Origin of the sequence: Marinobacter segnicrescens (assembly GCF_900111555.1) — a bacterium.
In the GTDB taxonomy this organism is placed as follows: Bacteria; Pseudomonadota; Gammaproteobacteria; order Pseudomonadales; family Oleiphilaceae; genus Marinobacter; species Marinobacter segnicrescens.
On the sequence record NZ_FOHZ01000023.1, the window covers coordinates 1 to 44,450 of the forward strand.

36 protein-coding genes, 1 tRNA gene and 1 riboswitch are annotated in these 44,450 nt (G+C 56.0%); of the genes, 19 read left to right on the forward strand and 18 right to left on the reverse strand.

From position 1 onward, the window contains the following. A partial coding sequence (locus BM036_RS16060; protein WP_143066628.1) for an IS66 family transposase occupies nucleotides 1–542 on the forward strand: 542 nt, incomplete at its 5' end. A gap of 109 nt (nucleotides 543–651) precedes the next feature. Here the strand turns inward: BM036_RS16060 and BM036_RS16065 are convergent. From BM036_RS16065 to BM036_RS20370, 12 genes are all read right to left on the reverse strand, one after another. Continuing rightward, on the reverse strand, nucleotides 652–1,617 hold the full coding sequence (locus BM036_RS16065) for a glycosyltransferase family 2 protein (RefSeq protein ID WP_091854235.1): 966 nt from the start codon (nucleotides 1,615–1,617) through the stop codon (nucleotides 652–654). A gap of 126 nt (nucleotides 1,618–1,743) precedes the next feature. Continuing rightward, nucleotides 1,744–3,258, reverse strand: a complete 1,515-nt coding sequence (locus BM036_RS16070; protein ID WP_218144828.1) for a hypothetical protein — start codon at nucleotides 3,256–3,258, stop codon at nucleotides 1,744–1,746. Nucleotides 3,259–3,353: 95 nt separating this feature from the next. Beyond that, on the reverse strand, nucleotides 3,354–4,538 hold the full coding sequence (locus tag BM036_RS16075) for a sugar-transfer associated ATP-grasp domain-containing protein (protein ID WP_091854240.1): 1,185 nt from the start codon (nucleotides 4,536–4,538) through the stop codon (nucleotides 3,354–3,356). A 52-nt stretch (nucleotides 4,539–4,590) separates the two neighbouring features. Continuing rightward, entirely contained in the window at nucleotides 4,591–6,291 is a 1,701-nt protein-coding gene (locus BM036_RS16080) for a hypothetical protein (RefSeq protein ID WP_091854242.1), read from the reverse strand. 47 nt (nucleotides 6,292–6,338) lie between these two features. Then, nucleotides 6,339–8,930 carry an RIFT barrel domain-containing protein gene (locus BM036_RS16085; RefSeq protein WP_091854244.1) on the reverse strand — a complete coding sequence of 864 codons (2,592 nt, stop codon included), beginning with the start codon at nucleotides 8,928–8,930 and terminating at the stop codon, nucleotides 6,339–6,341. A gap of 192 nt (nucleotides 8,931–9,122) precedes the next feature. Further along, complete coding sequence (locus tag BM036_RS16090) at nucleotides 9,123–9,869, reverse strand: 7-cyano-7-deazaguanine synthase (RefSeq protein WP_091854246.1); 747 nt, start codon at nucleotides 9,867–9,869, stop codon at nucleotides 9,123–9,125. A 124-nt stretch (nucleotides 9,870–9,993) separates the two neighbouring features. Further along, nucleotides 9,994–11,367 carry a phenylacetate--CoA ligase family protein gene (locus BM036_RS16095; protein ID WP_091854247.1) on the reverse strand — a complete coding sequence of 458 codons (1,374 nt, stop codon included), beginning with the start codon at nucleotides 11,365–11,367 and terminating at the stop codon, nucleotides 9,994–9,996. Then, nucleotides 11,358–11,966 carry an acyltransferase gene (locus BM036_RS16100; RefSeq protein WP_245742685.1) on the reverse strand — a complete coding sequence of 203 codons (609 nt, stop codon included), beginning with the start codon at nucleotides 11,964–11,966 and terminating at the stop codon, nucleotides 11,358–11,360. The genes BM036_RS16095 and BM036_RS16100 overlap by 10 nt, the downstream gene beginning before the upstream one ends. A 460-nt stretch (nucleotides 11,967–12,426) precedes the next feature. Continuing rightward, entirely contained in the window at nucleotides 12,427–13,884 is a 1,458-nt protein-coding gene (locus BM036_RS16105) for an oligosaccharide flippase family protein (RefSeq protein ID WP_091854250.1), read from the reverse strand. A gap of 1 nt (nucleotide 13,885) precedes the next feature. After that, a complete protein-coding gene (locus BM036_RS16110) occupies nucleotides 13,886–15,313 on the reverse strand; it encodes an exosortase/archaeosortase family protein (protein WP_091854252.1) in 1,428 nt (475 codons plus the stop codon). Nucleotides 15,314–15,573: 260 nt separating this feature from the next. Next, nucleotides 15,574–16,143 carry a PEP-CTERM sorting domain-containing protein gene (locus BM036_RS20365; RefSeq protein WP_091854253.1) on the reverse strand — a complete coding sequence of 190 codons (570 nt, stop codon included), beginning with the start codon at nucleotides 16,141–16,143 and terminating at the stop codon, nucleotides 15,574–15,576. A gap of 287 nt (nucleotides 16,144–16,430) precedes the next feature. Continuing rightward, entirely contained in the window at nucleotides 16,431–16,601 is a 171-nt protein-coding gene (locus BM036_RS20370; protein WP_143066629.1) for a PEP-CTERM sorting domain-containing protein, read from the reverse strand. Between the two features lie 296 nt (nucleotides 16,602–16,897). On the opposite strand from BM036_RS20370, the gene BM036_RS16120 reads away from it, so the two are divergent. Then, complete coding sequence (locus BM036_RS16120; protein ID WP_091854255.1) at nucleotides 16,898–17,752, forward strand: THxN family PEP-CTERM protein; 855 nt, start codon at nucleotides 16,898–16,900, stop codon at nucleotides 17,750–17,752. Nucleotides 17,753–17,875: 123 nt separating this feature from the next. Here the strand turns inward: BM036_RS16120 and BM036_RS16125 are convergent, their stop codons facing one another. From BM036_RS16125 to yhbY, 5 genes are all read right to left on the reverse strand, one after another. After that, nucleotides 17,876–18,715, reverse strand: coding sequence for a PEP-CTERM/exosortase system-associated acyltransferase (locus tag BM036_RS16125; protein ID WP_091854256.1), 840 nt, complete (start codon nucleotides 18,713–18,715; stop codon nucleotides 17,876–17,878). Between the two features lie 100 nt (nucleotides 18,716–18,815). Then, entirely contained in the window at nucleotides 18,816–20,447 is a 1,632-nt protein-coding gene (locus tag BM036_RS16130; protein ID WP_245742687.1) for an FAD-binding oxidoreductase, read from the reverse strand. Nucleotides 20,448–20,933: 486 nt separating this feature from the next. After that, nucleotides 20,934–21,578 carry a PEP-CTERM sorting domain-containing protein gene (locus BM036_RS20375; RefSeq protein ID WP_245742689.1) on the reverse strand — a complete coding sequence of 215 codons (645 nt, stop codon included), beginning with the start codon at nucleotides 21,576–21,578 and terminating at the stop codon, nucleotides 20,934–20,936. A gap of 29 nt (nucleotides 21,579–21,607) precedes the next feature. Beyond that, nucleotides 21,608–21,682, reverse strand: a riboswitch (cyclic di-GMP riboswitch). 302 nt (nucleotides 21,683–21,984) lie between these two features. Continuing rightward, nucleotides 21,985–24,606: a tetratricopeptide repeat protein gene (locus tag BM036_RS16140; RefSeq protein ID WP_091854260.1), complete on the reverse strand. Its 2,622-nt coding sequence runs from the start codon at nucleotides 24,604–24,606 to the stop codon at nucleotides 21,985–21,987. Nucleotides 24,607–24,806: 200 nt separating this feature from the next. Further along, nucleotides 24,807–25,109: a ribosome assembly RNA-binding protein YhbY gene (gene yhbY, locus BM036_RS16145; RefSeq protein ID WP_091854262.1), complete on the reverse strand. Its 303-nt coding sequence runs from the start codon at nucleotides 25,107–25,109 to the stop codon at nucleotides 24,807–24,809. Between the two features lie 148 nt (nucleotides 25,110–25,257). Between yhbY and rlmE the strand changes: the two genes are divergently transcribed. The 17 genes from rlmE (at nucleotide 25,258) to BM036_RS16230 (ending at nucleotide 44,064) form a co-directional block, all read left to right on the forward strand. After that, nucleotides 25,258–25,878, forward strand: a complete 621-nt coding sequence (gene rlmE / locus BM036_RS16150; RefSeq protein ID WP_091854264.1) for a 23S rRNA (uridine(2552)-2'-O)-methyltransferase RlmE — start codon at nucleotides 25,258–25,260, stop codon at nucleotides 25,876–25,878. A 100-nt stretch (nucleotides 25,879–25,978) separates the two neighbouring features. Then, nucleotides 25,979–27,916, forward strand: coding sequence for an ATP-dependent zinc metalloprotease FtsH (ftsH, locus tag BM036_RS16155; protein WP_177186085.1), 1,938 nt, complete (start codon nucleotides 25,979–25,981; stop codon nucleotides 27,914–27,916). Between the two features lie 122 nt (nucleotides 27,917–28,038). Beyond that, nucleotides 28,039–28,872: a dihydropteroate synthase gene (gene folP / locus BM036_RS16160; RefSeq protein WP_091854267.1), complete on the forward strand. Its 834-nt coding sequence runs from the start codon at nucleotides 28,039–28,041 to the stop codon at nucleotides 28,870–28,872. Between the two features lie 26 nt (nucleotides 28,873–28,898). Beyond that, the gene (gene glmM / locus BM036_RS16165; RefSeq protein WP_091854269.1) at nucleotides 28,899–30,260 is read left to right on the forward strand and encodes a phosphoglucosamine mutase; all 1,362 of its coding nucleotides are present in this window, start codon (nucleotides 28,899–28,901) and stop codon (nucleotides 30,258–30,260) included. Between the two features lie 288 nt (nucleotides 30,261–30,548). Then, the gene (tpiA, locus tag BM036_RS16170; protein ID WP_091854294.1) at nucleotides 30,549–31,304 is read left to right on the forward strand and encodes a triose-phosphate isomerase; all 756 of its coding nucleotides are present in this window, start codon (nucleotides 30,549–30,551) and stop codon (nucleotides 31,302–31,304) included. Between the two features lie 66 nt (nucleotides 31,305–31,370). Beyond that, entirely contained in the window at nucleotides 31,371–31,751 is a 381-nt protein-coding gene (gene secG / locus BM036_RS16175) for a preprotein translocase subunit SecG (RefSeq protein WP_091854270.1), read from the forward strand. Nucleotides 31,752–31,757: 6 nt separating this feature from the next. Then, nucleotides 31,758–31,842: transfer RNA gene (locus BM036_RS16180), tRNA-Leu, on the forward strand. A 400-nt stretch (nucleotides 31,843–32,242) separates the two neighbouring features. Next, nucleotides 32,243–32,704 (forward strand): ribosome maturation factor RimP, encoded by a 462-nt coding sequence (rimP, locus tag BM036_RS16185; protein ID WP_091854272.1) that lies wholly within the window; start codon nucleotides 32,243–32,245, stop codon nucleotides 32,702–32,704. A gap of 46 nt (nucleotides 32,705–32,750) precedes the next feature. Beyond that, on the forward strand, nucleotides 32,751–34,244 hold the full coding sequence (nusA, locus tag BM036_RS16190; protein ID WP_091854274.1) for a transcription termination factor NusA: 1,494 nt from the start codon (nucleotides 32,751–32,753) through the stop codon (nucleotides 34,242–34,244). A gap of 17 nt (nucleotides 34,245–34,261) precedes the next feature. Next, entirely contained in the window at nucleotides 34,262–36,844 is a 2,583-nt protein-coding gene (infB, locus tag BM036_RS16195; RefSeq protein ID WP_091854276.1) for a translation initiation factor IF-2, read from the forward strand. Next, nucleotides 36,844–37,254: a 30S ribosome-binding factor RbfA gene (gene rbfA / locus BM036_RS16200; protein ID WP_091854277.1), complete on the forward strand. Its 411-nt coding sequence runs from the start codon at nucleotides 36,844–36,846 to the stop codon at nucleotides 37,252–37,254. The genes infB and rbfA overlap by 1 nt, the downstream gene beginning before the upstream one ends. Nucleotides 37,255–37,256: 2 nt before the next feature. After that, nucleotides 37,257–38,183, forward strand: coding sequence for a tRNA pseudouridine(55) synthase TruB (gene truB, locus BM036_RS16205; RefSeq protein WP_091854279.1), 927 nt, complete (start codon nucleotides 37,257–37,259; stop codon nucleotides 38,181–38,183). 86 nt (nucleotides 38,184–38,269) lie between these two features. Next, nucleotides 38,270–38,539 carry a 30S ribosomal protein S15 gene (gene rpsO, locus BM036_RS16210; protein WP_091854281.1) on the forward strand — a complete coding sequence of 90 codons (270 nt, stop codon included), beginning with the start codon at nucleotides 38,270–38,272 and terminating at the stop codon, nucleotides 38,537–38,539. Between the two features lie 305 nt (nucleotides 38,540–38,844). Further along, nucleotides 38,845–40,962: a polyribonucleotide nucleotidyltransferase gene (pnp, locus tag BM036_RS16215; RefSeq protein ID WP_091854283.1), complete on the forward strand. Its 2,118-nt coding sequence runs from the start codon at nucleotides 38,845–38,847 to the stop codon at nucleotides 40,960–40,962. 161 nt (nucleotides 40,963–41,123) lie between these two features. Next, the gene (locus BM036_RS16220; protein ID WP_091854285.1) at nucleotides 41,124–41,951 is read left to right on the forward strand and encodes a (Fe-S)-binding protein; all 828 of its coding nucleotides are present in this window, start codon (nucleotides 41,124–41,126) and stop codon (nucleotides 41,949–41,951) included. Next, complete coding sequence (locus BM036_RS16225) at nucleotides 41,948–43,396, forward strand: LutB/LldF family L-lactate oxidation iron-sulfur protein (protein ID WP_091854287.1); 1,449 nt, start codon at nucleotides 41,948–41,950, stop codon at nucleotides 43,394–43,396. The genes BM036_RS16220 and BM036_RS16225 overlap by 4 nt, the downstream gene beginning before the upstream one ends. After that, a complete protein-coding gene (locus tag BM036_RS16230) occupies nucleotides 43,393–44,064 on the forward strand; it encodes a LutC/YkgG family protein (RefSeq protein WP_091854289.1) in 672 nt (223 codons plus the stop codon). The genes BM036_RS16225 and BM036_RS16230 overlap by 4 nt, the downstream gene beginning before the upstream one ends. A 162-nt stretch (nucleotides 44,065–44,226) precedes the next feature. Here the strand turns inward: BM036_RS16230 and BM036_RS16235 are convergent. Then, nucleotides 44,227–44,450, reverse strand: a 224-nt coding sequence (locus BM036_RS16235; RefSeq protein ID WP_177186018.1) for a transposase, incomplete at its 5' end; no start/stop codon positions are given.

Consider the following 44,450-nt stretch of genomic DNA (forward strand, 5'->3'; position numbering starts at 1 on the left):
GCAAGTTCTACGACCTGCATGAAGCCAACAAGAGCGAACTGGCCGCCAAGGCTCTGGAATACATCGGCGGGCTCTACGAAATCGAGCGGGACACCAAAGACCTGCCGCCGGACAAACGACTGGAAATCCGGCAAGCCAAAGCCCGACCGATTGCCGATGCATTGCATCAGTGGATGCTGGCGCATCGCCAGAAAGTGCCGGATGGCTCCGGCACGGCCAAAGCGTTGGATTACAGCCTCAAACGCTGGGCAGCGCTGACGCGCTACCTGGACGATGGCGCTGTGCCCATCGACAATAACTGGGTGGAAAACCAGATCCGGCCCTGGGCGTTGGGCCGCTCCAACTGGTTGTTCGCCGGATCGCTACGCAGTGGTCAACGCGCGGCTGCTGTCATGACACTGATCCAGTCGGCGAAGCTGAACGGCCATGATCCGTATGCCTACCTCAAAGATGTGCTGACCCGGCTGCCGACGCAGAAGAACAACGCCATCGACGAGCTATTGCCCCACAACTGGATGCCGGCTATGCCTGACAAGGCGTGATGGCCGGACGCTTACTAAATATCGACTAGACCATTGAGAGTTCGTGCAAAACAGCGTGCCACTCCGGTCGACGGCAGTTCCAAACCCGACTACTTGATTACGATCTTTTTCACAAAGATTTTCCGTTTTTCCTATTTAAACACTTAAATATTTTGCCCAAAGTTTTGGCTCGACCTACTACGTATAAAAAATCCAGCCAGTAGATCCATATGAACGAGTATGCTGCACGTTTCAAGCCTAATCTAGACCGAAAAATACGCTTGATGCTAAGAATGATCGGAAGAGATAAGCCAAATAGAAATAAAATAACTCCAGCTTCCGGAATGAATAGCGCCGTTAAAATGCCCGCTGACAAGAAGAATATAAATGAAACTATGAGGAGGAATACAGGATCTTTAATGGATCGAAGAGGATTAGCGCAATAGCTTTCAGCGTGCCATTCCTGCCTTCTGATAAAGTCACGGACGGTGGTCGCATTGCCCAGGTGGACCACATTGAGGTCTGCTGTAAGTACAACTTTAAAGCCCAGACACTGCGCTTTCTGGGAGATGAGCGTGTCCTCGCCGGAGGAGACGCATTCATCAAAGCCTCCCAGTTCTTCGAATACAGGGCGGGCCATAACGATAGATGCACCGATAAGATGCTTTGGTATGGTCGCACTTCCCGCCTCTTCCAGTAACCAGTACTTCTCGAGGAAGGTGGGGTTATCTCTTAGCTTGCACCCGCCGCCAAACACTGAGGCAGGTTTACTCTCGAGCAACTTTTCCGCTCTTCTCAGCCAGCCTTTGTCGATGAGGCAGTCAGCATCTAGAAAGATCAATACGTCTCCGGTGCTTATCTTAGCTCCATAGTTACGAACACCCCCGACCTTGAATTCCGGCGCACTGGATATTTTGACCGTTGGAAAAGCACTCGCACGGGCAATGGTCGCATCGGTTGAACCGTTGTCCACCACGATGATCTCATAGCGAGACTTGTTGAAATCAGATGCGAATATTGCCTCAAGGCATTTCCCGATATATTTTTCCTCGTTGAATGCTGGAATGATAAATGAAAATTTCGGGTTGCTTCTCATCGCACTGGCTACCTGCTAACGATATTGGTTGATATAGGCCAGATTGGTATCGAAAATTGCCTTATAGCTGTTCGGTAATTTTGGCTTCATCGCCTGCCATCTACCATGTACGGCTCATTGTCCAGCCTATGCACTTCGGTTGTCACCTTTCCTGAGACTCTTTGTCCGCTCCTTGACCAGCTCTGAAAGAGACCAGATGTGCATGTAGTAGGGCGTATCTATGGTGTGCCTGTTCAACGGCCGACTTATTTTCTTGGTTTTTAATGTTAGCAGGTCTAACCTGAATAGGATCATCTGAATGTAGTACTGAATAAGATCCTGCAGCCGTTTAATCCTGACGCTGGCATAGGAAATTCCATGTATATGGGATAGGTAAAGAATAAATTTTCGGCGTAACATCCTGTTTTTCGGCAAGTCGTAGAGTGTAGCGATTGCCTTTTTGGATTGCCCGAAATCTTCACGTAATACGCCCCTGGCTTCTGCAATTTTTCGCGGAATGGGGCGGTCGTAGTCGCCTCCGATGGACCAGTGCTTCAACTCGTCCGACAGTGACAGGCTGTTAATGGATACGATGTTACACGCGTACATAGTGGGTACGGGTACGTCGATAAAGCCGGCTTTTAACCGAACCTCCGATAGGGTGAGGCCCGAAGAACCGGGTTTGATGATGTCGTGGGTCATCGCACTAGCCGGCGGGTGCAACGCCCAGACTGTATCACCATGATAGCCTGTGAAGAGTAAGCCTGGGTTGTCTTCTAGTGATAAGGACTTCGTGATTTTGTAGAGTTGTATTTCGGGTTCAGCCGATGTGGGGGCAAGAAAGTACAACTCATCTTGTCCTATCTCGGAATCGTTCAAGTCAACATGTTCCACGGTCAGGCCGAGTTTCTTGGCAATTTCTGTTCCGTCGTCGTTCCCCCAGCTTTTGGAGAGCAGACCGAGAATTGCCGAGTTTGACGATCTGCTGGTGAACGCTTTCCTGATAGGAAGATCAGACACCAAGGCTGTTACTGCTGTAGAGTCATAGCCTCTTGATACCGTCGTGTATAGCTCGAATGGTTTCTTCCTCCCAAGTGAGGATGCGTTACTGGCTATCTTGTGTAGGTCTGAGATGAGTGTCGCCTGGTAAGCTTCAAAGTCCGGGAAATGCTTTTTCGATGCGCGGGGAGTGACGAAGATCCGGTCTTTTTTAATGACGACGGGATGGAAATAAAATTGCCTTAGCCTGACTAAATGGTCGCTCAATATCGGGAATTCGTGATCGTAGTAGTTAATGCCTGCCCGGATCGTGTCTGTCTGAGTTTTGTAGTTATGGCCAGGGTCGAGGCGTGAGTCTGTCCTTGCGAGAATCTCTATCAAGCTGTTTGATATATAGTATGAATCCATTGATTCACCGACAAAGATCCTGTCGACCAGCCCGGTCGAGGGTGTGGCAATAACTTCGTTGTCCCTGATGAGCAGCCCGCTTCCGAAGAAGTGATTGCTTGAGTCAAACTCCAAGTCTTCATAAGGGCCATCCCAGACCCCCTCTACCAGATGGCGTTCACTCGTCTCTACGTCGCAACCGTAATAGACTGTCAACTCTGGCTTGTCCCGGGTCGTTTCCGCAATCCACCCCAGCCGCGGAAGCGTCGGGTCCATTGTCATCCTGATCATATATTGCCTGCGTTCAGCTTCTGCAAAAGCCGGAAATAGAATGGTGATGTCCCGAGGATAAGCACATCTGTGGCATGCCTTTATCCAGGGTGCCGTGATTTGTTCTGGATGGTTGGGTGACTTATGCCAAACATGGCCGTTCTTATATTTCTGACAAAAGGCCTTGGTAGCTCCCGGTCTGGAAATCTTAATCCATAAAGAGAGAGGATCTGCCTTGTTTTGGGGGAGAGGTAACCGCTGCCGAAGATCTGCTCAGTTGTAATGCCCCACCGGGAATTTCCTTCGAGGATAACGGGGCGTCCATTGTTGACAAGAACGTCCCAGCCGACTGAGTTTATATTTGGGATGACCGCGGCGGCTCTTATACATAATGCGACTACTTCGTCCCAGTACGGAATCTGGACACCGGCGATAGGGGAGCAGGTGTCTGGATGGAGCTGGATAAAGATGCCGTCCATGCTGCTGGATGTTTTACAAGCAGTAATTACCCCTTTTTCGACTTTGACCTCCCCGACGAGCCCGCCAGTACTTTCATTGCTGGTGACGGAGCCTTTGCGCCCTAGTCTTATTGAAGCCGCGGTGACATGAATCTTACCGTTTGGCTCCTTGAGTGTCACAACCCTAATGCTCGGAGCACAGTCGGCGGAGATGTTTTTGAAATCGCCGCTCCCCGAAACAAGCTCCTCAAATAGGATGTACTGCTGGTCTAGTTTGCCAGAGGACTTGGCAAGCATCTTAAAAAAATCGCCGGTTGACAGCGATAGGCTGTTGATTATAAACGGTTTGATGGACTCCGGGAAATAACTGACTGCATGGACGCCTTTGCCCTGAGCGCCTTTCGATGGCTTGACAATAAAACGACTTATACCCCGGGAACTCAACAATCCACAAATGGAGGATGGCGTAATGTACTCGAAAGGTAATTCGCTTATCGGTGTCGGCCCAGTGTAGCCTATCGTTTCTGGTACATGAATGCCGAACTTCGTTATTTTGCTTTTGAATAAAAGCTTATTTTGAAGAATGTCCGATTTTTTTCCGTTTACAGTGGGCAGGTGAGCGGTGAAGTGGTCCGCACTCGTTAAATAGCTCAGAATCTGGGGGCGACTGGTCTTTCTAGCATGGAATCCATAGGTGAAATATTCACCTGGGGACAGCTTCAGGCAAGAACCGTAGCGCACAAGGTCTATGGCAATTTCTGGTGCCGATTTGTATTCAGGCCCTAAAGACTCTTGAAATATTTTTATAGCTCTTGCTGCGCTGCCCATTTTGACGTCTCCTTTGATATTTCCCTGTCCATTCTTCGCAGGACGCTGAGCCTCAGGTTGGCGTTTGGGATGCGTTCTGCAGATAATAGTCTACGGTTTTGATCTTGCAAATCATGTCAAGGGTAGAGCCAGCATCGATTGCGTTGTCTGTGTTGGTGGATAGTGTACAGTGCATCTTTGGCCTGTCCCAGAAGTCGCTTTTCAGGGAATCCACCATCTCGTTGAGGATATTTCCCTGGTAAAGATGTTCATAGTTGAACCAGCCGAGTTTGGGCACTTCCTTGCCACGAAGCCTTGTCATATTTTCTGCAAACACACGAATGAAACGAGACACCTCTTGGATAACGATAGGATGTTTGGCTGCAACCAGGGTCGCTGCCATTGGCTCATTAAGAAGCTGAGGGCGCTTCTGCTTCAGGATGCGCTGGTTGGCTTTGTTGTGGACGCGGTGCTGGAATCCGAGCAGACGAACTAGGTCAGTAAGAGGTTCGTCTGCAAAAGGTATGGAGTACCCTACAGTGCTGCTCGCCGCCTGTGCCTGTTTGAGAATATATTGACGCCCCCGGTGAGATATATTGAATTCTTCAATGGCGCGTTGCCAGCTTTCAGTCCGGTTATAACATTGGTTGATAGCTTCCAGGCACCGTTGCTTGGTTTCGTCACGATGTCCGTCCAGCATATGCTGACCGGTGTCTGATATGAACCAGTGGGTTTTTGGCGGAGTGGCATACTGGTCGATCATTGACCTGATCCGGCCCTCTTTAATAAAGACGTCACTCACCAGAAGCATGGAGGAAAGGATTTTCTGCCGGCGTGAGCCCCATGCCATAAGTCCGTAGTGCCCTCCAAGTAACTCGCCCAGTACGCCGCTCATTAACGGAGCATTTTTCCAGCTCTGGACATTATTCGCTGCTAGATACCATATGGGGAATATTCCGAACCCCAGCTCGGTCATCATCTTGTCGATCAACGAGTTATTAATGGGCGCAGATTGAACATCCGAAAACAGATGATCCAGTCGTTCGTTGCCGGAGAGAGTTCGGGCCAGACCAATTTCTCGACTGGAAAGGTCCCCATGGCTGTACGCACCGCTGATAGGAGTGTTCCCCTCCATGAGCAGGGTTCGTGAGTCCCATCCGGCCGACATCATCAACACTGACGTTGAGATACCGTTAAGTCGACGGGATAAGCGTTCAGCAATCTGAGCCATCAGGGCCTCGTTACTTATAGGCTGTTCTCTTCCATGAACAGCGCGTAGCCCGCTTGAGACCTGTATATTCCCGGTTTTGTATACCTGGACTGTTAGTTCCTGGTTCTGCTCAGTCTGGAAGATATTCTTGAAGAACGTGTATGCTCCGATCGTGAAGCCGGTATGGAGATATTGCTGGATGCTGCACCAGTCAGGCTCTGACGCAGCGTCGAGCAGGTTCTCTAGTCGATTGGACAAGCAAATCCCGTTCCCAACACGCTTCCAAAAAAGTATTGCCGTACCTAACCTGTCGCACTTGACGGTTAAAGTTCTGTCAGAATGGGTGTAGGTCAATGTGGTCCCGGCAGGGCTGAGGTTTATATCTTGGTATTTTTCGTGGGCTTCACCCATAAACACCGCGAAGCCCTGGTCAGAGGTTTGGACCGAGATGTGTCTGGGGTTCAGGGCCCGCACTTCCAGCGACACGTTGTCGAAGACACGGGTGTCGTCGGTGAGAGGCCCTGGTACCTCGCCGATTTGTACGCGGAATGAGTTGGGCATCATAGAGGTAAATACCTTTGCTCAGGCATGGAAACAGTGAAGGCGGATCATCATAAGGATCTCCTTGGCGGCAGGCGCGTTTCGAGCCAGGCTTTTTCCCGTACCGGGTTAAACCTGATCAGTGCCCGGATTAAGCGGCCACAGGCATGTTTCGCGACCTTCGCGACAGTCAAGTTTTTAGCGTGGTAGTTCAATTCAATAGGCGCCTCTTTTAACCATGAGACATTACTTTCTTTGGGCAGCGTCTGTGGGCCGTAATTCTGTAACAGGATGATTTGCACCCTGGCAAAATGACGCTCCCCGGCATGAGAGAGAGTTTCGACTACGTGGTTTTCGAAGAAGCGGGCCTTTGCCAGGTAGAGGTCACGATATTCGGGGTCAAGTATGGCAGCCTGATAGAGCAGCATGCTTTTTCGGATATCCTGCGCAGTCCAAGTATGGTTCGGGTACTCTAGCTGATCGGGATCAGTTAGGTACGGTCGCTCGAACTCTGCCATCCAGCGGGTATAGCGACGGAATGAATCGAGAGCGTACCGGTAACTGCCGTCAAGCGAATGCTCCTCCGCCTTGATCCACAGGAAGCGGCTCAGGCTCGAGAGGAAAACTAGGTAAGACCAGCGCGTTTCCGTGGCTAAAAGGTCGCGAGACTTTAAGTTGTCCTTTGGGTGAATAGTTTCAAATATGATCTTCTCAGACTGTGCAAGCCATTCGCCCGTTGGGTCAATTAAGTGAGCGTCCAGTAATGTGTTCAGGTAATTCCCGGTTCCTCGGTTAAACGGATATCGGTGCACATTTACGGGTTTCCCTAGCAACAGCCGTTTTATCCTGGAAAGGTCGTGGCGTTTTATTTTGATAAGAGCCTCGATCAGGGAGCCGCTCCCTTCGTGCAGACTTGTTATCCAGCGGGCCATTTGAAGAACCGCTTCCTTGGAGCGCGAGTCTCCGGTCAGTAAATAGTGATAGAGTAACCCGGTTGTATAGCAGTGCTCTTCGGCAGGGCCCCCTCCGGTTTGCCCCACAGTTGAGCTGGTGTCGTTAAATCTGGAAAACGTGCGATGGGTTGCTGTATGTGCGGGTAAGTAATGGTCCGTATGCCAGAACAGCCCATTATTGTATTCTGTTCGATCTTCTTCTGTGTGATAGATGTCTATATCCCTGACATGCGCAGCGAGATCATTCATGAGATGGTGCCAGCGCGGATCACCCGAGAGAGCAAACTGACGGGCGAAGCCGTATATCGCATCATATTGATTATTGTAGTGGGAGATCAGTGCGGGTTCCTCTTTGCCCTGGTATAGGGACTCGTGGTCGGCAAAGATATCTCCAAAGTTTCGCCAGCCGTATTCATCGATGAGTTCGCGTTTGGTAAAGAAGTTCGACGGGCCGCACAGTCCCAACTGAACAAGATCATCAACGGGGCTTCGAGGCACCTCTGACGCGAACCAGGGGAATGCCTGGCCCTCTTCGTACTGTCTTGCATCCAGCACAGGGATAGCTGGAGTAAGTGTCCAGGCAAGGCCATCGGGATCGTCGCCATAGTGAAAGTAGGCGGTCTGGGTTTTTCGCTCGCCCCCTTGCAGTTCGTATGCCTCAGCGGCTTCACCCGGAAAAAGGCCGATGATCAGTCTGTTGTCCTGGAAGCCCACGGTGCTTGGAAAGTTTTGCCAGAACTGAGGCAGGGTAGCCTGGATAGTTGTGGTTTGGTTTGCGGCCACAATAACCGGGTTGGCACGGTCTCCCATGATTTGAATATGATCACCGATGTAGAGACGATATCCCCGGAACCTGGTAGTGATCTCGCCTTTTGCATTGACGTGGTTAAGGCTGTCCCAGTGTTCACCTCCACTGGAATCCTGATAGAGCATGCCATGCCGGCTATCCAGTTCAACCGCCGGCATTCCGGGCTCCGGCGTTATTCTTAACTGTTGTATATTAGCCAACTCGGCATCAATGGTCAGTGACCTGAAGTGTATCGAGCCAGGATCGCCGAGATCCCACAGCCCCCCCGGATGAAGGGCTCGCTTCGGGTTATGGAGGCAGGCCTGAACTTCGACTGTTTTGCTGTTGCAGTAGAACGTGAGACGGCAGTGGTATCGGGCCAGGCGAATATCGCCATCGAGAAACCATCCCTCCTGTTGGCAGCTCAGGCTGACAAGGCCGTGTTCGATAATCTCCCAGTCTTTATCTGCTCTTGTCTGACAGCTTGTGTTTGCTTCGGTGGACAAGGTGAGTTGATGGTGGATGGGGGCGTTGCTCCCGGTGCACACCCAGGCAGGGGCGTTTGCTGTCAAGTGAAATCGGGCGGCGCCCGTATCAACGACAAGGCCTTTGTAGCCCCTTTCGGCGCTCAATAACGAGGTGGGCGGAAACGGTGTTTCTCGGGGACGGAGCTCAAGAGTCCGCTGAGCTCCAGGCTCAAGATCGCAAAGAAACTGCAATTTGAGCCAACGAGTGCTGCCGTCGGACCAGCTCGCCATCGTGCTGGTTTGACAGACCAATTCGTCCAAACTGTCGGGGGCCATCAAAGCGAATGATGTTCCGTGAGAGAGTTGCCCACGAGCTAACGGTATTCCTAGTTGAAACACCTCTCCCTTTCGCTTTACACCCTGTTCATCCTTAAGGTAGATCCTTATCGCTTCCATGTTGCTACCTACTGCAAATTCATTCGTGGAAAAATAATAGAGTTTCTGTTTAGGAACATAAAGCCTGCCAATCAGAAATCGGTGCAAGATGTAGTGGTTCAGCGACTCCGCTTTTCAACGTAACTCATCGTCTGCGAGGTAAGGCGACCCAGAATGTCTATATGGAGGTCGTTAATCGAACTTACCGAGACACTAGCTCTTGATCACGCGCTGGACATATCTCACAAGAGTGGGATACTTTCGTAATTCCAGTTTCATTCTGTAACGAATAAGTGCAATTTTCGAAAACCTTCTGGAGAGGCCTTCATTTATAGTGTACATGCAAGGATAACAGGTCCCACACGGTTTTCCCATAAATGGTGTATGACAAAACCAGGTCATCTCCATGATTTCTTGAAAATTCCATGTCCGGGTATGGTCCTCCATTTCAAGTTTGGTGAGGTTGAGAATGGGGAATACAAAATAGCGAAATAATTCCGATATATGATCAGGCGAACTGGCTGACAATCGATATCCATCGTCTTCGGCTGGTTCGATAAAATCACTTACGTGGTCGTAAGCCTTGTCGTCTTTGTGAATACATAAATTCAGGTCATTCACTTCGAATTCCTTGCAATAAGATGCTAGGATAATGTATTGCGAGCCAAGATAGGATTCTTCGATAATCTTACGATGAGCTTTGTGTATTTCCGGGCGTGAAGGTAACTGTCTAGAGTTTACTATTTTGGCGTCACTAATTAGCTCCCCGTATTTCTCGTTAAGTATGCTCGATATCCTTTTTATCGTTTTGATTTCAATGTCAGTGGAGTCTCTGTTGTTGTCGATTATGTAGTGGGGGTTTACTGGACGCCCTTGTCTTACTAATTGAATTACGCGGTAGGTTGAGTCCCAGCCCCCTGTCCAAAGTACGTTAGCAGGTTTTTGTTCTTGATTTTGCATGTCTGCTCTCAATTAGTTGGTGTAATGTCTGGCAGAATGTTTTAATAATCGTATGGGGGAGCGTCTGCCGGAAGCTCCAAAATATATTATGTCATTATTTATGGACAGCTCATGCTTTGATGGATTAAGGCATGACGCGAGTTTCTTTTTTTTCGTAGGTCCGGATGACATTCCTGAACTTTCCATTCTTGCCTCGAGGTATTTCTGGTGTTCGTTTTATTGTAAATGATAGTCCCTGACCTACCCTTTGCTGAAAGTTCTCTGTTATCTGTCTTTCCGTCCCTTCAGGGACTGGCGATTTAACCACAATGTAAATTGTGCAGTGGTCGATCGCATCCTGCACGATTTGCGCTTCAACCAGCTCTTTGATGCCTTTAAATACATGATCAAGGCGCCCAACTCTGCGACCGTCGGGCAATTCAATATAGTCATCGACTCGACCATTAACCCTTGCCAGCGACTGGACGACCGTTGACGTGAGGTATTCCAGCGGCTCCGCCGTGTCGCCAACTTCATACCGTAGTAACGGCATTACGTCGTTTGTCAGGGTGGTGGCCAGCAGACGGTGGTCTGTTGGTTCAGGGAGGACTTCTGTTATACCGATGACAGGGTTCAGGCGATAACGTTTATCTGCTTCCTGGCCGGCAAACAATACATACTCCGCAGTGCCATAGTAGTCGAATACCGGGCAACCGAAGACACTCTCAATCTTGTCCCGCTGCCAATCCAGCAAGGTTTCCGAGTTCGTTATGATGGCTGCGGGCGTGAAGCCGGGCCTCGTGTTGGTCATGAGGTAATAGTTGGCCAGGTCGGCGATGGCAGACGGATAGCCGATGAGTTCGGCTGGGCTGAAACGATCCAGCTCCCTGGCATAGTCCGGAAATGTTGTGGATTTCAGGTGATAGCTGGAGAATAGCCGTTGGTTTTCAGCCCGGTTAATCCTTGAGTAGGGCGGCCTGAGTTGCGAAGACGGTTGGATCATCCTGCCGGCAAAGGTCGCCCTGGGCGCGCCAAACGGAATTCCATGGACTTCTTCGTGGTCTACGACCAACGCCATGGCAAGCTTATAAGTGTATTCGTTGACCTCGAGCTCAAGCGGCGACCCTGTGCTGCCGCTGGTGTTCTGCAACATGAACCTCTTGCCCCTGCTTGACCTGAAGTTGTCCGGCTGCGCTTTGAGAGTGGCTTTGGTCAGTATGGGTAGTTTGGTGAGATCCTCGACACTGGTGAAATCATTTTCGTGTAAGCCGTGACTGGCAAAGAGTCGCTGATAGTAGGGAACGGTCTCACGACAGTGTTTTACCATCTGGTGCAGACGCTCAGCCTGGTGAGCCATGGTTTGTTCCGGTGTCCATGTCCTTGACGCCTTTACTAACTGGAGAATGTCACTGTAGATTCCGGAATAGCGTTTCCGGTATAGACGCCGGCCATAAGCCGAAACCAGCAGGTTCTGCAGCCATACCGGAGAAGCGTTGTAGAGGTTCTCCTTCACAGACATTGTTCACTGGCTCCTGCGGCCCTGTCGACAGGGTGAGTGTCGTATCGGTTTCGGATGACCCGCGCAGGATTGCCGGCGACAATATCGCCAACTCCGAAAAGCCGGGTAACCACTGACCCTGACGCAACTATGGCCTTGGCAGGAGTTGGTGCCATTATCACTGCCTGATTACCGATCCAGGAATCGGCACCGATCTCAATTTTTTCGAAGGTACCGGCCTGGTCCTGAATGGGAACATCAAGGTCATTAAACTGATGCTGCCTGCTGCCGCTCAGGATATGCACACCACTACCGATCAGTGTGTTCTCACCAATTGCACACATTCCAATATTGCATTGCGGACCGATATAGACGCCTTTAGCGATACTCGTATTCCGGTGGGACAGTATCGTAAGAAACCCGATGGAAATGTCGTCTGACGTGTCGGGGCAGGACAGGTGATAGAAGCTTGCTCTGAGGTAAACGCCCACCTTGCCCGGAACAAGGCTCAGCCCCTGAGAGAAGGAAGCAAAACAGCTGTCGCTTTTGCCGAGCATGCTCACCAGCCGAAAGAGCAGGTATAACGGTAACGCGAGCAGGAGAAAGCCAACCTTGGCCACGCGCTTGGCTAGTGTCCTGGCTGTCATGACCGGCCACGTCTTGTGTCTGAAGACAGGTTGGGTGATTGCACAGCCAGGTGCAATGGGTTGCAGCCGCTTGGTGTAAGTGCACACGCAATGATCGGGATCGCGTCGGTTCTCAGCATGTCAGTTACTTCCAATTCCCTATGTACTGACGAAGAATACTCTGCTTGGAAGTTACATAATGTCACATCCGAGGTGGTTTTTGCGAGTATTTGAGATCTTATCCAGGGGATAGATTGCGAACTCCATCAGGAATAGCCATATCACTCTATCGTGTGCCTGACTGGGTCGGAAAGGGCGCTCTCCGCTCCATCCGGTATGTCGTCACCATCGCTGTCTGGATTGTTCGGGCTGAGACCGACGCCTTGTGTTCCATCGAAACCGACAGTTAAAGGGGTGTAAGTTATTCCGACAGGGGCTCATCTGCTACGGACTTTTAGTTTCGGTATTTTTCGATCATGGGACGGATAAGTGACATGAGCTGTTGCCACTCTGTTGTCTGGCGGAGAAACAGCATCGCAAGGGCTACCGTTGAGATCGCAGCCAGCAGGACGAAAACCGTACCGCGCACCAGAAATTCCACTAACGGCAGTTCCCATGGTACGTCCATGCTGATAGTCACCAGGGCACTCACCGTGGAGCCAAGGGCCGTCGGCAGGCAGAGTAGCAGCAGGTGTCCGGCACCGAACCGAGTCTGTCGCTGGAGAATGAGTAGCAGCACCCCGGTGGTCGCCACGGCGAGCCAGCCCCGCGCCCAGGCCATTGTGTTAAGGCTGTCTGTAGCGAACCAGTACAAGGTGGCCAGGATTATCGTCGTAGAGGTTAAATCGAACCAGAACAGTCCCTTGACCTTGCCCTGCGCAATAACGGCGTCGCTGATCAGCGAGAACAGACAGAAGGTAAAGAAGAACAGTCCGAAAGGCTGCAACAGGGGCGCGAATTCTGTCCACTGGGTGCCCAATAGAACCCGCACTATAAGCTCTGGATAGAGCATGATGAATACGGTGATGGGCGTCAGCACAGTAATCATCAAGGCCAGGCTGAAGCTGACCCGGTACGCAAGGTTCGTGCGAGATTCGCGGCTTTGGGCGATGGCGGCCAGCAGGGGTTCGCTCATGGGAATAATAGCGGACAATGCTGGCAGCAGGCTTACCTCTCTTACCAGGTTGTAGCCGCCGAGCGCGGTCGTGCCGAAAAAACGTGACACCAGCAGGTTGTCTACCTGAGAGCGGGTAAAACCGACAATCCCCCGCAAAAGGAGCCATTGAGAAAAACCCCATTGCTGCCGAAAACGGCTGAGTGTCCATCGGGGGCGATGACGGTCCACCCGGTACGAGCCCACAGCGAGTACCGCCGCCGAGACGAGATTGCCGGCAATGATGGCCCAGTGGCTGGGGTCGATGAACGCAATGGTGATTACTGTCATGAATGACAGCCCCTTCTGCCAGAGCGTGAGCCGGAACAGGGGGCGGTAGTTGATCTCCCGTGCCAGGCGCATCATGCCTGGTGTTCTCAGTGCACGTATCGGCAGGGCTAAGGCGGCAACCGCCAGGGCCGCGGTCAGGGCAGGCTCATCAAACCATCGGGCCAGGGCGGGAGAGCTCGCAATAACCAGTACCGCCAGGGAAGACTTGATCAGGATATCCATGCTCCAGGCGGTATCAAGGTCTTCGTCATCGAGGGTTTCTTTCTGAACGATGTATTGCCTATTGCCGGTTTCCACCAATAGTTCGAAGAACTGCAAGGCAATGGTAACGAGCGCAACGATGCCGAAGTGCTCCGGCGCTAGCAGCCGGGCAAGGATGAGGGTGCTGATGATACCCAGCCCCCGCTGCACAACCTGAATGCCGAAAAGCAGGCCAGCACTCTTGAGTACCTTCAGGCTGGCCGACATTTCAGCGGGCTGCGTCCAGGGTCAGGTTGTCCAGTGCTGTCCTCACCCGCTGGACAGCGCTGTCGCAGCTCCGTGGTGCACAGATACCCTGCACTGAAATGAGCGCAAACCGGTTCTCACCGGACAATGTCGCGGGTATCTGCAGGAGCTTGGCTTTGGTGTAGCTTGTCGTGGTGTAGGCGCCCACCTGGAATCGCTCGGCGGTAACGACCTGACGGCGCTCAGTCAGGTGCTGGTAAACGCGAACGTTACTTCCGTAACCTGCATCCTGGTCGGTGCGAAACCAGTTGCCGGATACTCGTGGCGGCAGGTAGGGTACCAATTTGTCCCCTCGTTCGGTGTTGCGGGTTTGGGCCAGGGAAATCCAGGTGGTTTGTCCTGCACTCCATACTTCCTGGCTCAACGTCTCCGGTAAGGTTATCTTCAGTGGCAAAGCCTCCGGGTCTGTCTTTACGAAACCGGGTACAGCCAAGGCCCAGGCTGGACTGCCTGAGGCCCGTGAATGCGCCAGGCTGACACCCAGTGGCCCGACCAGGAACGCCGCAACAACCGCGACGAAACCCATTTTGAGCAAATGGGGAGGGGCGCCGTCCGGCGTCCCCTCGCGGCGTAGGACAGGTGCCAACCACATAATCGGAATGACAAAAGCTGCGTAGATAGCCCACCCGAAGGTTTCGTGGTCTGCTACCAGGCTACTTTCCATATCGCTTTGGTAGGCGATAACCACCAGGGCTGTAATACGTACCCAGTTCACCACCAAAGCAACGCTGGCGCCAACCGAGAGGGCCACAAGCCAGCCCTTCCAGCGAAAGTCGTTGAGTATGGCCATCATCATTGCCAACAGGAGGGAGATGGCAAAGTAGCGGATGCCAGAGCAGCCATCAGCGATCACCAGGCGACCGTAGGGCAGGGTTATGTTGGCGCCTTCGATGAGTGCAGTGATGCCCATGCCAGCGACCAGCTTGGTAACCACTGCCGTCGCCAGAACGACAAGGTGCGGCACCAGGTCCGACCATACCGGCAGGGACAATCCGAATAACAATACATAGGGCAGAAAGCGCAGCATCGCCTTTGCTCCAAGAAGCGCCCAGGCCAGAGCGAGCAGCCCCGCAGGCAACATCAGGTAGGTAAGGGTGTCGATGCGTACCAGTTCCAGCAATGCCCAGGCGACAACTGTTGCGAGCAATGACAGGCTCCCGAGTACTGAGAAGCTACGTCGCGCCCGGTTCTCAAGTGGGGGCGGCGGGTGAATCAGCAGGAGTCCGATAAAAATGGCGAACGTGGGAAGCCCGTGGGCAAGCACCTGCTCCCATTTCAGCCATTCGCCGACCAACCGGAACCAGGTCGGCCAGAACAGCGCAATGGCTATGGCGGTTACTAGAAGATAGGGGCGTGCGAGAGGGAACTGATCCAGTGTTTTCCTTAACATGCTTCAACCAACTGCGTGCCTGGGTGGTGGTGCTTTGTCGACAAGCGGGGCTTTCCAGCCCTCCTGCTCAAGCACTCTTACTGTATCGGAAAATGATGATTGGTGCCGCCTGTTTTGACTATCTCTTTTTACCGTTCCGATTAGTTGGTGGTTATTCTTGAAAATTGCGGTTTAAGGCGCTGTAAAAAACTTCGACAGGCTGAAGAAAGCCGGGCGGCAAGGCCCGGTTTTTTTTCATGCTTGACAAGTCTGACCAGAGGTCAGGCCCTGCGAAGACGTGCTGCACCGAGACCCAGGAGGCCCATTCCGAGAAGGGCCAGTGTGCCGGGTTCGGGGACACTAGCTTCGCCTTTCCAGATCACGCCAGTCGCAAAGTTTTCGCTATTTGTTACCCAGAAATTCAGTCGTCCATCGCCAGCAACGATAAAGGACTCCCCTAAAAGATCAAGCACATTTATGGCCTGTGTCCAAGGAGCTGCGATCGAGTAATCTTCTGAGTTAAACACCGTTTCTCCTTTGCTCTTGATCATCAGGGTGTCATCGTACGATACATAGAGTGACGTGATGATGGCGTCAGTACCAGTCATGTTCAGGTCTTCTTCCCAGATTCGATATTCTGCGTTATCGACCCACCAGCTATCGAAATCCTGGATCCAGGCTGCTCCATCGAGTGGTGTCCCGGTTGGGTCAATATAGGTGTCAACGGTTTGGTCGGAAAGCTCACAGCCTACGCACTCATCACCGAGGCTGGACATGAATGGCACAGCATGCGCCATGGAGGCGGTCATGCTGAGCAAGGCTGCGCCTAACATCAAATTTAACACTCTCATATTTTTTTCCTTTTTCGTTGTGCAGTCCGGCAAAATGATTTGAAACAGAGGCTGCTTACGCCACTGACAGGACCTGCCTGTCAAAATTTAAGCCAAATCAGGAATACGCCCTTAATATCAGTTATATGAATTGATCTGGCCGGCTGGAAAGAAGCGGTCTTTTGAGTATGTGTATAAGATATCGACACAAAAGCTCTGGCTCGACGTGTGTCGGAGCCTGTCAAAACCAAAAAAGCTGGAGGCCCGAGGGGTCTCCAGCTTTTAGTGTGCTCGAATGGCTTTGGAGATTAAGCCCTGCGACGGCGGGCTGCGCCCAGACCAACCAGGTCCAGTCCAAGCAGAGCAATGGTGCCGGACTCAGGTGCCGGGGTTGGATCTTCGCTGGAGAATCTGCCACCGTCGACGAAAATGGCAAAGTCGAAGATGGTGTCCTCAGCATCGGCAATGGCAATTGTCATGCTATAGGTTTGGCCGCACCTTAGGGCGATCGGTAAGAGGGGGCAATTGTTGTAAGCGTGGTTGTCCAGCTGGGAAGCGTTTGGAAACTATGTTGATATATACATGTACTCTAAGTGTGGGCGTCGAACAAGCTTACACTTAATGCTCCGGGTTGGCTTTGTGCTGTCGTTAATGCATTGATATGGCTGTTTGATTTCGTTGTGGTACGGGTTCTGCATGGTTTAGAGAGCGCTGATATCGATTGTCTGGTTAGAAGAAGTTTTCAGCGTCCACAACAAGCAAGGAGATCTGACCAATGAACACTGCATTCAAAAGAACCCTCTTGTCGTCGCTGATCGTTCCGTTTGCACTGGGTGTGCAAACCGCCAGCGCGGCGATGATTACCGAATGGGGCTTCAATGCCGACAGTGACTTCGATGTCAATAATGTGCAATTCGATGACAAAGGTACTGCTGGAATTACTGGCACTAACGTCACCTCTCAAGAGATTTCTTGGGGTGGCCCAGCTCCCGAACGTTCATCTGTCGGAATAACTGACGCTTCTGCTACCGGCGGAGTCTTAACAAACAGTGCGAGCTGGACGTATGGTGGTGTTTTCACTCACGACAACCAAACTATCAATGCTAATTATGATACGCTCGACAGTTTCAACCTGATTTCGCAACTGACGTTGACGCCGGTTGAACCACAGCCGATTCCAGGTGGTGGCGGTGATCAGCAGCTGGCCCCGATAACCTTCCTGAATTTATTTATCGAAACTCTCAATGCTGGCAACTGCTTTGTTGGCTCAGCTAGCACCTGTGATGACATATTCACGATAAACAACCCCGGCCAGCTGGGTCTGACAGAAGTGGATAGTGATATACCATTATCACAAATAGTCGCCCCGTCGTTTACTATAGAGGATTACGCGTATACTGTATTCCTTCAACTTGAGGGTATTGGCAAACTGACTGACGATCAGTGTGACGTGGCCGGAGCTGACAACGGATGTTTTGGTCTCATCACCCTGGAAGGCCAAGAGAACAACTTCAATACCCGATTCCGCATTGCGGCTACGCAAGTACCGGAGCCTGGTACCCTTGCCCTGCTTGGTATGGGGCTTGCCGGGCTTGGCTTGGCACGTCGCAGGAAAGCAGCAAACGCATGATGGTTTAATTGTCGCGATCTTGGTGACGTCTGAAAGCCCCCGGTGAAACTCCCGGGGGCTTTTCATTATCAGGTTTTCCCTTGGGCCGCTGTATCAATGCAATCCAGATCAGCTCAGATTGATTCAGGCAACCGCTTCTTCGCGTTCCTTGTAGTCGTCATCCAACTTCGGTGGCAAGTGCCGCCCATCATCAGTAATCAACGACCAGACATCCGGACGGCGTTTCTTGATGCCGTTAATCAAAGTCGCGGCCTCAGTGAAGGCAGGACGACGACGACCGTGATACTCCAGTACAGGACCGACGTGATCAAATTCCACGCCAAATCGTTTTAACAGCCGAAGCTGCGCTGGCTCCATGACCGCCATCCAGTGGGTTATACCGTGCTGAATCGACATCTGAAGAATGGCGGAAAACAGGCCGAGACTGATATAGGGCATGGCTCGCTTCCCTTTTTCAGCATCACTGTAACAGGCCAGGGCGCTGATACCGCTGGCGGATTTGTCTTCATTGAGGCGCCGACGGAATTCCCTGCTGACGGCCATTCTCGAAATCTCCGCAACCCTGTTTCGAGGTGTCTGCATGATGGCTCGCAGTGCCGTTCGATCCATGTGTGGGAGGCATGGGCCTTCCATTGGGAAATCAATATCGTCGGGCGTATCGCCTGCCATCACCAGCCGAACGGCGGCAACGCTTTCACCCGTGACCCTGTGCCGTATCAGTGAGTGGGCGGAGCGGTGATCATAGTCATCGTGCTCCCTCTTGTCGGCAAAGCAATTGGGATCTTCGAACGGCCGGTCAATACAATAAACCTGATAGCGTACTGCAAATACTTCGTCGATGGTTTCTGGAGAATTTGCCAGGTGTACGGCAAATACCGAGTTGAAGATATTGCTGATGTCTTCCGTCACCTGAGCGTTTTCGGTGTTATTGGTTTGATGCGGAAAAGCAAACCCTGTGTGCATTGTTAGGTCCTCACTCTTTTCCGTCCCTGGAGCTGTATTATTTAAGATGTTGGGGGTAAAGCGCCCTCAAGGGGGTGCTTCGCTATATCGAGGCTACAGCTCATAAAGCCTCCGGGTTCTTTGGCCTGGGCACGTATCGCCCGGGCGCCAGAATATTGTTAGGGTCGATTGCCGTTTTCAGTTGGCTGGCGAACTTGGCGGACTGGGAGTCACCAGGATAAGCAAACTCCATGGCGTCAATGTTCAGGCGGTAAGGTAGAAACCCTTCCTTCTGGCCGGCTTCATACAATGCCCGGTAGCACTCCTGAGCTCGTGCGGTCGAACTGGCGTCGCTACGATCAAACAGCAGTGGCACGGTAGAATCAAAACAGCGGTCGTTAATTGTCGTTAGTGTGATTAGTGGATTCACGCCATACTGAGGGCAGATCCGTTCAATCATGTCGACATACCGGCGCGCATCGCTACCGCGGATGGGAACCAGGGGGGCAAACCATATCAGCCCGCAACCATCCCTCGCAGGATTTTTCGGCTGGCCGTTGGCTGGTAATGCCCCTGAGCGCCAGTAAGCTAATGCAAGCGCAACGTCATTAGGGCGCCCGTGCATTATTTCCAACGCGCCCGAAAGCGTGTCCGCCATGCCTGTAATTTTCGTGGACCATCGCTGCGGGACCACCTTTGCCAGCTTTCTTGCTGCGTTAACTCTCCGTTTGTCGATAAAGACCAAGCGGTCGGTAACCGGGCCAAGTAGTCGTTTCAATGTGCGTTTGGCGGCCTTTGCTACCTCCCGGGTCGCGTAGATTGCGCCAACGCCGCTCCATGCGGGCACGCCGTGGGTGTCTGCAAGCAGTTGAGCCTCGTGGTCGGACAAAATCCCATCGACTGCTTTGTCTTCGGGGAAAGGCACCATCATGGAAAGCATTCGCCTGCTGTTTAGCAGGTTGATTGCTACGACCGGTCCACCCAGCGCTCGTAACACGGACCTGACCATGGGCACCAGGGCTTCAAGTTTGGCGTCGTCTTTTGTTGAGAAGAAAAAGGCGGTTACAGTCTCGGGGGCCGGGGCAAGGGCGATGGTCATATTGACCACGACGCCGAAATTACCCTGGCTGAAAAGGCCGTCCAGGTAAGGGCCGACCCCCCATTTGAACAGGCGATCAACCTCCTCTCCACCTTGTTCAGTGAGGGACGTCTGGTAAAGACTTCCATCCGGTAAAACGGCGGTGATTCTGGTGACTGCCGCAAAATGGTCAGTAATTGGCGTGATGCCGTAGCCTCGTTCCAGCGCGTTGCCGAGTAGACTGCAATTGGGGCCTGCTCCGGTGACGGGAACAAGGTAGTCACCTTCGTTCTCATCCAGGAATTCCCGAAGTGCTGCCTGTGTGACTCCGGGCTGAATAGTGACGACACCCATTTCCGGGTCAAAGTCGGAAATACGGTCAAGCCCGCTCAGGTTGAGGATGACGCAGCCATCTTCAACTGGGTTGGCACTACCGTAACCCCAGTTATTTCCAGTGCTTACAGGGTATACGGGCACTTGCCACCGCTGAGCAATCTGTAAAACCTTCGCCACTTGATCCTGGTTCGTCGGGTGGAGCACGGCTGGAATCGAGCGCTTCGTTCCAATAGTTGAAGCGCCGAAGTCGGCCGTGTCAGTTGCACTGACTCCCGACTCCCCCAGAACGGCGGTCCATTCGTCAATTGCGGACTGAATAGGGATGTTAATCACTGGCATTCTCAAGGTTCATTAACGTTAAGTTAACGTCTGCTAACTGTGCGGTAAGCTGTTGCGACGGGATTATAAGTGAGGTAGGGACGGTAACACTATGGATCGGTATTACGGCTTGGATAATCGAATTCAAGCGTAAAATTCACGTTATAACAGATGGTTGAGCTTGATTCGGGTAGGCTGTGGGCAATACGTATGCATTAAAAAGACTTAACCTATGTTAAGCCTGGGACGGTAATTTATTGGTTATCAAAGGGTTTTCAGGTGTTTTTTGGAATCGTAAAGAACTGAAAATAATGGTTATTTTTTGTTCTGACGACTGGGCGCATGCGGAGAGCGTGTGTTTCGGCGGGCAGATAATCTGAATAACTGTTTATATATGCGACACATTTAAATAGGCGTCATATAATTGCAAGGGATAAGAAAGGACTTTAGGGTAAGTCAGAGACCAGGCCTCAGGGCCTGGTCTCTGAGTACAGCTGTTAAATAATATTACGATTGGCGCCGGCGGGCTGCTCCCAGGCCAACCAGGCCGAGACCGAGCAGGGCCAGGGTGCCAGGTTCGGGAACCGGGATTTCAAACTGCTGATAGGTGCCATGCTCATCGGTCAGTACCAGAACGTTAGTTGACTGGTAGTCTTCGCCGATAAAGATTCCAGTCGATGCAACCCCTGGATCGTTTGAGGCTAGCTCAAGATTGGCGAAAAGGCTCGAACCAAGAGTGAACTGCAATAACTCATAGTTCGCTTCAAGGGTAAAGTCGATACCGTCATAGTGTCCCGGAATATTGTCTGTCAGGTTCACCCAAGATAGCGCAGTAAGGCCTGGAACATTTATCGGAGTGATGTCCTGATCATTTGGCTCAAACGAAATCTCGCTGTAAGTGCCGAGGCTTGCGTTCTCAAACTGAATCACGCCGAACCAGTCAATAATTGAAGGCTCTGCACCGGCGCCAGTCCAGCGGATGCTCCAGTCTGAGGTGTTATTCGCATCATTCCAGATGTAATAACCTGCGCCTTGGCTCAGTGCCAACTCGCCAACAGCCGTTGTTTTGTCAGTATACTGAGGTGTAGCCAGAGCCGCAGTAGACGCTAAAGATAGTGCTATACCTGCGGTTATTAGGTGAAGCCTGTTCATTCTATTCTCCTTGATACTGCATTGGCGTTCCATGCAGCCCGGCGGTCTCCGAGAGATCCGTGGCTTTCCGTCCCATCCTCGCGAATGGTTTGGCCAGCGTGACCGAGATTCTTGGCTCGGCGCTGGTCGGTGGTATGCAAGTGCGGTTCCAACTTCACAAACAGTATTAAAAACAGGAGGATAAAGATTTTCTTGGGTGGGGATGTAAAGAAACTCGACGCCAGAAATGCAAGTTGTATCGCTTTCTGGCCAATATAACAAAATTTAACAAATTGAGGTGTCAAGAAAGCTGACGTGCATAACCGCGGTGGATGTCAGTGAGAGGACCGGAGGATGATGGCTCTCATCCTCCGGGGGGATTCCGGCGATATTGGCGTCGTTTGGGTGGGCAGTTAGCCCCTACTGGCTAGAGCGCCTGCCGAGCATCGTTCAGATGGTTTTCGATTTCCTGGTTATCAGGGTCAAGGGCCAGGGCTTTTCCGAGTTGTTCCACTGCCTGCTCATGCTGTCCATCGAGGTGGAGAAGCCAGCCGTAGGTGTCCTGTACTGCGGCGCTCTCGGGAGCCAGTTGGGCAGCCTGCGAGGCGAGGCCCAAGGCGCGTGGACGTTCATTTTCCCGTAGCAGCCAGGCCAGATTGTTCATGGCTCGGACATTATTCGGCTGTAGCTCCAAAACCTGCTCGTATCTGGGTAGCGCCTGTGCGTCGAGGCCCTTGCTCATCAGGTGATCCGCTCTGGCAAGGTGGGCAGCCGGGCTGGCAGGTTGGCGTTCAACCCACTGCTCGGTTAGTGAGTCCACTTTGTCAGGGGCCTCGCTGCGGCTTAGCTGTATCAGGTCCACAAGGATGGCTGGGTTTTCGCTGTCCTGATAATAATTCTCCAGAGTGGCCATGGCTTCGTCTGGACGTTCGGCAAGCATGAGGAGCTGTGCCCGGGAACGCACGGTGGCAGGTTGCTCACCGAACGTTGCTTCTACCTCATTCAGTGTGCTCAGAGCTGAATCGGTATTGCCTTCCATTGCTGCGTAACGAGCCGGCAGCAGAGCCAAATTGACGTTGCCCGGCTGCAGGGTTGCCACTTCTCCTGCCTTGGCTCGGGCGGTTTCCCAGTCTTTTGCTTGCGCCGCCTGCTCAGCCTCGGTCACCAGGAGCTGGCTGGTCAGTGCAATGACAGTATCTTCTCTGTTGTTCTGGGGAAGCTTTTCAAGCAATTCGCGGGCGTCTTTGGTGCGGCCCTGCTGGATTCTTGCCTGGGCGGCCAGGACAGTGGCGTTAAATTGGATTTCCGGGTGTTGTGTGCCTAACTCTTGGAGCCAGTTGATCGTTTCCTCCGGTGTGTGAGTTGAGGCGTATAGCCGGGCGGCTTCGCTGAGCGGTCTTATCGAATCCGGGGTCAGCGTGGCTGCGGTAATGAGGGACTCAAGCGCCTTGTTCGTATTCCCCGTTCGCTGATAAGCGGATGCCAGGGCCTGATGAGTCAGAGCTGATTCGGGGTTTTCGTTTGTGAGTTTTTCGAGCCGATTCAGGGCAGACTCGGTTTCTCCCAGACGAAGTTCCGTAAGGCTGGCGAGCAGTAGCGCTGGTGGTTCATCGGCGAAGCCGTTGAGTAAGGACTCTTTAACTTCCTCGACTTCCTTCTCCCTGCCGGTATACATCAGCAAGGCCAGATAACTCTGAGTCACCGCCCAGTCTGTGGGTGTTTCCGTAAAGGCAACGCGCATCTGGGCCAGGGCCTGCTCCTGCTGCTCTTCCGACATGTAATGGCGTGCAAGCGCCAACCTTAGGCGCGACCGGGACCGGTCCAGTTCCAGCGCTTTGCTCAGGCTGGCGACACCGGCTTCTTTATATTCTTCCAGGGATAGGGCCAGAATGCCGTGCATCGCCAGTAGCTCAACGTCCTTAGGGCGTGCCTCGATAGCGCGGGATAGCGTTCCAAGGGCTTCCTCGCGCTTGCCGCTGTCAACCTGGGCAATGGTCGCTGCCCGAAGAAAGGGGGTCGGTGTGGTCTCTGCGTCAATGTTACCGGCGAGCAGTCTTTCCGCTTCTTCACTCTCGCCTTCCTGAAGGCGAAGTGTGCCCAGCATAAGGGCGACCTGCTCATTGTCGGGGTTCTGGCGTATCAATTCTTCGAGGGTCGTGCGCGCTGTATCCATGTCGCCACGCAGAATAGCCTCGAGGGCGGACTCAGCACGCTCGCGGGTATCCGAGCTGGTGTTTTCCGCCAGTATCTTGTTGTAAACCTGGGCCTCGGTGATGCGGCCCTGCTCGGTCAGGCTTCGGGAGAGCAGGGTAAGGATGCTGCGGCGCACCGGCAGGAAGATGTCCGAGGTGGGAACCGCTGCGGTGGCATCGGTCAGCACCTGGGTGCTTTCGTCAATATTCCCCATGCGGTAATGGGCCAGCCCGGTCAGGTAGAGCACTTCGGCGTTGTCGCCGTTCTGTTCGGTCCACTGGGTCAGGGTATTCACAGCGGCATTGGCCTCACCGCTTGCCAGCAGAGCCTTGGCCAGGGCCACGGTGATTTCAGCATTGGCGGGATGGGCTTCCTGGAGGCTGCGTAGCTGGCTGACGGCCTGCTCGGTATTGCCCGCCAGGCGCTGGCTCTCGGCGGTCAGGTAATCGTATTCCCGTTGTGCTGAATCGGTCTGGGGCAGGAAACCATCCAGGGCTTCGCGGGCAGACAGGTGCTTGCCTTGCAGGATATAGCCCCGGGCCAGGGGCAGGGCCACCTGGTCCCCGTGGTCCTCCTGCCAGGGTTCCAGCAGGTCGGTGGCCTGCTCTCCGGCGCCAATGCTGTTATAGATACCCGCCAGGACCAGCACGTGGTCCACGTTGCCCGGATCCTTCTGGACGGCATTGCGGACTTCCAGCATGGCGGAGCGGTACTGGCCCTGGTCGGCGTAGGTTTCGGCGCGGGTAATGTGGCCGGCGGCTTCCGAGTTGGTGTCATCGGAGCTACTGCAGCCTGCAGATAAAAGGAGAAGGGAGGACGTAGCAGCAGCTGCCAGGAACCGGAGAGCGGTATTCATGGTTTCGATCCTTCGAACAGGTCTGGTTGGTTTTTAATCGTATCCTAGCGTCAATGTTACTTTTTGGATAGGCGGATTTTGCCGGGGCGGGGGATTTTCGGCGGCGTTGTTAGATGACGGTTTTCTGGTTTGGTCCGTGTGAGTCCGTGCCGTCCTTGGCGAAAAAATCGGTTCCAGGCAGTGCCAATGTCAGGAAACGTTCAGCGCGAGAGGTTGCTCAATTTGGGGTTGGGCTGCTTGGCGCGGCGCATCACGATGGCAATCTTGCCGATGGTCTGGACCAGTTCGGCACCGGACTGACTGCAAAGCTCGCTGATGACTTCAGCGCGGGCTTCCCGGTCATTGCTGGCGACCTTGACCTTGATCAGTTCATGGTCGTCCAGGGCCCGCTCCAGCTCCTGCATCAGGCCCTCAGACAGGCCCTTGTCGCCGATAATAATGATGGGCTTCAGGTTGTGGGCGATGGCGCGGTATTCGCGACGCTGGGCAGACGAAAGGCTCATGATGAACTCACTTGATCAAGGCTATTAAAAGATAGTAGAGGGCGATCGGGAGAAATTAAGGTCCCGAGGCCGTATAATCGCGGCATGATAACAGAGAAGCCTGTCCGTTGGATGGGCGATTGCACGTACAGTACGACCGGGAGGCACATTGGCGCGCTCGAAATCCAGTGATCGCTGGTTGAAGGAACATTTTGACGATGTCTGGGTCAAGAAGTCCAGGCAGGACGGTTATCGCTCCCGGGCCAGCTACAAGCTGATCGAGCTGGACTCGAAGGACAAGCTGTTCCGCCCCGGCCAGACCGTTGTGGATCTGGGTGCAGCCCCCGGCGGCTGGACGCAGGTGGCGGTGGAGAAGGTGGGCGACAAGGGTGTGGTGGTCGCCAGCGATATCCTGCCCGTGGATCCCATCGCCGGTGTGGACTTTGTCCAGGGGGATTTCACCGAGCAGTCGGTGTTCAATGAGCTCATGGCGGTTCTGGGTGATCGGCCGGTGGATGTTGTGATTTCCGATATGGCCCCCAACATGAGTGGTAACCCGGCGGCGGATATTCCCCGGGCCATGGCGCTGGTAGAGCTGGCGCTGGATATGGCCACGCAGGTTTTGCGCCCCGGGGGCGTGTTTGTCGCCAAGGTGTTTCAGGGGGAAGGTTTTGATTCGCTGCTGGCGGAGATGAAGCGTTCATTCTCGTCAGTGGTCAGCCGCAAACCGGATTCGTCCCGCGCCCGGTCCCGTGAGGTGTACCTGGTGTGCAAGGGTTTTCGCGGATGACCGGTTTCTGGTGGTAGCACGTACAATTGGTGTAAGGTAACCGATAACAGGCCGCTGTGGCTCAGGCCCCGGCTGCCCTGCAATTCACAGGTGATGATCCTTGAACGATATGGCTAAAAATCTGGTTTTGTGGCTGATAATCGCAGCCGTACTGCTGATGGTGTTCCAGAATTTCTCTCCGACGACCACCGCTCAGCAGGTCAACTATACCGAATTCGTCCAGATGGTGGAGCAGGGCCAGGTGCGCCAGGTGACCATCGATGGACTTCACATTCAGGGGCAGCGTAGTGACGGCTCCCGGTTCGACACGGTACGGCCGCCGATTCCGGATAATCGCCTGATGGACGACCTGTTCAGCAACAATGTCGAGATCATCGGCAAGGAGCCAGAGCGCCAGAGCCTGTGGACCCAGTTGCTGGTGGCTGCGTTCCCCATCCTGATCATCATCGCGCTGTTTGTGTTCTTCATGCGGCAGATGCAGGGCGGCGGTGGCGGCAAGGGCCCCATGTCGTTCGGCAAGTCCAAGGCCCGCCTGATGAGCGAGGATCAGATCAAGACCACCTTTGGTGATGTCGCAGGTTGTGATGAAGCCAAGGAAGATGTGAAGGAACTGGTGGACTTCCTGCGGGACCCCAGCAAGTTCCAGCGTCTTGGTGGCCGCATTCCCAAGGGCGTGCTGATGGTTGGCCCTCCGGGTACTGGTAAGACCCTGCTGGCCAAGGCCATCGCGGGTGAGGCCAAGGTGCCGTTCTTTACCATCTCCGGTTCTGACTTCGTGGAAATGTTCGTGGGTGTCGGTGCCTCCCGGGTACGTGACATGTTTGAGCAGGCCAAGAAGCAGAGCCCCTGTATCATCTTTATCGACGAGATCGACGCCGTTGGGCGTCATCGTGGCGCCGGCATGGGCGGTGGTCACGACGAGCGTGAGCAGACCCTGAACCAACTGCTGGTCGAGATGGACGGCTTTGAGGGCAACGAGGGCGTTATCGTCATCGCCGCTACCAACCGTCCGGACGTGCTGGACCCGGCTCTGCTGCGTCCCGGCCGTTTCGACCGCCAGGTGGTGGTCAGCCTGCCGGATATCATTGGGCGTGAGCAGATCCTCAAGGTGCACCTGAAGAAGGTGCCCCTGGCAGACGGTATCGACCCGGCGGTGATTGCCCGTGGTACGCCCGGCTTCTCCGGTGCCGACCTGGCCAACTTGGTGAACGAGGCCGCCCTGTTTGCGGCACGCCGTAACCAGCGCCTGGTCACCATGGAAGAGCTGGAGCTGGCCAAGGACAAGATCATGATGGGCGCCGAGCGCAAGTCCATGGTCATGAACGAGAAGGAAAAGCTCAACACGGCCTACCACGAGTCTGGCCACGCCATTGTCGGCCGGCTGATGCCGGAGCACGACCCGGTGTACAAGGTGAGCATTATTCCCCGCGGCCGCGCCCTGGGTGTGACGATGTTCCTGCCGGAAGAAGACAAGTACAGTCACTCCAAGCGTTACCTGATCAGCTCGATCTGCAGCCTGTTCGGTGGCCGTATTGCTGAGGAACTGACCCTGGGCTTTGAGGGTGTAACCACCGGCGCCTCCAACGACATCGAGCGAGCCACCCAGCTGGCCCGCAACATGGTGACCAAGTGGGGCTTGTCCGAGAAGCTCGGCCCGCTGCAGTACGATACCGAGAGCGAAGAGCCGTTCCTGGGTCGCAGTGCCGGTCAGAGCCATACGGTCTACTCTCCGGAAACGGCCCAGCGTATCGATGAGGAAGTGCGTAACATCATCGACACCTGCTATGAGAAGGCCAAGCAGATCCTGGTGGAAAACCGGGACAAGCTCGACCTGATGGCTGAGGCATTGATGAAGTACGAGACCATCGACCGCTTCCAGATTGATGACATCATGGAAGGCCGTGCGCCGCGTCCGCCCAAGGGTTGGGGGGATGGCTCCGGTGGTGGTGTCACCATCGACCAGCCGGAAACCGGCACCCTGTCCGATAATGACGGTCGCGACACGGGTGCAGCCGGGCAGCCGGCCGGCGAGCACTGATCGTCAGTCATTAGGTTCGGAAGCAAGAATATACGCCGCCTGCGAGGGCGGCGTTTTTGTTTCAGTCAGGCCCTTTCTTTCCCGTATTATTTCTTTTCAGATCCAATCAGGCAGGTTGTGCTATGCAGATGACATTCGCCGGGCGTGAACTGGACATGGGGCGTTGCCATGTCATGGGCATCGTTAACGTCACGCCGGACTCGTTCTCCGATGGTGGTCGCTACAATTCGGTAGAGCTGGCGGTGCAGCGGGCCCGCGAGATGGTCGCTGACGGCGCCGCGTTCGTGGATGTGGGTGGTGAATCCACCCGTCCGGGTGCGGCACCGGTATCCGAGCAGGAAGAGCTGGACCGGGTGTGTCCCGTTGTCGAGGCGATTGCCCGTGACGTCGATACGGTTATTTCGGTAGACACCAGCACGCCCTCGGTTATCCGGGAAACCGCACGCCTTGGTGCGGGGCTGGTCAATGACGTGCGGGCCCTGGAGCGGGAGGGCGCCGTCGATGCTGCCGTGGAGGCCGGCTTGCCGGTATGCCTGATGCATATGAAGGGTGCGCCGGGCACCATGCAGCAGAATCCGGAATACCGCCACGTGGTTCGGGATGTTGCGACCTATCTGATGGACCGGGTCAGGGTGTGTGAGGCGGCCGGCATCCCGGCAGAGAATATCCTGCTGGACCCGGGCTTCGGGTTCGGCAAGACCCTCGAGCATAACCTGCAGCTGCTGGCCACGCTGGAGCAGTTGCGAGTGCTGGGCTACCCTCTGCTGGTGGGCATGTCCCGCAAGACCATGCTGGGGCAGATTACCGGTCGGGAAGTAAGTGAACGCTTGCCCGCCAGCCTCGCAGTCGCCACAATATCGGTGCTCAAAGGTGCATCGGTGATACGGGTACATGATGTGCGCGAGACCGTGGATGCGGTGAGGGTGGTAGAGGCTATGCAGGCACAGGGTTATTGATTTTCTGTAAAGGAGCAGACTCACAAATGACGGACAAGAGCGCAGCGGTAACGCGCCGGTATTTTGGTACAGACGGTATTCGCGGCCGGGTGGGCGATGCGCCTATTACCCCGGATTTCATGCTGCGACTGGGCTGGGCCGCCGGACAGGCGTTCAAGCGGGACGGTCAGCGCAACAGCGTTATCATCGGCAAGGACACCCGCCTGTCCGGGTATATGTTCGAATCTGCCCTGGAGGCCGGGCTGTCTGCTGCCGGTGTCGACGTCAAGCTGTTGGGCCCAATGCCAACTCCGGCCATTGCCTACCTGACGCGGACCTTCCGGGCCTGCGCGGGTATTGTGATCAGCGCTTCCCACAACCCCCATTACGACAACGGCATCAAGTTCTTCTCCGGCGACGGCACCAAGCTTGATGATGCCCTGGAAGCCGAGATTGAGCGCTGGCTGGAGCAGCCGGTGACCGTCTGCGAGTCTGCCGACCTGGGTAAGGCCTTCCGGGTGGAAGACGCGCCCGGTCGTTATGTGGAATTCTGCAAGAGTACCGTCCCCAACGAATTTGTGCTGGACGGTGTGCATATTGTGCTCGATTGCGCCCACGGTGCTACTTACCACGTGGCGCCCAAGGTGTTCCGTGAACTGGGCGCCCGGGTCTCGGTGATTGGTGGCGATCCGGATGGTCTCAACATCAACCTGGGCGTGGGCTCCACCCACCTGGAGGCGTTGAAGGAAGCCGTCCAGCAGCGCAACGCAGATCTCGGTATTGCCTTTGATGGGGATGGCGACCGGGTGCTTATGGTGGACAAGGACGGCTCCGAAGTAGACGGTGACGAACTGATCTACGTGATCGCCGCCCAGCGCAAAAAAGCCGGCACACTCAAGGGCGGCGTAGTGGGCACTCTGATGACCAACCTGGGCGTCGAGTTGGCCCTGCAGGATCAGGGCATCCCCTTTGAGCGCGCCAAGGTCGGTGACCGCTATGTCATGGAGCGCCTGCTCCAGCGTGGCTGGCTGCTTGGTGGCGAAGGCTCGGGCCACCTGGTCATCCGCGATTGCACCACCACGGGTGATGGCATTGTCTCTGCGCTGCAGGTGCTGCTCGCCTGCTGGCGGGCTGACAAGACCCTTGGCGAACTCCGTCAGGGCATGACCAAGCTGCCCCAGACCATGATCAACGTGCGGGTTGGCGAACGCTTTGATCCGATGTCTCGTCCAGACATTGCCGAGGCAGTACGCAAGGCTGAAGACCACCTTGGTGCCGCAGGCCGGATTCTTCTGCGTGCTTCCGGCACCGAGCCGCTGATTCGGGTGATGGCCGAAGGCCAGGACGCTGCGGTGATCGAGCAGGTTGCCGAAGAGCTTGCTGAGGTGGTTGGCCGTTCAAAGGCTTGAAATTGTCTGCTGGTGACCAGTTAGCCTGCTCCACCCTCAGCCCAACCCCTCTCCCGTCAAGGGAGAGGGGTTAGCCGGATTCTGTCTTACAGATGTCATCCCGCCGTCAAAGGGGTTAAATCGGAGCTTGTTACATGGGTTCCCTCTCCCCATTGCGGGAGAGGGCCAGGGAGAGGGGAGGCGCCCCTGGGCGCCCACAGCGTTCAGGCTTGTGCACCGTGGTATCGTGCTGTATAGTTCGCGCTCGTTTCTGGACGGCCCCCGGGCATAACCCTGATGACGGATGGCATGCGCAGACAGATTGTTGCAGCAAACTGGAAGATGAACGGCTCCTCGGAGTTGGTTCAGCAACTGGTACCGGCCGTCAGGGAAGCGGTGTCGGCGCTTGATAATGGCCCCCAGGTTGTTATTATGCCCCCCTCGCTTTACCTCGGCGAGGTTAAGGCGCAGCTGGCCGATTCGTCGATCAGCATCGGCGTTCAGAACGTGGCGCAGTGGCAAAGTGGTGCGTACACAGGCGAGATTGCTGCGGCCATGGCCGCTGATGCAGGTTGCCAGTACGTGCTGGTTGGACATTCTGAGCGGCGTGAGCTGTTCGGTGAAACCGACGAAGTTGTCGCCGCCAAGGTGTCCCGGATTCTCGCGAGTGGTTTGCAGGCCATGGTTTGTGTCGGCGAAACCCTTGAAGAGCGTGATTCTGGGGATGCGGAAGCTGTCGTTTGTCGGCAGCTGGAAGGTGCCCTTGCAGGGGTGTCTGCCGACGAGGCCGTTAATATTGTTATCGCCTACGAGCCCGTTTGGGCCATCGGGACTGGCAAAACTGCCACGGCAGAAGATGCCCAGGCGATGCACCAGGCCATTCGGGACAAGCTTGTCGGTCTCGGATTGCCAGGAAATGCGATGTCAGTGCTTTACGGCGGCAGTGTAAAACCGGATAATGCGGCCGCACTGTTTATGAAGCCGGATATTGACGGCGGGCTTATCGGCGGAGCATCGCTGAAAGCTGAAGATTTTATCGCGATCTGTCAGGCAGTTAGTTCGTAAGACCAGGCAGGATCACACGGGTTTTGCAGTTCCCCTCGGGGCTGCTTAGCGTTACAGAGAGCAGATATGGACTGGATGGAAACACTGGTTGTCGTCGTGCACGTCGTGATTGCCGTGGCACTGGTGGGTCTGATTCTGATCCAGCAGGGCAAGGGTGCCGACGCCGGCGCTGCGTTTGGTGGTGGTGCCTCCCAGACGGTATTCGGTAGTCAGGGTAGCGGCAGCTTCCTGACCCGTGTAACCAGCATTCTGGCCCTGGTGTTCTTTATTACAAGTTTTTCGCTGGCGATCTTCGCCAAGCAGCGCGCCGAGGTGGCGGGTCAGGCTGGTGTTCCCATGGTGGAGCAGGTTGATAGCAGTACCCCGGCGGATGATGCTGAAGGCGGGGCTCCAAGCCTCAGCGAAGAAGAGGGCGGTGATGGTAATGCCATCCCCGAGCTCGAGTGAGTTTTTGCCGAAGTGGTGGAACTGGTAGACACGCTATCTTGAGGGGGTAGTGGCGTAAGCCGTGCCGGTTCGAGTCCGGCCTTCGGCACCATATACAGAAACGGCTTGGCGTAGCGTTTACCCAAGCCGTTTTTTTTGGTCAGTCCTTGACCATGATCGCCCGGATCCTTATACTCCGGCGATTATTGAAGCGGCCCGGTGCGTGGTTTTTCTGCTCCGGGTTGCGGTGACAGGCCAGGTGTCTGTCGGCGGTCCATCCGGTTATCCGGCGCTGGTTCGCGATTACTTGCAACAAAAGGCCCCACAGGCAGGTAGTTCCGGAGTTGTCATGGTCCGGGCTGTCTGAGCAGTCGGGGCTTTTTGATTAAGGGGCCTGGCGCGTCGGGCCCTGATGCATGAAAAGGGCTGCCAGACAGCCCTTTTTTTGTTTTTGTGGCCTGAAAATCAGCCGCCGGCGGAGCTGGCGGGTTACCACGGGAGTCGCATCGGACTTGTCTGCAAAACTGAACAAACTTGAAGAGATCCTCCGCCCGGTAGTGGAGGGGTTGGGTTACGAGTTCTGGGGGATTGAATTCCGCTCTCAGGGTCGCCACTCGACACTGCGCCTGTTTATTGATGACCAGGAAAATGGCATCAGCATCGAGGACTGTGAAAAAGTCAGTCGCCAGGTCAGTGGTGTGATGGACGTGGAAGACCCGATCCAGAACGAATACACCCTGGAGGTTTCATCCCCGGGGATGGACCGGCCCCTGTTTACCCTGGAGCAGTTCAGTGCCTGGGCGGGCTATCAGGTCAATATCCGTTTGCGGATGGCCTTCGAGGGGCGGCGCAGGTTCCAGGGCATCCTGAAAGGCACCGAAGACGGCGATGTGGTGGTTGTGGTGGATGACCACGAGTACCTGCTGCCGTTTGAAAGTATTGATAAAGCGAACATTGTGCCGGTTTTCGAGTAAGGCCGGGTGACTGCATGTCTGAGAATTGTAAGGGCAGGGTATTTCAATGAGTAAAGAAATCCTGATGGTGGTTGAGGCCGTTTCCAACGAAAAGGGCGTCGAGAAAGACGTTATTTTCGAAGCTATCGAGCTGGCACTGGCAACCGCAGCAAAGAAACGGTTCGAGGATGAGGAAGCGGATATCCGCGTGTCCATTGATCACCGTACCGGCGAGTACGAAACCTTTCGCCGCTGGCTGGTAGTCGACAATGACGCCGTTCCGGCCCTGGGTACCGAGCTGACCCTGCAGGAAGCGGAAGAGATAGACACCAACCTCAAGCCCGGTGATATCCACGAGGAAAAGATCGAATCCGAAAGCTTCGGTCGCATCGGCGCCCAGGCCGCCAAGCAGATCATCTTCCAGAAGGTCCGTGAAGCTGAGCGCATGCGCATCGTCGACAGCTACCGTGACCGGGTGGGCGAGCTGATCTCCGGTACGGTCAAGAAAGTGACAAGGGACAACGTCATCATTGACCTGGGTAACAACGCCGAAGCGCTGCTGCCCCGTGACCAGCTGATTCCGCGGGAGACTTTCCGTATGGGTGACCGTGTCCGGTCGCTGCTCCAGGAGATCCGCACTGACCACCGTGGTCCGCAGCTGATGCTCAGCCGTACCGATCCGCAAATGCTGATCGAGCTGTTCCGCATCGAGGTGCCGGAAATTGCCGAGGAGCTCATCGAGATCCGTGGCGCCGCCCGTGATCCGGGCTCCCGTGCCAAGATTGCGGTCAAGACCAACGACCGCCGCATCGATCCGGTGGGCGCCTGTGTGGGTATGCGGGGTTCCCGTGTGCAGGCCGTTTCCAACGAGCTGGCCGGCGAGCGTGTCGACATCGTGCTGTATGACGATAACCCGGCCCAGCTGGTGATTAACGCCATGGCGCCGGCTGAAGTGGCCTCCATTGTGATGGACGAAGACAGCCACACCATGGAAGTTGCTGTTGCCGAGGACAACCTGGCCCAGGCGATTGGCCGTAACGGCCAGAACGTGCGCCTGGCCAGCGAACTGACCGGCTGGACCCTCAATGTGATGACCGAGGAAGAAGCGGGTGAGCGGCAGGAGCAAGAATACAATCGCCTGCTGGCTCACTTCATGGAAAACCTCGATGTCGACGACGAGTTTGCCGGGGTGCTGATCGAGGAAGGCTTTACTTCCATCGAGGAAGTGGCCTACGTGCCCATGGAAGAGATGATGTCTATTGAAGGCTTCGACGAGGACACGGTTACCGAGCTCCGTCGTCGTGCCAAGGATGTGTTGCTGAACAAGGCCCTGGCCAGTGAGGAAGCCCTTGAGGGCAACGAGCCGGCCGATGACCTCCTTGGAATGGAAGGCATGGACCGTACCCTGGCGTTCAAGCTGGCCGGTATGGGTGTCCGCACCATGGAGGACCTGGCTGAGCAGTCAATTGATGACCTGCTCGAAATTGAAGGTATGGATGAAGAGCGTGCTGGTCAGTTGATCATGACGGCGCGTGCCCCCTGGTTTGAAGACCAGGCTTAATCGGGAGGAGGACCAGTATGGCAGAAGTAACCGTTAAACAACTGGCCGAAGATGTAGGCGCTCCCGTGGATCGTTTGCTGCGTCAGATCGTGGAAGCCGGCCTCAAGGCCCGTTCCGAGAATGATTCCGTGACCAGCGATGAGAAACAGCAGCTGCTGACCTATTTGCGCAAGAACCACGGCGAGGCCGAGGCAGAGCCGAATAAGATCACCCTCAAGCGCAAGACCACAACCACCCTCAAGACCGGTGGTGGCGCCCGTGGCGGCAAAACCGTCAATGTTGAGGTACGCAAGCGCCGCACCTACGTGAAGCGTGCTGAGTTGCAACCCGAGCCGGAGCCGGAACAACCGTCCGCAGCGCCGGTAGAGGAGCCGCAGGAATCAGCACCCCAGCCCGCCGCCGAGCAGGCGCCGGTTGAAGAGAAAAAGCCGGAGGCCGCAGAGGCACCGGCCACCGAAGGCACTCCTGAAACTGGCCCGATTACGGTAGGTGAGGAAGACGCCGGGGAAGTAACCAACAAGGCGGTCAAGCCCGAGACTACTGTGGCGGAGGAAGAGATTCCGATGCCGCCGCCCGATCCTGAAACCGCCAAGGATAAGGAACGCAAGGCCAAGAAGAAGAAGGAAAAGGCCCGCGAGCGTCCTGATGATACGGAAGAGGGCAAGCCCAAGAAGAAGTCCGCAGGTCATCGCGGACCACGCAGTCGTCCGGTGGAAGAACCCATTGTGTTGTCTGAAGATGAAGAGGACACCACGCTGCGCAAGCCGCTGCGGGCGAAAAAGAAACCCAAAGAGAAAAGGCATGGCTTCGAGAAGCCAACCAAACCAATGGTCAGAGAAGTCGAAATTCCAGAAACGATTACCGTTGGTGATCTCGCTCAGCGCATGGCAGTCAAGGCTGCCGATGTGATCAAGACCCTGATGGGTATGGGTGTGATGGCCACTATCAACCAGGCCCTGGACCAGGAAACCGCCGTACTGGTCACCGAGGAACTGGGCCACAAGGCCAGGACCGTGAGCGAGGACGCCTTTGAGGAAGAGGTGATCAGCGAGATCGCCGGCGATAGCGGCGGCGAGAAGGCCCGCCGGGCTCCGGTGGTGAGTGTTATGGGCCACGTTGACCACGGCAAGACCTCCCTGCTGGATTACATCCGTCGCACCAAGGTGGCTTCCGGTGAGTCCGGTGGTATTACCCAGCATATCGGCGCCTACCACGTGGAAACCGACCACGGCATGGTGTCCTTCCTGGATACCCCGGGCCACGCGGCATTCACCGCCATGCGTGCCCGCGGTGCCCAGTGTACCGATATCGTTATCCTGGTCGTGGCTGCCGATGATGGTGTTATGCCCCAGACCAAGGAAGCGGTAGACCACGCCCGTTCCGCTGGCGTACCCATCGTCGTTGCGATCAACAAGATGGACAAGGAAGAAGCTGACCCGGACCGCATCAAGAACGAGCTGGCCGGCATGGATGTCATCCCGGAAGAATGGGGTGGTGACGTCCAGTTTGTGCCGGTATCCGCCCACACTGGTGACGGTATCGATGCGCTGCTGGAAGCGGTTCTTCTGCAGGCAGAAATGCTGGAACTGGAAGCGGTCAAGGACGCACCCGCCAAGGGTGTTGTGGTCGAATCCTCCCTGGAGCGCGGCCGTGGCTCCGTGGCTACCGTACTGGTTCAGAACGGTACCCTGCGTCAGGGCGACATGGTTGTGGCCGGTGCCTGGTTCGGTAAGGTCCGCGCCATGACCGACGAGGCTGGCAAGCAGGTCAAGGAAGCCGGCCCGTCCATTCCGGTCGAGATCCTTGGCCTGAACGGTACACCGGATGCCGGTGATGAGTTCTTTGCCGTCGCCGACGAGCGCAAGGCGAAGGAGCTGGCCGAGTTCCGCCAGTCCCGGGAACGGGAACAGCGGCTGCAGCGTCAGCAGGCAGCTAAGCTGGAGAACCTGTTCGAGAACATGGGCAAGGACGAGGTCAAGACCCTCAACGTGGTGCTCAAGACCGACGTTCGTGGTTCCCTGGAGGCCATTACCAAGGCCCTGCAGGACCTGGGTAACGACGAGGTCCAGGTGAAGATCATCTCCTCCGGCGTCGGTGGTATCGCGGAAACGGATATCAGCCTGGCACTGGCGTCCAGCGCCGTTGTCTTCGGCTTCAATGTCCGTGCGGATACCTCTGCCAAGCGCCTGGTCGAGCAGGAAGGTGTCGACCTGCGCTACTACTCCATCATCTATAACCTGATTGATGATGTGAAAGCAGCCCTGACCGGCATGCTGGCTCCGGAATTCCGCGAAGACATCGTGGGTATCGCCGAAGTGCGGGACGTGTTCCGCTCACCGAAGTTCGGCCAGGTGGCCGGTTGTATGGTGACGGAAGGTACCGTATACCGGAACAAGCCGATCCGTGTTCTGCGTGACAACGTGGTGATCTTTGAAGGCGAGCTGGAATCCCTGCGCCGCTTCAAGGACGACGTGCCGGAAGTTCGCAACGGAATGGAATGTGGTATCGGTGTTAAGGGCTACGACGTGAAGGTGGGTGACCAGATCGAGGTGTTCGATCGGGTCCGTGTTGAACGCAAGCTGGAATCCACAGGTTCATAATGCCCAGAGAGTTCAGTCGTCTCGACCGCATTGGTGACCAGATCCAGAAGGAGCTTTCCCTGCTCATCATGCGGGAGGTCAAGGACCCCCGCGTGGGCATGGTCACCATTAATGCGGTGCGCGTCAGCAGGGACCTCGGCTATGCCGATATCTATGTGTCCCTGCTCAGTACCGAGGAACTGACCGAGGAGTCCGGCGAAGTGCAGGACTCCCTCAAGGTTCTGCGCAACGCGTCCGGATTCCTCCGGGGGCAGCTCGGTCGCGCCATGAAGTTGCGGGTAATTCCGCAGCTTCGTTTTCACTTCGACACCCTCCAGGGTCAGAGTCGTCATATCGACAGTCTCATCGACCAGGCCATGGGCAAGAAGCCCGCTGTCCGCCAGGACGACGACAACGACCAGGAGTCCTGAGTTTGGCTCGCAGACGCAAAGGCCGTGATGTCAACGGCATACTGGTCATCGACAAGCCCCCGGGCGTCACATCCAACGGTATCCTCCAACAGGTCAAGCACCTTTATGGCGCGGCGAAAGCCGGCCATACCGGTGCCCTTGACCCGTTGGCGACCGGTGTGTTGCCCTTGTGCTTTGGCGAGGCCACCAAGTTTTCTCAGCTGATGCTGGACAGTGACAAGGCCTATATCACCACGGCAAAGCTGGGTGTCCGCACCGAAACCGCCGACAGTGAAGGCGCCGTGGTCTCCGAGCGGCCGGTGCCGGAAGGACTGACCGAGACGGATGTCGAGGCAGTACTGGCCGACTTCCGTGGTGATATCGAGCAGGTCCCCTCCATGTACTCGGCGCTGAAACACAAAGGCCGTCCGTTGTATGAATACGCCCGGGAAGGCATTGAGGTGGAGCGTCCCGCCCGACCGGTGACAATCTATGAACTGACCCTGCTGGCGGTTCGCCCGGATGAACTGGACCTGGCAGTGAAGTGCACCAAGGGCACCTACGTTCGTAACCTGGTGGAAGACATCGGTGAAGCGCTGGGCTGCGGTGCACACGTATGTGCGCTGCGCCGTACCCTGGCTTCCGGTTTTACCCTGGCGGACGCCCACCAGGTGGCCGACCTGGAGCAGGTGCGTGAGCGGGGCGAGTCCCTGGATGGCCTCCTGGTAGCGCCGGATGCAGCGCTCACCATGTTCCCGGAGCTGACCCTTGAGGGACCAAATTTACAGTCGATATTGAACGGACAACCCGTTAGAATATCGGGTCAATCCTTGACCGGTCCGGTACGGCTTTACGGTGATAACCGTTTTGTCGGCCTCGGTGAAGGGCAGCCGGAAGGCGCGGATACAACCGTGGTTGTGCCCCGTCGTCTGGTTTCAAGCAGTCGATAACCAGCCGGTTGTGACTGCCTAGCCGGGCTGCAGAGATGCGCGGTTCGGCCGGATGATTTCAGGCATCGCAAACAATGAGGTGATTTATGGCACTTTCAGCCGAGGAAAAAGCACAGATCGTCAAGGACTACCAGCAAGGTGATAGCGACACAGGTTCCCCTGAAGTTCAGGTTGCCCTGTTGAGCGCCAATATCAACAAGCTGCAGGACCATTTCAAGGTCAACAAGCAGGATCACCATTCCCGCCGTGGCCTGATTCGCATGGTTAACCAGCGTCGTAAGCTGCTGGACTACCTCAAGCGCAAGAATGCTGACCGTTACCTGGAGCTCATCCAGCGTCTGGGTCTGCGTCGCTAAGCGGACGACCTGCCGGCTAGCGCCAACCTGGTGCCGGCCTGTGCTCCGGTGGCTGGGCCCGGTTTATACCGGGGCTTGTCATCGGAGTATGCTTTTCCACCCGAACCGGTACCAGAACCGGTTGTTACGCCACTACCGAAGTGCTTCTGCTGTGATGACCGAAAGCGCCGATAGCAGGTTGTTGAAAGGCCCGGGTACTTCCCCCGGGGTTTTGCAACAGCCTGTTCGCTTTCTGGTAGCAGGGCTTTGGGAACGCGTCTTCCTGGTCTGGTGCATTTGATGATCAAGCAAAATCAGGAGTTACTGTGATTCCACAAGCAACCAAAAAGACCTTCGAGCTCGGTGGCAAGACCGTCACCCTCGAAACGGGCCGCATCGCCCGCCAGGCCACCGGTTCTGTACTGGTGACCATCGATGACATCTCTGTACTGGGCACCGTGGTTGGTGCAAAGGAAGCCAAGCCGGGCCAACCGTTCTTCCCGCTGACCGTGAACTACTTCGAGAAGACCTACGCCGTGGGCAAGATCCCGGGTGGCTTCTTCAAGCGTGAAGGCCGTCCTTCCGAGAAGGAAACCCTGACCTCGCGTCTGATCGACCGCCCGATCCGCCCGCTGTTCCCCAACGGCTTCATGAACGAAGTGCAGGTCATCTGTACCGTCATGTCTTCCAGCAAGACCCAGGATCCGGACATTGCCGGTATGCTGGCGGCTTCTGCAGCCCTCTCCATTTCCGGTATTCCGTTTGACGGTCCTATCGGTGCCTCCCGCGTTGGCTTCACCAACGACCGGGGCTACTTCCTGAACCCGACCTTTGAAGAGCTGCAAACGTCGGCCCTGGACATGGTCGTTGCCGGTACGGAAGACGCCGTGCTGATGGTTGAGTCCGAGGCCAAGGGCCTGACTGAAGACCAGATGCTGGGAGCAGTACTCTTCGCCCATGAAGAGATGCAGTCTGCCGTTACCGCGATCAAGGAATTTGCCGCCGAAGTCGGCAAGCCCCGCTGGGACTGGCAGCCAGAGCCTGAGAACACTGACCTGCTGAACGCCATCAAGGATGGCTTCGGCGGCGCTATCGCTGAAGCCTACGCCATCCGTGACAAGATGGAGCGCTACGCGAAGCTGAAGGAAGTCAAGGACGCTGCCGTCGAGAAGCTGGCCGGTGAAGAAGAAGGCCAGCCGGCTGAAGACGAAGTGAAGAAGTACTTCGGCAAGGTCGAGAAGAACGTGGTTCGCCAGCAGGTTATCGACGGCAAGCCGCGGATTGACGGTCGTGACAACAAGACCGTTCGCCCGATCAACATCGAAGTCGGCATCCTGCCCAGCACCCATGGTTCTGCCCTGTTCACCCGTGGCGAAACCCAGGCCATCGTGACGACCACGCTGGGTACTGCCCGTGACATGCAGATCATTGATGCCCTGGAAGGTGAGCGCAAGGATCCGTTCCTGTTCCACTACAACTTCCCTCCCTACTCTGTCGGCGAAGCCGGTCGTGTGGGTACCCCGGGTCGTCGTGAAGTGGGCCATGGCCGCCTGGCCAAGCGTGGTGTGGCGGCGGTTATGCCGACCATCGAAGAGTTCCCGTACACCATCCGTGCGGTATCCGAGATCACTGAGTCCAACGGCTCCAGCTCCATGGCGTCTGTCTGTGGCTCCTCCCTGGCACTGATGGACGCCGGTGTGCCCATCAAGGCGCCGGTAGCCGGTATTGCCATGGGCCTGGTGAAGGAAGGCGAGCAGTTCGCCGTTCTGACCGACATTCTGGGTGATGAAGATCACCTGGGCGACATGGACTTCAAGGTGGCCGGTACCTCCGAAGGCATCACCGCCCTGCAGATGGATATCAAGATCAACGGCATCACCGACGAGATCATGGAAATCGCCCTGGAGCAGGCCCACCACGCCCGCCTGCACATCCTGGGTGAAATGGCCAAGGTGATCGCCGAGCCGCGCACCGAGCTGTCCGAGCGTGCGCCGAGCATCACCACCATCAAGATCCATCCGGACAAGATCCGTGATGTCATCGGTAAGGGCGGTGCCACCATTCGCTCCATCTGCGACGAGACCGGTGCTTCCATCGACCTGGACGATGACGGCAACGTCAAGATCTACGCCGACACCCAGATCGCTGCCCAGGCGGCGGTTAACCGGGTCAAGGAGATCACCGCCGAGATCGAAGTGGGTGCACTGTACAAGGGCAAGGTCGAGCGCATCATGGAATTTGGTGCCTTCGTTAACATCCTGCCTGGCAAGGATGGCCTGGTTCACATCTCCCAGATTTCCGACCAGCGTGTCGAGAACGTTACTGATGTGCTCAGCGAAGGTCAGGAAGTCCTGGTCAAGGTGCTGGATGTGGACAACCGTGGCCGCGTCAAGCTGTCCATGAAGGAAGTGAAAGAGGGCGACAAGCCCACCGACTTCAGCTAAGCAATACCGAAGTCTGAAAAAGCCGCCACGGGAGACCCTGGCGGCTTTTTTCGTCTATGGGCCTGACTCAGCCAGTGCATTTGGTATTCTTGGTGCTATTGAGGAGCCAAGAGCCACAAGCGGGCAGGTGAACCCTGCACCTGGCAGTCCGGAGACAACTGATGACTGAGCTGTTCTACGATGCCGCCCCCAATGCCACCCGTGTGGCCCCCGAGCGGTCAGGGGCCCGTGACTATCCGCCGAAGCCGGCCGAGATTACGCTGTTTGGTACCTGTGTGGTGGACCTGTTCTACCCGGAGGCCGGATTGGATGCCATTCGCCTGCTGGAGCGGGAAGGGATTCGCGTTCACTTTCCCCAGGCGCAATCCTGCTGTGGTCAGCCAGCCTGGACTTCCGGCTACGTAAACGAAGCCCGGGAGGTGGCCCGGGCCCAGCTCAACCTGCTTGATAATGGCCTGCCGGTGGTGGTCCCCTCCGGTTCCTGCGCAGGCATGTTCCGTCAGCACTACCGGGAGGTGTTTGCTGATGAGCCGGATACCCTGCAGCGGGTCGAGGACCTGGCCGGGCGCACGTTCGAGCTTACCGAGTTCCTGCTGCATGTCTGCAAGGTGCAGTGGCAAGACCTGGGGGCCCCCACGCAAATCGCCCTGCACACCTCCTGTTCCGCCCGCCGGGAAATGAATACCCACCTGCATGCGCGGGCGTTACTCGGCACGCTGGCCAATGTGGAGCGACTGGAGCACGACCATGAGAGCGAGTGCTGCGGGTTTGGTGGCACCTTCTCGGTACGTATGCCGGAAGTATCCGGTGCCATGGTGCTGGACAAGACCCGATCGTTGGTGGAATCCGGCGCCGTCGAGATGGTCACCGCGGATGGCGGCTGCCTGCTCAACATCAATGGTTCCCTGGAAAAACAGCAGCAGCCCTTTCGGGGTCGTCACCTGGCCAGTTTCCTCTGGGAGCGGGTATCAGGGGAGGTGACCCCATGAGCCAGCGTATACCCGTCAGGGAACTCGCCGACAGTTTCCGGGGGCGGGCCAGCGAGGCGCTGGCTGACGATCAGTTGCGCACCAATTTCCGGGTGGCCATGGATTCGCTGATGAAGAAGCGGGCCGATGCTTTCCCCGATGAAGATGAAAGGGAGGGTTTGAGGGAGCAGGGCAACCATATCAAGGCGCGGGCACTGTCGCGGCTGCCGGACCTGCTGGAGCAGCTGGAAGAGAAGCTCACGGACAATGGGGTGAAGGTTCACTGGGCGGAGACCACGGAAGAGGCCAACCGGATTGTCCATGCCATCATTGAGGCAAGGCAGGGCTCACAGGTGGTGAAGGGCAAGTCCATGGTGAGCGAAGAGATGGAGATGAACGACTACCTGGCCGAGCGCGGTATCGAGTGCCTGGAGTCGGACATGGGGGAGTACATTGTTCAGCTCGATGGCGAGAAACCCTCACACATCATAATGCCGGCCATCCACAAGAACCGGCGGCAGGTGTCGAAGCTGTTCCACGACAAGCTGGGCGTGGACGAAACCGACGACGTTAACGAGCTGATCCAGGTCGGACGACGGACCCTGCGCACGAAGTTCATGGAGGCGGATGTGGGGGTTTCCGGCGTGAACTTCGCTATTGCCGAGACCGGCACCCTGTTACTGGTCGAGAATGAGGGCAATGGCCGTATGAGCACCACCGCACCACCGATGCATATTGCCGTAACCGGCATTGAAAAGGTGGTGGAGAATCTTCGCGATGTGGTGCCGCTGCTGTCCCTGCTTACCCGCTCCGCCCTGGGGCAGCCCATAACCACCTACGTGAACATGATTTCCGGTCCCCGCAAGGCGGACGAGCTGGACGGCCCGGAAGAGGTCCACCTGGTGTTGCTGGACAATGGCCGCACCGGCGCCTTCGCTGACGCCCAGATGCGCCAGACCCTGAACTGCATCCGCTGTGGCGCGTGCATGAACCATTGCCCGGTCTATACCCGGGTGGGCGGTCATACCTATGGTGAAGTCTACCCGGGGCCTATTGGCAAGATCGTAACGCCCCATATGGTGGGCCTGGAAAAAGTGCCGGATCACCCCAGCGCGTCTTCGTTGTGCGGCGCCTGTGGTGAGGTTTGCCCGGTGAAGATTCCGATCCCGGAACTGCTGCAGCGACTGCGGCAGGAGAACGTCAAGAGTCCCGCAGAGCAGCCGAAGGTAAAGGGTGGAGGGGCAAAGTATTCCCGCAGGGAGCGGGCCATCTGGCGGTTCTGGGTGGCCCTGAATACCTCGCCGGTGTTTTACCGGCTGTTCCTCTGGGGCGCCACACGGTTCGGCAGGCTTGCGCCGAAGAAGGCGGGGCCATGGACCGACAATCATGCGGCCCCGGTACCAGCACGGAAGTCCCTGCATGACCTTGCCAGGACCCACCTGGAGAAAGGGGAGGGCCAGCCATGAGCGCACGCAGTAACATCCTGGGCAGGCTTCGGGCCAGCCTGGCGGACACCAGGCCGCGGCCGGATGACTTCGACGAAACGCTGGTGACCGGGCCCTGGCAATACCCGCCGCAGGAGCGGATCAAGCGCCTGCGTAGCCTGATGGAGGCGGTCCAGACCGAGCTGCACCTGGTGACCAGCGAGAGCTGGCCGGCAAAGGTTGAGGCGTTGCTGGAAGCCCGTGGCCTGGCAAACCTGCTGTACGCGCCCGGCACTGACCACGGACGTCAGCTGGCGGCACACTGGCAGGCGGGCGGGGCAAAGCCGGAGCTGCTGGCCTATGACCGGCCGGTGGAAGCCTGGAAGGAAGACCTGTTCTGGAAGGTAGAGGCCAGCCTGACCGGAACGGTGGGGGGGATTGCCGCCACCGGCTCCCTGGTCCTGTGGCCGGATCGGCACGAACCCCGACTGATGAGCCTGCTGCCGCCGTTGCATATTGCCCTGCTCAAGGCCAGTGAGGTGGAGGACAACCTGTACACCATCATGCAAAGACAGGGCTGGTCGGCGGCGATGCCCACCAACCTGCTGCTGGTGTCCGGGCCGTCCAAGACAGCCGACATCGAGCAGGTGCTGGCGTATGGGGCGCACGGTCCGAAGGAGCTGGTCGTACTGATCCTTGAGGATGCCTGAGGGAGACTCAGGCAGAATCAGAAAAGGCAGCCCGGAGGAGGCTGTGTAAAAACTCGATTTACATAGCTTCTGAGCAGGCCCACAAAATGCCTCGGACATCGTCCGGGGCATTTTTGCTTTCAATCAGCATATATTTCCATGCGATAGAGAGGCGTAAGTGCCTCAAGTCAGCCTTGCCAGCATGCCCTTCACGCCCAGCACGTTGATCGCCCGCATCAGGTTGTAACTCAGAACCCCCAGACTGTATTCACTACTGGCAGAACTCAGACCCCAGCAGGTAAATCGCCCTTTATTCAGCAGCCTTTTGAGTGTGGCGAAGGTCGGCTCAACGGCAGCCATGCGACGGATCATCCGCTCAGGTGTGGCGGCTTTCGTTGCTTTCTCCA

Bases quoted from the DNA above. Each gene is read 5' to 3' on its own strand.
- BM036_RS16065 (WP_091854235.1), bottom strand. From the start codon at position 1,617: ATGAGAAGCAACCCGAAATTTTCATTTATCATTCCAGCATTCAACGAG.
- BM036_RS16070 (WP_218144828.1), bottom strand. From the start codon at position 3,258: ATGGACCCGACGCTTCCGCGGCTGGGGTGGATTGCGGAAACGACCCGG.
- BM036_RS16075 (WP_091854240.1), bottom strand. From the start codon at position 4,538: ATGGGCAGCGCAGCAAGAGCTATAAAAATATTTCAAGAGTCTTTAGGG.
- BM036_RS16080 (WP_091854242.1), bottom strand. From the start codon at position 6,291: ATGATGCCCAACTCATTCCGCGTACAAATCGGCGAGGTACCAGGGCCT.
- BM036_RS16085 (WP_091854244.1), bottom strand. From the start codon at position 8,930: ATGGAAGCGATAAGGATCTACCTTAAGGATGAACAGGGTGTAAAGCGA.
- BM036_RS16090 (WP_091854246.1), bottom strand. From the start codon at position 9,869: ATGCAAAATCAAGAACAAAAACCTGCTAACGTACTTTGGACAGGGGGC.
- BM036_RS16095 (WP_091854247.1), bottom strand. From the start codon at position 11,367: ATGTCTGTGAAGGAGAACCTCTACAACGCTTCTCCGGTATGGCTGCAG.
- BM036_RS16105 (WP_091854250.1), bottom strand. From the start codon at position 13,884: ATGTCGGCCAGCCTGAAGGTACTCAAGAGTGCTGGCCTGCTTTTCGGC.
- BM036_RS16110 (WP_091854252.1), bottom strand. From the start codon at position 15,313: ATGTTAAGGAAAACACTGGATCAGTTCCCTCTCGCACGCCCCTATCTT.
- BM036_RS20365 (WP_091854253.1), bottom strand. From the start codon at position 16,143: ATGAGAGTGTTAAATTTGATGTTAGGCGCAGCCTTGCTCAGCATGACC.
- BM036_RS20370 (WP_143066629.1), bottom strand. From the start codon at position 16,601: ATGACAATTGCCATTGCCGATGCTGAGGACACCATCTTCGACTTTGCC.
- BM036_RS16120 (WP_091854255.1), top strand. From the start codon at position 16,898: ATGAACACTGCATTCAAAAGAACCCTCTTGTCGTCGCTGATCGTTCCG.
- BM036_RS16125 (WP_091854256.1), bottom strand. From the start codon at position 18,715: ATGCACACAGGGTTTGCTTTTCCGCATCAAACCAATAACACCGAAAAC.
- BM036_RS16130 (WP_245742687.1), bottom strand. From the start codon at position 20,447: ATGCCAGTGATTAACATCCCTATTCAGTCCGCAATTGACGAATGGACC.
- BM036_RS20375 (WP_245742689.1), bottom strand. From the start codon at position 21,578: ATGAACAGGCTTCACCTAATAACCGCAGGTATAGCACTATCTTTAGCG.
- BM036_RS16140 (WP_091854260.1), bottom strand. From the start codon at position 24,606: ATGAATACCGCTCTCCGGTTCCTGGCAGCTGCTGCTACGTCCTCCCTT.
- yhbY (WP_091854262.1), bottom strand. From the start codon at position 25,109: ATGAGCCTTTCGTCTGCCCAGCGTCGCGAATACCGCGCCATCGCCCAC.
- folP (WP_091854267.1), top strand. From the start codon at position 28,039: ATGCAGATGACATTCGCCGGGCGTGAACTGGACATGGGGCGTTGCCAT.
- glmM (WP_091854269.1), top strand. From the start codon at position 28,899: ATGACGGACAAGAGCGCAGCGGTAACGCGCCGGTATTTTGGTACAGAC.
- tpiA (WP_091854294.1), top strand. From the start codon at position 30,549: ATGCGCAGACAGATTGTTGCAGCAAACTGGAAGATGAACGGCTCCTCG.
- secG (WP_091854270.1), top strand. From the start codon at position 31,371: ATGGACTGGATGGAAACACTGGTTGTCGTCGTGCACGTCGTGATTGCC.
- nusA (WP_091854274.1), top strand. From the start codon at position 32,751: ATGAGTAAAGAAATCCTGATGGTGGTTGAGGCCGTTTCCAACGAAAAG.
- infB (WP_091854276.1), top strand. From the start codon at position 34,262: ATGGCAGAAGTAACCGTTAAACAACTGGCCGAAGATGTAGGCGCTCCC.
- rbfA (WP_091854277.1), top strand. From the start codon at position 36,844: ATGCCCAGAGAGTTCAGTCGTCTCGACCGCATTGGTGACCAGATCCAG.
- rpsO (WP_091854281.1), top strand. From the start codon at position 38,270: ATGGCACTTTCAGCCGAGGAAAAAGCACAGATCGTCAAGGACTACCAG.
- BM036_RS16220 (WP_091854285.1), top strand. From the start codon at position 41,124: ATGACTGAGCTGTTCTACGATGCCGCCCCCAATGCCACCCGTGTGGCC.
- BM036_RS16225 (WP_091854287.1), top strand. From the start codon at position 41,948: ATGAGCCAGCGTATACCCGTCAGGGAACTCGCCGACAGTTTCCGGGGG.
- BM036_RS16230 (WP_091854289.1), top strand. From the start codon at position 43,393: ATGAGCGCACGCAGTAACATCCTGGGCAGGCTTCGGGCCAGCCTGGCG.